This window comes from Mycolicibacterium agri, assembly GCF_002553505.1.
Taxonomy (GTDB): Bacteria; Actinomycetota; Actinomycetes; order Mycobacteriales; family Mycobacteriaceae; genus Mycobacterium; species Mycobacterium agri.
Genome location: NZ_PDCP01000040.1, coordinates 1 through 57,671, shown reverse-complemented (window position 1 = coordinate 57,671; position 57,671 = coordinate 1). Strand labels below are relative to the sequence as shown.

Genomic DNA, 57,671 nt, shown 5'->3' with positions numbered 1-57,671 from the left:
AACAATGCGTTGCCCAACCCGACACGGCAGATGAAACTGTGAAACATGTCCGAGGACGCATCCGCGTCCGAAAGCAGTTCTCGCAGAAGCGCTGCCGCCTCCCCCACGGCTCCGCGCTCAAATCGTCCAACCGCGCTGCCCCAGAAACGGCACATGCGGGATATGAACCAGTCTCCTACCTCGTCGGCGAGGGCCTGCCCCTCCTCCCCTGCGGCGGCCATGATCACCGGATGTCCGGTCAGGCCGGCCCTGTAGGCCTGCCAAGCCAGTATCTGGCTCAACCGCCACTTGTCGCCGAGCTCGCGCGCCACCTCGATCGCTTCGGCGACATAAGGACGTCCCGCCTCGATGTCGAAGGCGGCTGCACCGATGCAGGCCGTCAAGGCTCGGGCGATCAGTGCCCGATCATCGAGCTCGCGCGCGATGGCAAGTGCCTTCTCGGCCTGCGGGATACCGGAGATGCTGGCGGTGAGTGACCTCAGGACGGCATTGTCGGCGAGAGCCCGTGCGCGTACCGCCGGATCGATCTCGTCGGCCCAGGCGTCCATTTCGTTGAACGCCGTGTCGAACCACGTCAGGCCCTCCTGCGGGCGACCCCGCAACTGCCACAACGGGTGTAACGCGCATACCAGTTCCAACGCCCGATCCAGCTGACCGTGCTCGATGCTCCACGCGAAAGCGGCACGAAGATTGTCGATTTCGATCTCGGCGCGGGACAGCAGGGGTTCATAGTCGGCGGGCGTGACAGCGTCAAACCCAAGCGCCATCGACGTGTAGTGATCGCGGTGGTGATCACGTACGGCGTCGGCTTCGCCGGACTCCCCGAGCTTCTCCAGCGCGTATTGACGAATCGTCTCCAGCAGCCGGTATCGTGTTGCGCCGCTGCTGGTTTCGGCGACCACCAGAGATTTGTCGACGAGCAACGCGAGCTGGTCGAGGATCTGGTGTCGCGGCAGCCCGTCGCCGCTGCACACTTCCTGCGCGGCGGCAAGGTCGAAACCGCCCATGAACGCGGCCAGCCGTCGGAACAGGATCCGCTCGGATTCGGTCAGCAGCGCGTGCGACCAATCCACCGAGGCGCCCAGACTCTGCTGGCGACGCACGGCTCGGCGTGAACCTCCGGTCAGCAGCCTGAAGCGGTCGTGAAGACCATCGAGGATTTCGTTGAGCGACAACGAACGTACCCGTGCGGCAGCGAGTTCGATGGCCAGCGGCATGCCGTCGAGCCGCTTGCAGATCTCTATGACGGTCGCAGCGTCCGAGTCGGTGGCGGTGAAGCCGGAGCGCACCCGCCGCGCGCGGTCGGTGAACAACTCGACGGCCTCGTCGGTCAGCGAGAGCGAGGGCACCCGCCATGTCACCTCCCCGTCCAGGCCGATCGGCTCCCTGCTCGTGGTCAGCACGGTCAGCCGCGGGCACGCATCGAGCAGCGTCGCGATCAGTTCGCCGCTGGCATCGAGCAGGTGTTCGCAGTTGTCGAGAAGTAGCAGCATCGTCCGATCGGCGATGAACCGCCGCAGCGTGTTCGTCCCCGTCCGGCCCGGCTGATCCGGCAGCCCGAGGGCGCGTATCACCGCGACAGGGACGAGTTCGCTGTCGGTGATCGGGGCGAGGTCGACGTATCCGACGTGGTCATCAAGCTCATGAGCGACTTGAATGGCCAGCCGCGTCTTGCCCGAACCGCCTGCGCCGGTGAGCGTTACGAGTCGATTGCCACCCAGCAACGTGCGCACCTCGGCGATCTGCGCCCGGCGGCCGACGAAACTCGTCAGCTGGGCCGGGCAGGCGGGCGGCCGATTCGGGTTCGGCGGCACGCAGCGGCGGGAACTCGTTGCGGATATCGGGATGGCACAGCTGGACGACCCGCTCGGGTCGTGGCAGATCCCGCAGCGCGTGGGTGCCGAGGTCGTTCAGCCACGCGTCCGACGGGAGATGGTCGAGCACCATCGCTTCGGTCGCACCCGACAACAGCGTCTGCCCGCCGTGCCCCAGGTCGCGTAGCCGCGCCGTGCGGTTGATTGTCGGTCCGATGTAGTTGCCCTCGTCGCGCAGTTGGATTTCGCCGGTGTTGATCCCGATGCGCAGCCGGATCGGCGCCAGCGGGGCCCGCTGCAACGCCAGCGCACAGGCGACCGCGTCGCTGGCTCGGGCGAACGCCACGACGAAGCTGTCACCCTCGCCCTGTTCGACCGGGCGCACTCCGCCGTTGGCGGCGACCAAATCGGACAGCGTGGTGTCGAGGCGCGCGATCGCGACCGTCATCTCGTGGGGCAAGGTCTCCCAGAGCCGGGTGGAGCCCTCGACGTCGGCGAGCAACAACGTCACCGTGCCTGTCGGTAGTCCACTCACGGCGGAGGCCATCGTGCTCCTCACATCCGCGGCTTCGCTCCACTCGAGTTGGCTCATGCTAGCCAGCTTGAGACCCGGGCCGGGGCAAAACATCGGCGTATGCGCGTATCTCCGCGACGGTGATATAGTACGCATAGCGTACTAATTCTGTAGGAGTGGTTTTGCCCGTCACCGATGCGCCCGAAGTGGCCACCCTTCACCAGGTGATTCACCGGCTGTCGCGGCGCCTCCGCAAGCGTGCCGACGTCGACCTGACCGCGTCGCAGATGTCGGCGCTGATCACCGTCGAACGCCACGGTGAACTGCGCATGGGCGAACTCGGCAGGCTGGAGCAGATCGGCAAGTCGACGCTGACGCGGCTGGTGTCCAAGCTCGAGGACGCAGGCTACCTGCGCCGGTGGGTGGACCCGGCCGACGGGCGGGTGTCGCTCGTGGCGCTCACCGAGCACGGCGCCGAGGTGCTGCGCGCCGCCCGCATCCGGCAACAGCAGTACCTGCTGCGGCAGTTCGAGGCCCTGGACTTCGAAGATCAAATGACCCTGCTGGCGGCCGTGCCCGCACTCGAGAAGCTGTTGGCGGTCAAGGCGTGAAGCGGTATCTGACCGCCACATTCGCCTCGCTGCAGACGCGCAACTACCGGCTGTACTTCCTGGGACAGTCGGTGTCGCTCACCGGCACCTGGATGCAGAAGATGGCCCAGGCCTGGCTTGTGCTGGAGCTGACGAACTCCGGCGCCTGGCTCGGCATCACTCTGGCCGCCCAGCAGGTGCCGCTGCTGCTCCTCGGGCCGTGGGGAGGCCTGGTCGCGGACCGGATTGCCAAGCGCACCATATTGATCGGGACAGCTGTCGCGGCGATGGTCCCGTCGCTGCTGCTCGGCGTTCTCATCCTGACCAACCACATCAACGTCGCGCTGGTCCTCGTGCTTGCGGTCATCGGCGGTGTCATCGATGCGCTGGACAAGCCTGCGCGACAGTCGTTTCCGAGCGAGATGGTTCCTGCGTCGCAGCTTGCGAACGCGGTGGTGCTGAACAACATCGTCCAAGACACCGGAAAGGTCGTCGGCCCGGCGCTCGGCGGCATTCTGATCGCGGCATTCGGTCTGCCCTGGACCTTCCTGTTGAACGCGATGTCGTTTTTGGCCGTTCTGGCCGGGCTGCTCCTGATGCGCAGCGATGAGCTTTCCGCGCCGGAACCCATCGCCCGCGGGGCGGGTCAGCTGCGCGCCGGACTCGCCTACATCCGCAACAACGCGGAGCTCTTCGTTCCTTTGGCCCTGCTGGCGTCGGTGGGCCTGGTCGCCTACAACTTTCAGCTGCTGCTGGCGGTGCTGGGCCGCGAGACCTTCCACGGCGACGCCCGTACCGTCGGCTACCTGCTCGGCGCCCTCGGAGCGGGTTCGGTCCTCGGCGGCCTGGCGTTGGCGGGCGTGCTGCGCGCCACGGTCGGCCGCATCATCGGGGCAGCGCTGCTGCTGGCGGCGCTGTTGTTGGCCACCGGAGTCGCGCCCAACCTCGCGACGGCCTTCGTGCTGGTCTTCGCCATGGGCACAAGCAGCGTCATCTTCAAGGCGCTGGCCAGTACGTGGCTGCAGTTGGCGGCGGCCCCGGAGATGCGGGGCCGTGTGCTGTCGCTACTCGTGGTGGCGATCGGCGGCACAACCCCCATCGGCGCTCCCGTCATGGGTTGGCTCGCAGAGCATTTCGGTACCCGTGCCACCTTTCTGCTGGCGGGCGTGCTGACTGCGATCGCCGCGGTGATCGCTTACCTGTACATGCGTCGCGCCGTCGGAGCCGACCACGACGAGCAGACTGCGGTCAGAAGTAACGCCTGAGCCGGTCGCGATACGCTCTCCCGTCCGGGTCGTAGAAGGCCCGATACATCGGCTCGGCCCACAGCCGCGTCAGCAACCCGAGTTTCTCGGGACGGTGCGGCCGCAACCGGCCGGGCGGCCGAGGCCCTCTGCCGCCACTCGCATGCCACTGCTCCAGCGCCTGCGCCGAGGCCGCGACTGCGTCGACAACGGTGTCGGGGTCGACAATGCCGTCGTCCTCGGATCCGTCTGCGGCGAGGTCCAAATGCTCACGCAGCAGTCGGACCCGCAGATCCCGGGCGAACTCCCCCGTCTCGTCCAGCACCGCGCACGACAGTTCACTGTCGTGGGTCCACGAGCGGCGGTTCAAGTTGTCACTGCCGACGGTAGCCCAGGTGTCGTCGATTACGCAGACTTTGGCGTGCACGTAAACCGGTGTGCCCTCGTGGTTTTCGACATCGAATATATGCACCCGCGAAGGCGCGGCGGTGCGACACGCGTCGATCGCCTGCTGTCGTCCGACGAGATTCGGCGGCAGTGACAGCCTTCCGTCGACATCGGGATGCCGCGGCACCACGGCGACCAGATTCAGATCCGGGTTGTCGGTCAAGGCGGTCGCGAACAGGTCGGCGACCCGTTTCGACCACAGGTACTGGTCCTCCAGATAGATCAGCCGCCTGGCCCGCCGCACCGCCTTCGAATAGCCTCGCGCGATGCTGCGCTCGCCCTTCGGCGCGAAGGCATATTCGAAATGCGCATCCGGGTACGTCCGCAACACCTGCACGGCGTGCGGCCCGCACGGCGGCGGATCCGGCGGTTGCGCCGGCAACACCCCCGCTGTCAGATCCGCGCCACGCAGTTTGTCCATGACCCACGCGATCGGCGACAGCATGTCCAGCGGAGCTGGATCGGTCCACCGTTCCCGAAACGCGGTGTCCAAGGCACCCACGGCCGGACCCTGGATGCGCAGTTGCACGTCGTGCCACGGCGGTCGCGGTCCGTAGAACTTGGCCATCGGCTGTGCCTGCCGGTCACCGAGGTGGGACGCGTCGTCGCGCCGGGAGTGACACAAGTCGATGCCGCCGGCGAACGCGACATCGCGTTCGGGGTGGTCCCGGTGACGGATCACCACCAGCTTCTGGTGGTGCGATCCGCCGAACCGGACGCGCTGATCGAGCAGCACCTCGCCGCCGGCCTGCTCGATCGCCTCGCCGAGATGCTGGTTCTGTTCCTCGCTGTAGGCGAACTGGTCCAGATGCGAGCGCCACACCAGGCCCTTGACGACGACACCGCGCGCGGCCGCAGCGCAGAACAGGTCGCCGACGGTAGGTCCGTCGTCGCGCATCTTCTCGTCGGGATCGCCGCGCCAGTCGGTGAAGAACAGATAGTCGCCCTCACCGAGCGCCTCCACTTCGCGCACCAGCTGGTCGAAGTACGTCGCCCCGTGGATCAGGGGCTCGGCGCGATTGCCCGTGCACCATGCCGGAAGCGTGCTGGCCGGGTTTCCTCGCTGGTCGGGAGTGAGGAACCAGTCTGTGAGCTGCGCCACCGGATTCGAATAGCCGCGGCGGCTCGGAAATAATCTCCGACATGGCACCGCAAGTGTTGTTCATCTACAACGAGCATCTCGCCACCGAGGGACTGCTGGGCGAGGCGTTCAGCGAATGTGGCTACGACGTCGCCACCTTCGAAGTGGTGCCCGCCGAACGGGTGCACGAACCCGTCATGGACGTGGCCTTTCCCGACCCGACCGGCTACGACGCGATCGTGCCGTTGGGAGCCAGGTGGCCGGTGTACGACGAGGCGCTCCGCCGGACGTGGGTCGGCGCCGAAATGCAGATGTTGCGCGACGCCGCCGCCGCAGGCGTGCCGACGCTGGGCGTGTGCTTCGGCGGCCAACTGCTGGCGCAGGCCTTCGGCGGTTCGGTTGCCCGGTCCGCGACGCCGGAGATCGGCTGGTACGAGGTGACCAGTGACGACGAGAGCCTGGTACCCGGCGGGCCATGGTTCCAATGGCATTTCGACAGCTGGACCCTGCCGCCGAATGCGACCGAAATCGCCAGAACGGCGAACTCGTCGCAGGCGTTCCTGCTCGGCCGCGCATTGGCCCTACAGTTTCATCCCGAGTTGGATCTCGCGCTGCTCGAGCGCTGGCTCGCCGACGACCGCAACGGCGAAGTCGCCAGCGTCGGCCGGACACACGACGAATTACGTTCGGCAACAAAGCAATACAAAGAAAGCGCGGCGCACCGCATCCGCGGGCTGGTGCGCGGTTTCCTGTCGCGGGTGTCGCGTCAGCCGTGCCCCAATTGATGCCTCAGCGCATCGGCGACGTCGGTGTGCCGGAACCGATGCCCCAACTCGATCAGCTTTTTCGGCACGACCCGCTGATCGGCGGCGGCCAGTTCACGCGCGCCCTCCTCGCCGAGCAGCAGCCGCGGCCCCAACGGCGGCACGGGCAGTAGCGCCGGCCTGCGAAGCACGGCCGCCAGCACCTTGGTGTAGTCGGCGTTGCGCACTGGCTCGGGTCCCACGGCGTTGACCGGACCCGACAGCCTGCTGTCGTACAGCGCGCGGTAGTAGATGTCGAGCAGGTCGTCCAGGCCGACCCACGACAGCCACTGTCTGCCGCTGCCGATCCGCCCGCCCATGCCGGCCAGGAACAGCGGACGCAGCAGCCGCAGCGTCCCGCCGGCCGCGGCCTGCACGATCCCGGTCCGGACGGTCACCACCCGCAGCCCGGCGTCGGCGGCCGGCCGGGTCGCCGCCTCCCAATCGGCGACCACATCGGCCAAGAACCCGTCACCGCGGGGGCTGTCCTCGTCGAGCACAGCATCGCCGCGGTCAGCGCCGTAAAAGCCGATCGCCGAGGCGCTGATGAACGCCTTCGGGCCGTCGTCGCTGTCGGCCACTGCCTGCGCCAGCCGACGCGTCGGCTCGATGCGGCTGTCGCGGATCGCCGCCTTGTGCTTGGCGTTGAACCGGCCCGCAATCGACGCGCCAGCCAGGTGAATGACCGCGTCCACACCCGAAAGCAGCTCGGGTGCAGGCGCTTCGGGTCGCCACTGCCGTTCGTCGCCGGTCCGGGGTTGCCGCCGCACCAGCCGGATCACCCGGTGGCCGCCGGTCGTCAGGAATGCGGTCAGCGCGGATCCGACCAATCCGGAGGCGCCCGTGACGGCGACGACCATCGGCGTGGCGCCCGCCGCAGCGGCGTCGCGGTGGGCGGCCAGGTCGTCGGCCAGCTGCCGGTGTCGGTAGGAGAAGGTCGGCCGCAGCGCCGCGGCGGGCACGGTGGTGTCGACCTCGTCGTGCACCCGGGTGCCGCCGCCCGGTGCCTCGCTGAAGGAGTGGGTGTGGCGCCACCACCCGATCAGCCGGGCGGGCAGCGACCGCGGCCCGGCCGAGGTGAGCACGTCGACGAAGCGATGCGGCGGGTCGTAACCGGCCGGGTCGTGCTCGGCGATCCAGCGCAGGCCGCCCGGCAGCCCGAGCACGGCACGGCCGTCGGCCAGCGACTCGGTTTCAGCCACCACCGTCATCGGCTGCCAGGGCGGCACGAGCCGCGACATTGCACCGGGCCTGGTGTGCCAGGCAAAAACTTCGGTCAGCGGATGGTCGACAACGCTTTCGAATTCGATCCCCATGGTTCCTTCCGCCGCCGAACCGGTGATTTTTGACGATTTCGCGAGTAGCCCGGACTCGGTGCTTTTCCAGATTGCTCGTCGTAGGCTAAAAGTGCTCCTGATTGGGAAAACACATTTCATGACCGGATGGAGTGGACTCGCCCGGCGCAGCGCGAGACGAACCTTTCGGGACCGCCGCGAGGCCGGCCAAGTCCTGGCTGAGGCGCTGGCGGCCTATCAAGGGCAAGACGACCTGCTGGTTCTCGGATTGGCGCGCGGCGGCGTGCCGGTCGGCTGGGAGGTTGCCGCGGCGCTGCGGGCGCCGCTGGATGTCTTCCTGGTCCGCAAGCTGGGCGTTCCGCACTGGGAAGAGCTCGCGATGGGTGCGCTGGCCAGCGGCGGCGGCCTCGTGCTCAACGATCACCTGATCAAGAGTCTGGGTATCAGCGAGCAGGCGCTGCACGCCGCAATCGACCGGGAGACCGAGGAATTACGCCGCCGTGAGCAGGCGTATCGCGGTGACCGGCCACCCGCGGATCCCGCCGGCAAGGTCGCGATCCTGGTCGACGACGGGATCGCCACCGGCGCCAGCATGCTCGCCGCGGTGCGCGCGGTGCGGGCCGCGCGGCCGAAGAAGGTGGTGGTCGCTGTTCCGGTCGGCCCGCATTCGGCGTGCGAGCAGTTGGCCGAGGAAGCCGATGACGTGGTGTGCGCGACCATGCCGCCGGGGTTCGAGGCGGTCGGCCAGGTGTATGCCGACTTCCATCAGGTCACCGACGACGAAGTCCGTGAGTTGTTGGCCAAGCCGACGCGCTAGCTAGCTGGTTTTCCGGTCTTCTTCGATGACCTCGGTGGCCTCGTGCGCCTCGGTTTCATCGGAGGAATCGGCGGTATCTGACACCTCTGTGGCTTCGGTGTCGGTCGATTCCGTTGGCACCGCCGTCGTTTCAGAATCGGCGTCGATGTCGGACTCCAGCGGCTCGTCCGGGTACTCCGCGTCGAATTCCTCGTCGGCCCGCCCGGTCGGCTCGAATGCCTCGGTTTCGGATTCGGTTCTGCCGCGGGTGCGTTCCCGCACGGCATCGACGATGAGCAGGACGACCCCGATGACGCTTGCGGCGATACAGACCCAGGCGATCAGTTCGTTGCTCGTCACGACCGCGGTCACCAGCGCCGCGAGGCCGATGACGGCCAACACCAGGGCAACAATCAGCATTGGTCACTCCCTTCGCCGCAAGGCTACGGGGTCTGCCGGGGCTAGTTGTTGCCGCGGTTGAACTGGTTGAACCCGCCGCCGTCGTTGTTGGCGCTCGAGTCGACGGGCGCGGCCGAGCCGCGCTGTCCGAGCTCCTCGAGCTGGGATTCCAGGTAGGTCTTGAGCCTGGTGCGGTATTCGCGTTCGAACGTGCGCAGTTGTTCCAGCCGACCTTCCAGCACCGTGCGCTGCTGGTTGATCGTGCCCATGATCTCGGAGTGCTTGCGCTCGGCATCGGCCTGCAGCGCGTCGGCCTTCTCCTGGGCCTGACGCAGCTGGGTCTCGGAACGGCTCTGCGCATCGGCGAGCATGGCGTCCGCCCGCTGCCGGGCTTCGGCCACGGTGGACTCGGCGGTGGCCCGCGCCTCGCTGATCATCTGATCGGCCTGGGCGCGCGCATCAGAGAGCAGCTTCTCCGACTCCGCCTTCGCGGTGGTCGTCAACCGGTCGGCGGTGTCCTGCGCCAGGCTCAACACGCGGGCCGCTTTGAGGTGCTGATCCTCGCTCGGCGGAGCCGGCGCCGGCTGCGGCGCCTCGTACGCCGGCTGCGGAGCAGGCTCGGGTTCGGGCTCGGGCTGATACAGCGGAATCGCCTGCGTCGACTGGCCACCGCCGTTGGCTCGCGCGTTGGCGAGCTCTTGGTCCAGCTCCGAAACCCGCTGACGTAGGTCGGCGTTCTCTTCGATGAGTCGGGTCAGCTCGTTCTCGACCAGATCGAGGAAGGCATCGACCTCGTCCTCGTTGTAGCCGCGCTTGCCGATGGGTGGCTTACTAAACGCGACGTTGTGGACGTCGGCTGGAGTGAGCGGCATTTTCTGCCCCCTAGATGGTCTGGACCGTCAATCGTTTTCAAAGTGTAGAGCGTCAGTGGAGTAACTGGCGTCCATCCTGTCACACCAGACCCTACGGTTGCATAGGAGGCCAGAATTTAAGAACGAAATTCAAACTTCTTAAGCCCAATTGCAGTGTCCGGCAAACACACACCCTACGTTGTCACGCCGCGGCACTGAATGCGAGTTGCATGCCGATGAAGGCCACCAGCAGCAGCACCATGATCGACAGGTCGAACCGGATCGCCCCTATCGTGAGCTGCGGAATGATGCGTCGCAGCAGCTTCACCGGGGGGTCGGTGAGCGTCATGATGATCTCGAGGATGACGACGGTCGCGCCCCTGGGATGCCAGTCGCGGCTGAACGAGCGGATGAACTCGACCACCACCCGGGCTATGAGCAATAGCCAAAAAACGAACAGCGCGAAACCCAAAATCTCAAAGAACAGGGCCAACTGAGCCGACCTCACCGATGTGTGACGTTGCGTACAGACTTCGTCAGACGCTGACCGTTGGCCGGTCAGCGTGACGCCGTCAGCCTACCTGTCCCCTGGCTCGGGACCGCCTACTGATAGGCGTAGAAGCCGGTTTCGGCGATGCGCCTGCGGTCGTCGGGCGTGACGTCGACGTCGGCCGGCGACAGCAGGAACACCTTCGTGGCAACCTTGTCGAACGACCCGCGCAGCGCGAACGCCAAGCCGGCGGCGAAGTCGACCAGCCGCTTGGCGTCGGCGTTGTCCATCGACACCAGGTCCATGATCACCGGCGTGCCGTCGCGGAACCGCTCGCCGATGGTGCGGGCCTCGCTGTAGTCCTTGGGCCGCAGCGTGGTGATCTTCGACAACGGGCTGCTCTCGTCGAAGAGCATCGCCATCCGCCGCGGGTCCATGGCGAGCGCGCCGCGAGTGGCGCCCCGCAGCGGAGCGAACCTCGGTGCGGGGCGGTCGAAGTCGCGAGGACGGAAACGTCCCTCGTCGGGATAGCCGCCGCGGAAGCCGCCAGCCATCTCCTCATCCTCGTAGCGATCGTCGTAGCGGCTGTAGCCTTCGTCGGCGAAGCGCTCGCGGCGCGGATAGCCGCGCGCAGGACGGTCGTCATCTTCGTAGTACTCGTCGTCGTAGTCGTCCATCGGCGCCATACCGAAGTAGGCCTTGACCTTGTGCAGTGTGCTCATCGCTGGACCCTTCTGGTGGATCTGGTGTCTGTGATGAAGATGTGACTGGAGTGACTACTCATGGAGACGTTAGAGGACGTTGCCCCAATAGCGCGGTTCCGACACGCACACATGTCGACCCGTGTTTGACGGCCCATTCCAGGTCGCTGGACATGCCCGCGGACAGTCCAAGGGGTTGCTGGTAGCTCTTCTGCACCCGCTGACGTTCCTCCGCCAGCCGTGCGAAGCACTCCTCAGCGTCGGCGCCCAGCGGCGGAATCCCCATCAGACCGATGAACTCCAGCGCCTGCGCGGAATCCGCCAGACCGCAGACCTCGTCGACCAGGTCCGGGTTGCCGATGTCGACCCCACTACGTTGCGGATCGCCGTCGAGGCTGAGTTGTACATAGACCCGCAGCGGTTGAAAGCGCTCGCCCTCGGTCAGCGCCCGCTGCGCGGCCCGGTCCAGCGCGGCGATCAGCTTGGCGCTGTCCACCGAGTGCGCGGTGTGCGCCCAGGTCGCGATCGAGCGAGCTTTGTTCCGTTGAATCCGGCCGACCATATGCCAGCGAATAGGCCGAGCGAGTTTCAACGAATTGCATTCGGCCACTTTCGCCGCCGCTTCTTGTTCGCGAGATTCACCAAAAGCATCACAACCTAATTGCGACAAAATAACGACATCGGTTGCTGGGAAGAATTTTGTTATCGGTAGTAATTCAATTTCGTCACTTTTTCGGCCGGCGGCTTGCGCGGCGCGTGCCAGACGTTCGCGCAGCCGCGCCAGGTTCTCGGCCAACTCGGCTTCCCTCGCGGTCGTCACCGGGTTCATCACCTCCTCCCGCCTACGCTCATCGGGGTTGGATCCATCCACACCAGAGAGGCCATCCGGCCTGTCGGCGCGTCGCGACGGTGACTGAACAGACTGCGGTCGTCGACCGTGCAACGTGGGTCGGCGTCGATGGCGGTGACGCCCAAATCTATTAGCTGCCTTGCGATTCCGGCTCGCAGGTCAAGTCCGGGAGTGCCGCGCGACGTAGTGGTCCTACTGCCGGGCAGGACGGCTTCCACCTCGTCGGCCATCGCGGCGGGCACCTCGTAGTTGCGACCGCTGACGGCAGGGCCGAGCAGCACGGAGATGTCCTCGACGTGCGCGCCTGCGTCGCACATCGCCTCGACCGCGCGCCGCACGACGCCTTTGGCCGCCCCGACCCGTCCGGCGTGCACGGCGGCCACCACCCCGGCGCGCGCGTCGGCCATTAAAACCGGAACACAATCGGCGGTGACGACAGCCAATGCCAAACGCGGTGTGGTGGTCACCAATCCGTCGGTCTCGTCGACGGCAGACGCGACCGGTTCATCAACGCGGACGATATGGTCGCCGTGCACCTGGTTCATCCACACCACCGCCTCGGTGCCCAATCCGATGGTCGTCGCCAGCCTCTTGCGGTTGGCCGCGACGGCCGCCGGATCGTCACCGACGTGGTCGCCGAGATTGAACGTGTCGAACGGCGGCGCAGACACTCCGCGGGCGCGGGTCGTCGTCACGCGCCGAACCCGAACACTCACCACCCCAGTATCCGGGGCCGCGCGCGCGAGGACCGCAAGGGGCCGCGCGGGTCAGTGCCGCATGAAGGGCGGCACGTCGACGTCGTCGTCATCGTCACCGCCGATGCTGACCGTCGCCCCGTTGGTGTGCACCGAAACGCTGGCGGCGTCGGCCGGTTCGAACAGCGACGAGGTGACCTTGCCCGCCTTCCCCGGCGCGATCGACTGCCCCGATTGCCCGGACTGGGTCGACTGGCCGGCACCGACGACGGGCTTGCGGCTGGGGCCGGTCGCGTCGAACCCTGCCGCGATCACCGTCACCCGCACCTCGTCGCCGAGCGAGTCGTCGATCACGGTGCCGAAGATGATGTTGGCTTCGGGGTGCGCGGCGTCCTGCACCAGCGAGGCCGCCTCGTTGATCTCGAACAGGCCCAGATCGCTGCCGCCCGCGATGGACATCAGCACGCCCTGGGCGCCTTCCATCGACGCCTCGAGAAGCGGTGAGTTGATGGCGATCTCGGCGGCCTTCAGCGCCCTGCCGTCACCGCGGGCCGACCCGATGCCCATCAGCGCCGTGCCCGCGCCGGACATGATGCCCTTGACGTCGGCGAAGTCGACGTTGATCAGGCCGGGCGTGGTGATCAGGTCGGTGATGCCCTGCACGCCGTTGAGCAGCACCTCGTCGGCGCTGCGGAACGCATCCATCAGCGAGACGGCGGCGTCGCCCATCTGCAGCAGCCGGTCGTTGGGGATGACGATCAGTGTGTCGCAGCTTTCCCGCAGCGCGGTTATGCCTGCCTCGGCCTGGTTGCTGCGGCGCTTGCCTTCGAACGAGAACGGCCTGGTCACCACGCCGACCGTGAGCGCGCCGAGCTTCCTGGCGATGGTGGCGACGACGGGTGCGCCGCCGGTACCGGTGCCGCCGCCCTCGCCCGCGGTCACGAACACCATGTCGGCGCCGCGCAGCAGCTCCTCGATGTCGTCCTTGGCGTCCTCGGCGGCCTTGCGCCCAACCTCGGGATCGGCGCCTGCGCCCAGGCCCCTGGTGGAGTCGCGCCCGACGTCGAGCTTGACGTCGGCATCGCTCATCAACAGCGCCTGCGCGTCGGTGTTGATCGCGATGAACTCCACACCTTTGAGGCCCTGCTCGATCATCCGGTTGACGGCGTTGACGCCGCCGCCGCCGATGCCGACCACTTTGATGACGGCGAGGTAGTTGTGCGGGGGGGTCATCGCTGTCCCTTCTTCGCGCAAGCGATCATCAGCGTCGCCTTTCCTCCCTGGTTGCCTATCGGCGCACGGATCCCCTGAGCAAACCCTCAACCTCAACCAGAGGTTCATAGTTATGTCAAGTTGTTCCGCGCAAACAGAACGGTAGGGCGAGGTCAAGCACTATCCATGCAGGCGCGCCGACAGCAATGCCGGGAATTTCGGGCGATTCAGCGTGACGGTGCTTACTTGACCGTCGGCAAATCGGGGCTGGACACGTCGTAGACATGGCCCGGCTGGGTCAGCAGCGCCGCCAGCTTCTGCGCCTTCTCCTCTGTGCGGTCGGTGGTGCCCCACACCACTTCCCTGCCGTCGACCAGCGTCAGCGTGACCGCCGCGACCGATGGCGCCGACACCCGCGCGACCTGTGCGGCCACCTCGGGGCGCAGCGCCGTCATCACCTCGAGCGCGGCCTTGGTCGGCGGATCGCTCGGGCCGGGGTTGTCGGTCTCCAGATAGGGCAGGTTGGGCGGCGGCGGTGCGGTAGCGAAATCCACACCGTCGCGGTCGAACAGGTGCGCGCCGTCCGGATAGTCCTTCACCACCACCGGGACGCGTTCGACGATCGTGATCCGCAGCGTCGACGGGTACTCCCGCTGCACCCTGGCGCTGGCGACCCGGCGGATGGTGGCCACCCGCTCGGCGACCGCATCGGTGCGGACCTGCAGCAGCGGCGTGCCGTCTTTGACGGCGGCCGCCTGGGTGACCTCCTCTTCGGTCACCGCGCCGAGGCCGGTGATCACGACGCTGCGCACCGACATGATCGGCGTGAAGTACAGCAGCAGGCCGAGCCCGACGAACAAGACGGCGAGAAGAACCGTCCACACCATCACCTTCAGGCCCCGAACTGCCGCGCGCGCTTGAGGTTTCGTGTTGTCAGCGGTCTTGCCCAGCGCACGCCGCTTGGCTTCGCGGCGGGCCTGCTCGATCGCCCTGGCGCGGGCCTGTGCCTGGCGGCGCAGTTCTCGTTCCCGGCGGGCACGCCGGCGCGGGCCCTCGAACTCGGGGTTCTCGGGCGGTGGCTCGGGTGACGGCTCCGGCGACGGCTCCGTCCCGGCCTCGGGTTCGGCGGTCGCCTCGGGTTCGGCCGTCGCCTCGGGTTCGGCCGTCGTGTCCGACTCGGCCGTCACCTCCTTGACGTCCTCCGGCTCGGTCACTTCCCGTCGGCCCCCGGATCACGAAGCGGACCAGAACGATTCGCGCGCGCGGCAAGGGCCGTGACGATCTCGGGCCCCAGCATGGTGACGTCGCCTGCGCCCATCGTGACGACCACGTCGCCGTAGTGCACCGCGTTGGCCACCCGCTCGGCGACAGCGGAGAAGTCGGGCTCGTAGTGCACCGGCTTGGTGACGTGCTGGGCGATCGTCGCCCCGCTGATGCCCGCCATCGGCTGCTCGCGCGCGGCGTACACGTCGAGCACGAACACCTCGTCGGCTGCGTCCAGCGCGCTGCCGAAGTCCCGCGCGAAAGCCGCTGTGCGGGAATATAAGTGGGGCTGGAACACGACGACGGCCCGGCCGCGGCCGCTCTGCTCGGTAACCGTGCGCACCGCGCCCAACGTCGCGCGCACCTCGGTCGGATGGTGGGCGTAGTCGTCGAACACCCGTACCCCGTGCGCGGTGCCGACCAGTTCGAAACGGCGCCGCACGCCTTCGAATCCGGCCAACCCGTCAAGCACGTTCTCGGCGGGGGCGCCCACTTCCATCGCCGCGAGCAACGCGCCCAACGCGTTCAGTGCCATGTGCCTGCCGGGCACCGCCATCCGCATCACCCGCGGATGCCTCTCCCCCGCCAACTGAATGTGGGCGACCGCACCGGTGTTCTGCTGCTCCCAGCTCACCAACCGGCCCACCAGGTCCGGCCGATCCTGGCTGCCGTAGCGCAATACCCTGATGCCAAGGGCCGCAGTGCGTTCGGCCAGCGCGGCCGCGCCAGGGTCGTCGGTGCACACCACCAGCGCGCCGCCGGGCGCAAGCCGCTCGACGAAGTCGTCGAACACCGCGCCGTAAGCCTCTGCGCTGCCGAAGAAGTCGAGATGGTCGGCTTCGATGTTGGTCACCACCGCGATGTTCGGCCGGTATTCCAGCAGCGAGCCGTCGCTTTCGTCGGCTTCGGCGACGAAGCACCCGCCGCTGCCGTGATGAGCGTTGGTGCCGGCCTCGCCGAGGTCACCGCCCACGGCGAAGGAGGGGTCGAATCCGCTGTGCTGCAACGCCACGATGAGCATCGACGTGGTCGTCGTCTTGCCGTGTGTGCCCGTCACCATCAGCGTGGTGTAGCCGGTCATCAGCTTGGCCAGCACCACCGGCCGCATGATCACCGGAATGCCGCGACGCCGCGCCTCGACGAGCTCGGGATTGGTCTTGGGGATCGCGGCGTGGGTGGACACCACCGCGGTCGGCCCGCCCGGCAACAGGTCCAGCGACGACTCGTCGTGGCCGATGCGGATCACCGCGCCGCGCGCCCGCAGCGCCGCGACGTTGCGCGACTCCTTGGCGTCCGAGCCCGACACCAGCCCGCCGCGGTCGAGCAGGATGCGGGCGACGCCGGACATGCCCGCTCCGCCGATGCCGACCATGTGCACCCGCATGAGTTCGGCGGGCAGCGGATTCGAGTTCACGGGCGCGACTTTCGACTGTTGTTGCGGGCCACCTCGATGGCGACCTCGGCGACTTTCCGCGCGGCGTCGGGATGGCCCGCCATGGCCGCGGCCGCCGTCATGGCCGTCAGCCGACGGTCGTCGGCCAACAGTCCGGCCACCGTGTCGGCGACGAACTTGGGCGTGAGGTCGGCGTCGTCGACGACGAGGCCGCCGCCCTGGTTGACCACCGGCAGCGCGTTGAGCCGTTGTTCGCCGTTGCCGATCGGCAGCGGGACGTACACCGCGGGCAGTCCGACGGCCGACACCTCCGCGACAGTCATCGCGCCGGATCGGCAGATCGCCAAATCGGCTGCGGCGTAAGCGAGATCCATCCGGTCGAGGTAGGGCACCGCGACATAGGGCGGGTCGCCGTCGGTGGGCTCGGGCAGATCGAGCGTGTTCTTGCGGCCGTAGGCGTGCAGCACCGAAATACCGGCGGCGGCAAGATCTTTGGCCGCAGCAGCCACTGCGCGGTTGATCGACTGCGCGCCCTGGGATCCGCCGAACACCAACAGCACCTTCGCGTCGTCGGCGAAGCCGAAGTGGGCGCGGGCCTTGCCGCGCAGCGCCGTGCGGTCGAGCGAGGTGATGGCCTCGCGCACGGGCACGCCGACCACCTCGGCGCGCGGCAGGCCGGGTTCGGCGACCGCCGACAGCACCCGGCGTGCCGAGCGGGCCCCGAGCTTGTTGGCCCAGCCCGCGCTGGCGTTGGCCTCGTGCACCACGACCGGCACGCGGCGACGGCGCAGCGGACCGCCGCGTGCGGCGAGGTAGGCGGGCACCGCGACGTAGCCGCCGAACCCGATGATGACGTCGGCGTCGACGGTGTCGAGCACCGCGCGGGTCTCCTTCACGGCGCGGCGGACCCGCACCGGCAGCCGCAACAGGTCGGCGGTCAGTTTGCGGGGCAGCGGCACCGGCGTGATGAGCTCAAGGTCGTAACCGCGCTCGGGTACCAGCCTGGTCTCCAGCCCGCGGTGGGTGCCCAGCGCGGTGATCCGCACATCGGGCTCCAGCGCGGTGAGCGCGTCGGCGACGGCCATGGCCGGCTCGACATGGCCTGCCGTCCCACCGCCTGCGAGAACTACGGATAACGGCCCATTCACCCGTGACGTTGACCTTCCAATGTGCGAGCCCGTCGGCCCTGGTGACGCTGTCCTGCGGAGCGTCTGCCCCTCCGCTGGTCGCCTCCATGATGCCTTGAGCGCCGCACCGGCCGATCGGCCGTATGGGGTTTGCGCCTGTTGTCTCTGGCTGGTTTGCGCGGCGCCTTGGCGGCCGGCTTGTCCTTGCGGGACCGCAGCCGGTCGCGAACCGCCTCGGTGCGGGTCGGCACATACGGCTCCGGCAGCGGCAGTCGCAGCAGTTTGTTCACCCTGTCGTCGCGTCCCGCGCGCAGCGCGGCCACCGCCTCGGGTTCGTGCCTGGCGGCATTCGCGATCACGCCGATGATGAGAAGTGTTGTCGCCGTTGATGTTCCGCCCGCCGAGATGAGCGGCAGCTGCAACCCCGTCACGGGGAGCAGGCCGATGACGTAGCCGACGTTGATGAACACCTGGCCGAGCACCCACATCGTGGCGGTCGCGGTGAGCAGCCGCAGGAACGGGTCGGCCGACCGGCGCGCGATCCGCATGCCGGTGTAGGCGAACAGGCCGAACAGGCACAGCAGGCCCGCCGCGCCGATGAAGCCGAGCTCCTCGCCGATGATCGCGAAGATGAAGTCGTTGTGCGCGTTGGGCAGGTAATTCCACTTGGCGGTGCCCTGGCCGAGGCCGTCGCCGAAGATGCCGCCGTTGGCCAGCGCGTAACGGGCTTGTTTGGCCTGGTAGCCGGACCCCTGCAGATCTGCAGTCGGGTTCAGCCAGCTCATCACGCGGTCTGAGCGGTAGCCCTCCGACACCGCCAATATCGCCGCCGACACCATGACCGCGAACAGCGAGGACAAGAACACCCGCAGCGGCAGGCCGGCGTACCACAGCAGGGCCAGCAGGATGATGCCCAGCGACACCGTCTGGCCGAGGTCGGGCTGCGCGACGATGAGCCCCAGCGCGACCACGGCAGCGGGCACCAGCGGGATCAGCATCTCGCGCAGTGAGGCCCGCTCCATTCGGCGGGCGGCCAGCAGGTGCGCACCCCAGATCGCGAACGCGATCTTGGCCAGTTCCGACGGTTGCATGGACAGCGGGCCGACGACGAACCAACCGCGAGAACCGTTGGCCTCCTTGCCGATTCCCGGGATCAACACCAACACCAGCAGCACGATCGTGATCGCGAAGCCGCTGAACGCCAGCTTGCGCATGGTGTGCACCCGCATGCGCATCGCGCCGTAGAACGCGAACAACCCGACCAGCGTCCAGATCAGCTGCTTGCCGAAGATCACCCACGGCGAGCCGTCCGCGTCGTAGGAGTGCACGCCCGACGCCGAGAGCACCATGATCAGGCCCAGCGTGGTCAGCAGCGCGGCGACGGCGATGATGAGGTGAAACGACGTCATCGGCCGGCCCAGCCAGGCGCCGAACCGGGTGCGTGGGACGACGGTGGTCGCCGCCTCGGCGGGCGTCGCGTCCACGGAGGCGCCGCGCCGGCGCAGTCGCAGCCGGGTCAGGACGTTGCTCATGGCGGTTACCTGGCGCTGCGCACGGCGTCCGCGAAGGCGTCCCCGCGTTCGGCGTAGCCGCTGAATTGGTCGAAGGACGCACCCGCGGGGGCCAGCAAGACCGTGTCGCCTGGGCGGGCCAGCCGGCGGGCGGCGGCGACCACGGCGGCCATCACGCTGCCGGCCGTCGCCGTCTCGGCCACCTCGACCACTCGAGTCACAGATGTCACATCTGACTCAGTTCTCTCAGGCACCCCAAAATCCTCCCCCGTCACAACCTCGACGATGGGGACATTCGGGGCGTGTCGCGATAACGCATTGGCAACCTGTGCCCGGTCGCGGCCGATCAACACCGCTGCCACCAGGCGGTTCGCCGCTTTCGCGACGAGATCGTCGACCGATGCGCCTTTGAGCAGACCGCCGGCGATCCACACCACCCGCGGGTAGCCGGCGATCGAGGCGAGCGCGGCGTGCGGGTTGGTCGCCTTGGAGTCGTCGACGTAGGTCACGCCGTCGACCTCGGCAACCACCTCGGCGCGGTGCCTGCCGATATGAAACGAGCTCAGCGCGGCGGCGACAGCCTCGGCGGGCACGTCGACCGCGCGGGCCAGCGCGGCGGCGGCCAGCGAGTTGAGGATGCCGATGGGCCCGGGCACCGGTAGCGCGGCGGTGTCGGCGAGTACGAGACCGTCGTCGAGCGCACTGAAGGCGCGGTCGACGAGGGCGCCGTCGCGGACGCCCAATTCGCCTGCTGCCGGTTCGCCGAGCCGGAAGCCCACCCGCACCGGCGCCTGCGCGCGGGCGAGCAGTCCGGCCGCGACCGGGTCGTCGAGGCCGGCGACGGCGACCCGGCCGTCGAGCGCGCGGGCCTTGTCGCTCGCGTAGGCCTCCATCGAGCCGTGCCAGTCGAGGTGGTCTTCGGCGACGTTGAGCACCGCTCCCGCCTCGGGCCGCAGCGACGGCGCCCAGTGCAGTTGGAAACTCGACAGCTCGACGGCGAGCAGTTCGGCCGGTTCGGCGAGCATGTCGATCACCGGGTTGCCGATGTTGCCGCACAAAAGCGCGTTCCGCCCGGCCGCCACGAGCATGGCGTGCAGCATCGACGTGGTCGTCGTCTTGCCGTTGGTGCCGGTGACCACGAGCCAGCGCTTCGGTGCGCCGAACCATCCGGCCTGATCGAGCCGCCACGCCAGTTCGACGTCACCCCAGATCGGCACGCCCGCGGCGGCTGCGGCGGCCAAAACCGGTGCGGTGGGCGGGAATCCGGGGCTGGTGATGACAAGGGCGTAGTCGGCGATGGTGGCAACGGCCTCGTCGGTGGTGACGACCGATGCCGGAGTGACCAGCCGCTGCAGTGCGAGCGGGTCGTCGTCGCAGATGGTCAGCCGCACCCCGGTCGGCTCGAGGGCCGCGCTGACCGAGCGACCGGTAATGCCCGCGCCGGTCACCAGGACACGGGTGCCCGGGGCGAGCGGCGCTACGGCATGGCGCGCCACGTCAGGCTCCGACGGTGGCGAGCCACTCGCTGTAGAAGAGCGCGACGCCGAGCCCGCACGCGATCGCGGTCAACAGCCAGAAGCGGATGATCACCGTGGTTTCGGCCCAGCCGACCAGCTCGAAGTGGTGGTGGAACGGCGCCATCCGGAACACTCGACGCCCGGTGGTGCGGAACGCGAGGATCTGCACGACGACTGAGGTGACCTCGGCGACGAACAGCGCACCGATCACCACCGCGAGCATCTCGGTGCGGCTGAGCACCGAGAGCCCGGCGATGATGCCGCCGAGCGCCAGCGAACCGGTGTCACCCATGAAGATCTTGGCCGGCGCGGCGTTCCACCACAGGAAGCCGACGCATGCGCCCGCCGTGGCGGCGGCGATCAGGGCCAGGTCCAGCGGGTCGCGCACGTTGTAGCAGCCGACGCCAGGCGCGGTGGCGCAGGCGTTGCGGAACTGCCAGAACGTGATCAGCACGTAGGCCGCGCAGACCATCGCCATGGCGCCCGCGGCCAGCCCGTCCAGCCCGTCGGTGAAGTTCACCGCGTTCGACCAGGCGTAGATGATCAGGATGCAGAACAGCACGAAGACCGCGGGAGCCAGTGTGACCGTGGCGATTTCGCGCACGTAGGACAGCTGGGCGCTGCCCGGTGTGAGGCCGTCGCCGTTGCGGAAGCCCAGCGCCATGACGCCGAAGATGACCGCGGCCAGCAGCTGGCCGACGGTCTTGGCGGTCTTGTTCAGGCCGAGGTTGCGCGACCGGCGAATCTTGATCAGGTCATCGATGAAGCCGACGGCGCCCAGCGCGGTCGCCAAGCCCAGCACCAGAAGGCCCGACGCCGAGGGGCCCTTGCCGTCTATCACCACGCCGACCAGGTGGGTGCCCAGATACCCGGCCCAGATGCCTGCCAGGATCGCGACGCCACCCATGGACGGGGTGCCGCGCTTCTTGTGGTGGCTGGGCGGACCGTCTTCGCGTATCTCATGGCCGAAGCCCTGCCGGGTGAACAGCTGGATCAGCGCGGGCGTCAGCAGAATCGACACCGCCAGCGCGATACCGACGGCGATGAGGATCTGCCTCATGAGGCGACCAACGCCTCGGCCAGCCTGCCCAACCCCGCCGCGTTGCTGGCCTTGACGAGCACGACGTCTCCCGGACGCAGTTCGGCCTGCAACAGCGCCAGCGCGGCGTCAGCGTCCGCGACCATGGTGGCCTCTCCTCCCCACGAACCTTCCATGACGGCGCCGTGGTGCATGGCGCTCATCGTTCTCCCGGTTCCCACGACGACGAGTCGACTGACATCTAAGCGCACCGCCAACCGGCCGATGCGGTCATGCTCCGATATCGCGTCCTCGCCCAGCTCGGCCATCTCCCCGAGCACCGCCCAGCTGCGCCGCGTCTCGCCGCCCTGCCGCGCCATCCAGGCCAGCGACTTCAGGCCAGCCAGCATCGAGTCCGGGTTGGCGTTGTAGGCGTCGTCGATGACGGTGACGCCGTCGGCGCGGGTGGTGACGTGCATGCGGTGTCGCGACGCCGGCCCGGCCTCCGCGAGCGCCGACGCCACCTGGTCGCCGGTCGCGCCGCACTCGAGCGCGACAGCGGCCGCGCACAGCGCGTTGGAGACCTGGTGCTCGCCGTGCACCGCCAGCGTCACATCGGTCTCGACGCCGGCCGCGTGCAGCGTGAACCGCGGGCGCGCCTCGGCGTCCAGGGTCACCAGGCCCGCCCACACGTCGGCTTCCGCTTCGCGCGACACTCGCACCACGCGGGCCGTCGTCTGCTGTGCCATCGCGGCCACGGCGTCGTCGTCGACGTTGAGGATCACCACTCCCGAAGACGAAACTGCTTGCGGGAGTTCGGCTTTGGTTTGCGCGATGGCTTCGCGGGAACCGAACTCGCCGAGGTGTGCGGTGCCGACGTTGAGCACGACCGCGATCGAGGGCGGCGCGATCCGGGCGAGCGCGGCGATGTTGCCCGGATGCCGCGCCGACATCTCCAGCACCAGATAGTCGGTGTCCTCGGTGGCTTGCAGCACCGTCCACGGAAGGCCCAGCTCGTTGTTGAACGACCCCGGCGGGGCGACGACCTCGCCAAGCGGCGCCAGCACCGCGGCCACGAGGTCCTTGGTGGAGGTCTTGCCCGACGAGCCGGTGATGCCGACGATCGTCAGCCCGCCTGCGACGAGTTCGGCGGCCACCGCCGCGGCCAGCCGGGCCAGCGCGGCCAGCACCGCCGCGCCGGACCCGTCGGTGTCGTGTTCCAGCACGCTCGCGGCGGTGTCGGTGCCCTCCGCGACGCGGGGTGCGACGACGACCGCGGGCACCCCGACCGGCCGGGCGGCCAGCACCCCGACCGCACCCGCGGCCACCGCGGCTTCGGCGAAGTCGTGGCCGTCGGAACGGGCGCCGGGCAACGCGATGAAGAGGCCACCGGCAGTCACAGCGCGGGAGTCGAATTCGACCGTTCCGGTGACCCGGGTGACGGCGGCGTCCTCGGCGGAGATGTCGGCGAGTTCGCCGCCGACGATCTCGGCGATCTGGGCCAGGCTCAGCGCGATCACGTGCGGAAGCCCGATGCGTCGATGGAGCGGGCCAACTCGTCGCGGTCGTCGAACGGCCGGGTCTGCCCGTGGGCGGTCTGGCCTGCCTCGTGGCCCTTGCCCGCGACCAGCACGACGTCTCCGGCGCGGGCCCACCCGACGGCGTGGTCGATGGCCGCACGGCGATCGCCGATCTCGACGACCTGACCGCGCCCGCCTGCCGCGCCGGCGACGATCGCGGCCCGGATCTCGGCGGGATCCTCGTCGCGCGGGTTGTCGTCGGTCACCACCACCAGGTCGGCCAGTTCGGCGGCCACCTTGCCCATCGGGCCGCGTTTACCGGGGTCGCGGTTGCCGCCCGCGCCGAACACCACCGCGACCCGGCCGGTGGTCTGCGCGCGCAGCGTTTCCAGCACGGCGCGCAGCGCGCCGGGTTTGTGCGCGTAGTCGACGAGCGCGAGGAAGTCCTGGCCGCGGTCGACGGGCTCCAGCCGGCCCGGTACACGCGCATTCCGGAACCCGGGTGCGGCCTGTTCGGGCGACACGTCGACGGCGTCCAGCAACGCGGCGGCCAGCAGGCAGTTCGCGACGTTGTAGCGGCCGGGCAGCGGGATGCGCAACCCGTGGTGCACGCCCGCGGGGTCGACGGCGTAGAACTCCTGCGCGCCGCGTTCGACGGCGCGGACGTCCTCGACGCGCCAGTCGGCGTCGCGACCGGTTGCGCTGACTGTGATCGGCCTGGGCGCGAGTTCGGCCATCGCGCGGCCGGCGTCGTCGTCGATGCAGATGATGGATTTGTCTGCCGCCGTTGGTGATCCAGGCGCAAACAGCCGGGCCTTGGCGTCGAAGTAGTCCTCCATCGTCGGGTGGAAGTCGAGGTGGTCGCGAGACAGGTTGGTGAAACCGCCGACGGCGAACCGCACCCCGTCGACCCGGCCGAGGCTCAGCGCGTGGCTGGACACCTCCATCACCACGGTGTCGGTTCCGCGTTCGGCCATCAATGCCAGCAGCGCCTGCAGGTCGGGCGCTTCCGGGGTGGTCAGCATGCTGGGCAGGTCCTCGCCCGCGATCCGGATGCCGACGGTGCCGACCAGGCCCGCGACCCGGTCGGCGGCCCGCAGCCCGGCCTCCATCAGATACGTCGTCGTGGTCTTGCCCGACGTCCCTGTCACCCCGATCACGCGCAGCCGCCGCGACGGGTTGCCGTACACGGTGGCGGCGACTTCACCCAGCACGGCGCGCGGGTCGCGGCAGACCAGCACGGGCACCGAACTGTCGTCGCCGAGATGCGACAGGCCGTCGGAGTCGGTGAGCACCGCCACCGCACCGCGTCGGACGGCATCGGCGGCGTAGCGGCCGCCGTGTGCCGACGCGCCGGGGAGCGCAGCGAACAGGTCGCCGGGCACGACGTCCTGGCTGCGCAGCGTGACTCCGGTGACGACGATCTCGCGGCCCTGCTCAACAGGTCGAATGACGGCGCCCACCCGATGGGCCAAGGCTCCGAGCGCCTGGCCGGCGGGGTGCGAGGGACGCAGCTTCATGGCCATGACACAGTACCGGCCGCAGCGGCCGGCCCTGCCGCGGTGAGCCGGGTCAGGTGGCCTGCAGGGTCAGCGGCGGACCCGGGTCGGGTGACAGCGGCACGTTCTCGCGCTGCAACAACCAGCTTGCGATGTTGTGGAACAGCGGCGCCATCGAGGTGCCGGGCTGGCCGTCGGCGGTGCGATGCGGGTTGTCGGCCATGATGCCGATGACATAACGCGGGTCGTCGGCGGTCACCATGCCGGCGAACGTGATCCAGTAGACGTCGCTGTAGTAGCAGCCGCAGGCCGGGTTGATCTTCTGTGCGGTGCCGGTCTTTCCGGAGATCTGGTACCCGTCGACCGCGGCCTGCGGGCCGGTGCCCTGCTGGTAGCCCATCGGGTCACGCTGCACGGTCGCGCGCAGCATGTTGCGCACGGTCTTGGCGGTCTCCGGGGACACCACCCGCACGCCCTCCGGGCGCGGCTCCTCGGTTCGGGTGCCGTCGGGTGCGATGGTGGCCTTCACGACGCGCGGCGGAATCCGCATTCCGTCGTTGGCGATCGCCTGATACATGCCGGCCATCTGCAGCAGCGTCATCGAAAGACCCTGCCCGATCGGCAAATTGGAGAAGGTGCTGCCCGACCACTGGTCGATCGGCGGCACCAGCCCCGCGCTTTCGCCGGGCAGACCCACATTGGTGCGCTGGCCGAGACCGAACTTTTTGAGCATCTCGAAGAAGCGCTCTGGGCCGAGGCGCTGCGCGAGCATCAGGGTGCCGACGTTGGAGGACTTCCCGAAGATGCCGGTCGTGGTGTAGGGCATCACGCCGTGCTCCCATGCGTCGCCGACGGTCACGCCGCCCATGTGGATGGAGCCGGGCACCTGCAGCACCTCGTCGGGGTGGGACAGGCCGTACTCGATCACCGATGCAGCGGTGACGATTTTGTTGACCGAGCCGGGTTCGAACGGGGACGACACCGCCGGATTGCCCAGTTGCTTGTGGCCCTGACGGCCGAGATCCTGGCTTGGGTCGAACGTGTTGTCGTTCGACATCGCCAGCACCTCAGCGGTCTTCGCGTCCAGCACCACCGCAGACACATTCTCGGCGCCCGAGGCGTCCTTGGCCAGCTGCACCTGCTGCTGGACGTAGAACTGGATGTCGTCGTCGATGGTCAGCTGCACGGTGGAGCCGTCGACGGCGGCGTGCCGGTTGCGGTAACTGCCGGGGATCACCACGCCGTCGGAGCCGCGGTCGTAGGTGACCGACCCGTCGGTGCCCGCGAGTGTCGCGTCCATCGCATCCTCGAGGCCGAGCAGCCCGTGTCCGTCCCAGTCGATTCCGCCGACGATGTTGGCCGCCAGCGAGCCGCCCGGATACTGCCGCAGGTCTTGGCGCTCCGATCCGACTTCCGGGAACTTCTTCGAAATCGCCTCGGCGATAGCGGGATCCACGGCCCGCGCCAGGTAGACGAACGTCTCGTTACTCCTCAGCTTCTTGAGCACCGTCTTGGCGTCGGGCTTGTTGTTCAGCCGCTTGGCCACCTCGGCGGCGATCTCGCGCAGCCGGGTGTCGGGATCGGGGGCGTCGGCGGACTTCTCCTTCGCCTCGGCCAACTGCTTGCGGATCTTTGTCGGCTGGAAGGTGAGCGCACGCGCCTCGATGGTGAACGCGAGCTTGTCGTTGTTGCGGTCGATGATGCTGCCGCGCACCGCTTTCTCGACGTCGGTGACCTTGAGCTGACCCGCCGCCTCTGCGCGCAATCCGGCGGCGCGGGGTACCTGCAGATTGAACAGCTGCGCTGTGGCCACGATCAGCACCAGGAAGATGACAGCGTTGCCCGCTCGGTGCCGGAACACGAACGACGCGCTGCGCAGACCGGTGTCGGCGGCCACCTCACGAGTGCGTCGGGCGCGAGCCGACCTGCCCTGCGCGGGCCGCGTTTCCGGCGTCTTGCGCCCCTTGTCCTTGGCGCGACTCATGCCGCAACGCCGGGGACGGTGTCGGTGACCGGACCTGGCGGTGGGCCGGGCAGGAACCCGGCGAATGGATCGGGCGCCGGCGCCGGCGCGGGCGCGGGAACCGGTTCGGGCGGCGGCCCGGGCAGCAGCCCGGCCAGTGGATCGGCCGCGGGCGGTGCGACAGGCGCAGGCGGTGCGACAGGCGCAGGCGGTGCGGCGGGTCCGAGCGCGGTCGGCTGCTCGGGGGCGGGCGGAGCGCTTTCCGGCAGCGGCATCGGCGCAGGCGCGTGCGCCGCATCGGGAACCGGGACGGCGGCCGCATCCGGGAGCGGTGCCTGCGCCGCATCCGGCGCCGGAGCGGGTGCCGCGGGCGCATTGGAGGCATTGGGTGTGGGCGCGGCCTGTGCCGTCGGCGCTGTCGACTGGGTGTGCCCCGGCAGCCGCACCACCATTTCGCGGGGCTCGACCACCGGCGCCGATGGGGCGCGGCGAGTGGCCGTCGGCGCCGGAGGCGGCGGCGGCGCGGGCGTCTCGTCGGGAATCGGTGTGTTCAGCGGCGGCGGGGGAACCCCTTCCGCAGGTTTGGGTGTGCCGACGACGACCCAGTTTCCGGCCGGGTCCTGGACCAGGTGCGCCGTGTCGCGCGACGGGATCATCCCCAGTTCGCGGGCCGACTCGGCCAGCGCCGGCGCGGCCTGCGCCTCGAGCACGTCGCGTTCCAGAGCCTCCTTCTGCTGCATCAGCGCCTCGTTCACTTCCTTGGCGTGGCCCAGCTGATACGACCGCTCTGCGGCGTCCGTCGACAGCCACAGCGTCACGCCGAGTCCTAGCCCGAGCGATCCGATGACCAGTACGACGAACGGCACCCTGGAAACCAGGGCGCGCGGGTTGAGCTCGATCTGCGAGATCCGGGCAATCAGCCGCTCCTTGAGCGGTGGCCGAACAACCTTCGGAGCCTTGGCTTTTCGTGCCTTCGCCCGGGCCTTGGCCTGGCTGGCGTTCTTCGGCCGGACCGGCTTGATCTGCGGGCGGGTGATCGGCCCGGTTTCCGGGGGACGAGGGCGTCCCCGCCGCGGCACCGCATCGGGCGACCGGCGTCCCCCGCCTCTGGCGGCTTGACGCGGCGTGGTGCGCCTGCGATCGTCAGCGCCGCGCACGGCGGTGGGTCGCTTGGCCTTCATGAGAGCTCCCCTCCTGGATTTGCGGCAACCTTCTCCAGCGCCCGAAGCCGCACGGACGCGCTGCGCGGGTTGGTTTCGATTTCGGCGGGCCCGGCCTTCTCCGCACCACGTGTCAGGCTCACGAATTCCGGTTCGTGGCCGGGCAATTCGACGGGCAGGCCGGGCGGAGTTCGTGACGCCGTCGCGGCGCTGAACACGTTCTTGACGATGCGGTCCTCCAGGGACTGGTAGGACATCACCACGATGCGTCCGCCGGGCTTCAGCGCCGCCAACGCCGCAGGAAGCACGTCGCGCAGCGCGTCGAGCTCGCCGTTGACCGCCACCCGCAGCGCCTGAAACGTCCGCTTGGCCGGGTGCCCGCCCGTGCGGCGGGCCGGCGCCGGGATGGCTTCGTAGAGCAACTCGACCAGGTCGCCGGTGCGCGCGAACGGCTTACGGGCGCGCCTGCGGACGATCTGCTTGGCGATCCGCCCCGCGAACCGCTCCTCGCCGAACTCCCGCAGGATGCGGGTCAGCGTTTTCTCGTCGTAGGTGTTGACGACGTCGGCGGCCGTCAGGTCCGCGTCGGGATCCATCCGCATGTCCAGCGGAGCGTCGGCGGCGTAGGAGAACCCGCGCTCGGAGCGGTCCAGCTGCATCGATGACACGCCAAGGTCGAACAGGATGCCGTCGACCTGCGGCCGTTCGGAACCCGTTGCCCAATAACCGGATTTGGCAAGCGCGTCGTCGAGCCCGTCGAACCGGGTACGGATCAGCAGGACACGGTCGGCGAACGGGGCCAGCCGCTCGCCCGCGATCCACAGTGCGTCAGGGTCGCGATCCAGGCCGATCAGCCGCAGCCCGGGTAGCTCGGAGAGAAACCGCTCGGCGTGTCCGCCCGCACCCAGCGTGGCGTCGACCAGCACGGCGCCCGAACCGTCGGCGCTGTTTCGGGTCAGCGCCGGGGTGAGCAGTTCGACGCAGCGGTCGAGCAGGACCGGGATGTGGCCGTGGGCGCCAGGGCCCGGCCCCGATGTGCCAGCCATCGCAAGCCCTCCGAAACCTCCACACCCTGCACCGGGGTCTCTGTCCGAGCGCGCGGACCTGGCGTTGGGGAAGTACGCCAGGGCCGGCTCGGACAGAGGCCGCGATGCACGGTCAGCCACCGAATCAGATGATGTCGCGCAGAGTTTCATCGCTGGCCGCGGAGAAGTTCTCTTCGTGCGTCTCTTGGTACTCCCGCCAGGCCTGGGCGTCCCAGATCTCCAAGTAGTCGACCGCGCCGATCACCACGCAGTCCTTCGAAAGGTTCGCGTAGCGGCGGTGGTCGGCCGACAAGGTGATCCGGCCCTGGCTGTCGGGATGCTGTTCGTCGGTTGCGGCGGCCAGATTGCGCAGAAACGCCCGCGCCTCGGGATTGCTTCGAGACGCCCCTGATGCACGCCTGGCCAGTGCCTCGAATTCGGCGCGCGGGTAGACGGCGAGGCTGTGGTCTTGGCTTTTGGTGACCATCAATCCCCCTGCCAGCGCGTCGCGGAACTTGGCGGGCAGCGTCAGCCGCCCCTTGTCGTCGAGCTTCGGCGTGTAGGTGCCAAGAAACATCTCGTCACCTCCCGCCGTGCGAAGGAGCCCCGGTCGCTCCAACGTCCGCCACTTTACCCCACTCTCCCCCACTTCGCGCCAACCAACAGCAAATGTCGGCCCTATTTCCCCACGATCCGGGTCGAACACAGGCGGCACGCCCCACCACAACGCCAAGGAGCGCGCGAAAAGCCCAGATCAAAGGTCTGTGGGGCGAAGTGGGGCGTGTGTGGGCACAAAAAATGGGGCAGCCGATTCGGCTACCCCATCGTTATTGGCGCGTTATTCGTCGAAACGCCGCCGGAATCGATCTTCCATACGACTGGTGAACGATCCGCCGGACCCCTTGCCGCGCTTGGAGCGAGGCCCACCCGGCTCGGCGACGGACCGGTCACGGCCACCGACCATCCGCGGTCCGGTTATGGCGTACACCACACCGCCGAACATCACCAGGAAGCCGAAAACGGACAGGATCGGGAAGCTGCCGATCATGGTGGCCTTGAAGGCCACGCCGCACACCAGCATCGCCAGACCGATCACAAACAGGGCCGCGCCTTGCAGGCGACGACGGGCCGACGGCGCGCGCAAACCGCCGCCACGCACACTCGAGGCGAACTTGGGATCCTCGGCGTAGAGCGCGCTCTCGATCTGATCGAGCATGCGCTGCTCATGATCGGAGAGTGGCATGCGTCCCTCCTTGCCGCCCGTCAGTGTTCTTCAACGCCAGTTATAGCCAGTTATGCCCGCTTTTGCGGACACCTAACAGTAATGATACGAGGTGAATCTGAGCCGTACCACCTAGTTCGCACCCCTGATTGTATGACCTACACCGCGTTGGTGACCGTCGGCCCAGCCATGCCGATAATGGCACTGGCTCCCCGACACAATCGGCTACGAGACGTGAGAAAGGATGGGGGCGAGGTGGCGACATTTCTCATCGATCTGTCGCCAAGCGACATGGCGCGCCGGCTCCCCGACGCACTCGCCGTCTATGTCGACGCGATGCGCTACCCGCGCGGCACCGAGGACCAGCGGGCGTCGATGTGGCTCGAGCACACCCGCAGGGCCGGGTGGAAGGCGGTAGCCGCGGTCGAGGTCGCCGACTCCCGGCTCGACGAACCGCGTCAAGTGACCACCGCCGAGCTGACTTGCGCCCCGATCATCGGCGTCGCCTACGGGTACTGCGGCGCGCCAGACCAGTGGTGGCAGCAGCAGGTCGTGGCGGGCCTGCAGCGGGTAGGAACCGACCGCTCGCGGATCGCTGAACTGATGTCGAGTTACTTCGAGCTGACCGAACTGCACATCCATCCCCGCGCCCAGGGCCGTGGCCTCGGCGAGGCGCTGGCCCGCAGGTTGTTGGCGGGCCGGTCCGAGGCCCATGTGCTGCTGTCAACGCCGGAGATCAACGGCGAGTCCAATCGGGCCTGGCGGCTCTACCGCAGGCTGGGCTTCTGCGACATCATCCGCGGCTACCACTTCGCGGGCGATCCCCGCGCGTTCGCGATCCTGGGCCGGTCACTGCCGCTTTAGCCGCCGGATCTGGCACGATATGACCTCGTGACTCGCCGCCGCCGCATCCGCCTGCTGGCGATCGTGTTGCTCGTGCTGATCCTGCCGTCGGCCGTCGGCTGCGTGCGCGTTCGGGCCAGCATCACCGTCTCCCCCGACGACCGGGTGTCTGGACAGATCGTCGCCGCCGCCAAACCACGCGGCCCCGACGACAAGGGTCCGCAACTGCTCAACAACCTGCCGTTCAGCAACAAGGTGGCGGTGTCGGACTACAACCGCGACGACTACGTCGGCTCGCAAGCGGTGTTCTCCGATCTGACCTTCGCCGAGCTGCCCCAGCTGGCCAACATGAACCGCGACGCCGCGGGTGTCGACCTTTCCCTGCGGCGGGCGGGCGATCTGGTGATCCTCGACGGCCGCGTTGATCTGACGTCGCTGACCGACCCGGAAGCCGATGTGTCGCTTTCGGTTTCGTTCCCCGGCGAGGTGACCTCCACCAACGGCGACCAGGTGTCGGCTGAAGTCGTCGAGTGGCGGCTCAAGCCCGGTGTGGTCAGCACGATGTCGGCCCAGGCGCGCTACACCGATCCGAGCGCGCGCTCGTTCACCACCGCGGCGATCTGGCTCGGGTTGGCGTCGTTTTTGGTGGCCGGAATCCTCGCCGCGCTGGCGTGGGTGAACCGCGACCAGTCCCCCCGCTTCGTCCACCCCGGCAGCTCGAGCCAGGACTGAGCGCCGCCTCCAGCCGACGCAAGACTTGCTAGAAATTCGATGGCAGGCTCTACTCTGAAGGCGGTCAGGGGGCAGATCTTGGAGAAAGGGGCGCGGCGCTGAGCCTGGACACAGCGGCACCGTCAACCGTCGAGTTGGCCAGCGCCGTGACGGACCAACTACGGGAGTACATCGGCGAGCGCCGCCGACAGTGCGCCTACATCGGAAACGACTACGCCGACCTGACCGCGGCGCTCGAGGAATTTGTGCTGCGCGGCGGCAAACGGCTGCGGCCCGCATTCGCCTATTGGGGCTGGCGCGCGGTCGCCGACCGAGACGTCGACCCGCCCATTCTCCGGCTGTTCGCGGCGTTGGAGTTGCTGCACGCCTGCGCGCTGGTGCACGACGACGTGATCGACGACTCGGCGACCCGGCGCGGCCTGCCCACCGTGCACCGGTTGTTCGCCCAGGCCCATCGCGACCGCGGCTGGACCGGATCGCCCGACCAGTTCGGGCTGTCGGCGGCCATCTTGCTCGGCGACCTCGCTCTGGTGTGGGCCGACGACATCGTCGCCACGGCCGACCTGCCCCCCGCCGCACAGCGCCGGGTGCAGCGGGTGTGGGCCGACATCCGCACCGAGGTGCTGGGCGGCCAGTACCTCGACATCGTCGCCGAATCCAGCGGCGCGACCACCGTGGCGTCGGCGATGACGGTCAACACCTACAAGACCGCCTCCTACACCGTCACCCGCCCGCTGCAGCTCGGCGTCGCCGCCGCGGCGGACCGGCCCGACGTGCAGGCGATCTTCCACGACGTCGGCACCGACATCGGGGTCGCGTTCCAGTTGCGCGACGACGTGCTCGGCGTGTTCGGCGATCCCGCGGTCACCGGCAAGCCGTCAGGTGACGATTTGCGTTCCGGCAAGCGCACGGTGCTGCTCGCCGAGGCGGTCGAACTCGCCGACCGGTCGGACCCGGCCGCCGCAGCCCGGTTGCGGTCCTCGATCGGCACCGAGCTCACCGATGCGCAGGTGCGCGAGCTCTGTGGCGTCATCGAATCGGTCGGCGCGCTGGCCGCCGTCGAGCAGCGCATCGACATGCTCACCTCGCGGTCGCTGGACACCCTCGGCGCCGCCCCCATCGACGCGCAAGCGAAGGCGGGCCTTTCGGCGCTCGCCAGGTTGGCCGCCAACCGGTCGGCCTAAGTAGGAGCAACCAGAGGCAGTGACCAGTCTCACGAGGCTCTCCGCCTTCAGCACGTCGCCGGAGGCTCGGCCGGCACTGCTGGGCTTCCTCGGCGCGGTGATGATCACCACGGGTGGGCTCGGCGCGGGCAGCACGCGGCTGCACGACCCACTGCTGGAGTCGCTGCACCTGTCGTGGCTGCGGTTCGGGCACGGGCTGGTGCTGTCGTCGATCGTGTTGTGGGGCGGCGTCGCTGTGATGCTGTGCACGTGGTTGTGGTTGGGCCGCCGGGTGATCGACGGCTCCGCGCGCGAGTACACGATGGTGGCCACGACGGGGTTCTGGCTGGCGCCGCTGCTGTTGTCCGTGCCGGTGTTCAGCCGCGACACCTACTCCTATCTGGCGCAGGGCGCGCTGCTGCGCGACGGCCTCGACCCGTACGCCTATGGTCCCGTCGACAATCCGAACTCGTTGCTGGACAACGTCAGTCCGATCTGGACGACGACGACCGCCCCGTACGGGCCAGCGTTCATCCTTGTCGCCAAGTTCGTCACGATGCTGGTCGGCGACGACGTGATCGCGGGCACGTGGGTGCTCAGGCTGTGCATGCTGCCCGGGCTGGTGCTGCTGCTGTGGGCGGCGCCGCGGCTGGCCCGTCACGTCGGCGCCAACGGGGCGGCGGCGCTGTGGATCTGCGCGCTCAACCCGTTGGTGATCATCCATCTGATGGGCGGCGTGCACAACGAAATGCTGATGGTCGGCCTGATGGCCGCGGGCATCGCGTTGATCTTCGGCAGGCATCCGATCGCGGGCAACGCGTTGATCGTCGTCGCGGTGGCCGTGAAAGCCACCGCCGGCCTTGCCCTTCCGTTCATGGTGTGGGTGTGGGCCAGGCAGCTGAGCGAGAAGCGCAACCTGTCGCCGCTGCGGGCGTTCGTGGCGGCGACCGCGGGTGCGGTCGCGATATTCGTCGTCGTGTTCGCGCTGCTGTCGTGGTGGGCGGGTGTTGGCCTCGGCTGGCTCACCGCGCTGGCCGGCTCGGTGAAGATCATCAACTGGCTGACCGTGCCGACCGCGGTGTCGAATCTCATCAACGCCGTCGGCGGGCTGTTCTTCCCGGTGAACTTCTACGCCGTGCTCGAGGTCGCCCGCATCATCGGCATCGCGATCATCGCCGTCTCACTTCCCGTGCTGTGGTGGCGTTTTCGGCACACCGACCGCCAGGTGCTGACCGGCATCGCGTGGGCGATGCTGATCGTGGTGCTCTTCGTGCCCGCCGCGCTGCCGTGGTACTACACCTGGCCGCTGGCGATCTTGTCGGCGCTGGCGCAGAGCAGGCAGGCGATCGCGCTGATCGCCGGGTTCTCCACCTGGATCATGGTCATCTTCAAACCCGATGGCAGCCATGGCATGTACTCATGGATCCATGTGCTGCTGGCCACCGTCTGCGCGGCGGTGGCGTGGTACTCGCTCTACAAGCAGCCGGGTCAGTACGCCATCGCCTGGGCGCGGCGCACGACCTCACGCGCTTGATGGGAGTGCAGCGCGTCGACGGGACGGGCGTTGTCCTGCCGTTCCACCGACCCGTCGCGCCTGATCGTCAGCGACGGGTCGGGTGTGAAGAGCCACCGCACGATCTCGGTATTCTGATATCCGCCGTCGTGCAGCACGACCAGCAACCCTGGCAGGCTCTTGACGATGTGGCCGGTGTCGTCGAAGAAGACCTTCGGCACCACCACCGATCCGTCGCGGCGCACACCGACCAGGTGGCCTTCCCGCAACTGCTGCTGGACCTTGGTCACCGGGACGCCGAGCAACTCGGCGACGTGCGGCAGGTCATAAACGTCTTCTGAAGGATCGAGCACATCGTCAGCGGCCGGAATACTGCTCACGGGGCCGAGTGTAAGACGCGCGACGCGGTCTCGGAGGCGGTCGGCAAGCACAGTTTCGGGCTTTTCCCTCCGTACCATGATTCCGGTGGAGGCCTACCAGCAATCCGACCCGCTCGTCGGGGCCGTGCTGGACGGGCGCTACCGCGTCGACACGTTGATCGCCACCGGCGGGATGTCGGGGGTGTACCGCGGATTGGACCTGCGACTGGATCGGCCGGTGGCGCTGAAGGTGATGGACTCCCGCTACGCGGGCGACAGCCAGTTCCTGACGAGATTTCAGCGCGAGGCCCGCGCGGTTGCCCGGTTGAAGAATCCCGGCCTGGTCGCCGTCTACGACCAGGGCATCGACGGTCAGCATCCGTTCCTCGTGATGGAACTCATCGAGGGCGGCACCCTGCGCGAACTCCTGCTCGAACGCGGTCCGATGCCGCCGCATGCCGCGGCCGCGGTGCTGGCGCCGGTACTCGGTGGGCTGGCGGTGGCCCACAGAGAAGGGTTGGTGCACCGCGACGTCAAACCGGAGAACGTGTTGATCTCCGACGACGGTGAGGTCAAGATCGCCGACTTCGGCCTGGTGCGCGCGATCGCGGAAGCCAAGATCACCTCCACCAGCGTGATTTTGGGTACCGCGGCCTACCTGTCACCCGAACAGGTCAGCACCGGCGACGCCAGCCCGGGCAGCGATGTCTACGCCGTCGGCGTCCTGACCTATGAACTGCTGACCGGCGACACCCCGTTCAAGGGAGACTCCTCGCTCGCAGTGGCGTATCAGCGGATGGACCACGACGTGCCACCGCCGAGCGCGGCAATCGGCGGCGTACCAACGGAATTCGACGAACTCGTGATGCGCGCGACGGCTCGCCATCCCGGCGACCGCTTCGCCGACGCCGACGAGATGGCCGCCGAACTGGAGACGATCGTCGACGAATTGGGGCTGCCCCCGTTCCGGGTGCCCGCGCCGCGCAACTCCGCGCTACATCAGTCGGCGGCCGTGCACCACAGCCGGCTCAACGAGTTGGCGGCGACCGGCGACACGGGCAGACCCGCGCCGCCGCGGCGTCACACGCGCGAACTCACGCGCGCCCCCGACGACTGGCGTGCAGACGAGCCGGATGACGAATTCCACGGCGTGGCACACCAATTCGCCGGAATCGACATGGCGGAGTTCTACTGGGCGCGGCAGCGGGCCAAGCGCGCGCTGTGGTTCTGGGTGCTCGCGGTGCTCATCCTCACCGGCGGAGTGGCCGCCGCCGCGTGGACCCTCGGCAGCCACCTGCAGGAACTCGTTTAATCGCGGAGCATCTCCGCCTCTGCCTAATCGCGGAGCATCTCCGCCTCTGCCTAATCGCGGAGCATCTCCGCGACTAGAAACGCCAACTCCAGCGACTGCTGCGTATTCAACCGCGGGTCGCACGCCGTCTCGTAGCGGCCGGCCAGATCGGTGTCCGAAATGTCTTGTGCTCCACCGAGACATTCGGTGACGTTCTCGCCGGTGATCTCGACGTGGATGCCGCCGGGGTGCGTGCCGAGGGCGCGGTGCACTTCGAAGAAGCCCTGCACCTCGTCGACGATGCGGTCGAAGTGGCGGGTCTTGTACCCGGTGGACGACTCGTGGGTGTTGCCGTGCATCGGGTCGCACTGCCAGATCACCTGGTGTCCGGTCGCCTGCACCTTCTCGATGATCGGCGGCAACAGGTCACGTACCTTGTTGTTGCCGAGGCGGCTGACCAGCGTCAGGCGGCCGGGCTCGTTGTTGGGGTCGAGCCGCTCCACGTACTCGACCGCCAACTCCGGTGTCATCGTCGGGCCGATCTTCACGCCGATCGGATTGGCGACCACCTCGGCGAACGCGATGTGGGCGCCGTCGAGCTGACGGGTCCGCTCGCCGATCCAGATGTAGTGCGCGGACTGGTCATACAGCTTCGGCGTACCGTTCTCGTCCTCGCTCAGCCGAAGCATCGCGCGCTCGTAGTCGAGCACCAACGCTTCGTGGCTGGCATAGATTTCGGCGGTCTGCAGGTTGCGGTCGTCGACACCGCAGGCGCTCATGAACGTCAGGCCGCGGTCGATCTCGCCGGCCAGCGCCTCGTAACGCGCCCCCGCGGGCGAGGTGCGGACGAACTCGCGGTTCCAGTCGTGCACCAGGTGCAGCGACGCCAAGCCCGACGACGTCAGCGCCCGCACCAGATTCATCGCGGCGCTGGCGTTCGCGTACGCACGGACCAGTCGCGACGGGTCATGCTCGCGCGCCGCGGGATCGGGCGCGAAACCGTTGATCATGTCGCCGCGGTAGGACTTCAACCCGAGCGCGTCGACGTCGGACGACCGCGGCTTGGCGTACTGGCCCGCAATCCGCGCGACCTTGACCACCGGCGTGCTGGCGCCGTAGGTGAGCACCACCGCCATCTGCAACAGGGTGCGGATGTTGGCGCGGATGTGCGGTTCGGTGTTGTCGACGAACGTCTCGGCGCAGTCGCCGCCCTGCAGCAGGAACGCCTTGCCGCGGGCCACGTCGCCAAGCAGCCCCTTGAGCTTCTCGATTTCCGACGGCACGGTCACCGGCGGCACGCTCTCCAGCACGGTCCGCATCGCCTTGGCCTGCTCGGCGTCCCAACTGGGCTGCTGCGCGGCCGGCTTGGCCAGTGCGGCATCCAGCCGGTGCCGCATCTCGTCCGGTAGCGGCGGCAACGACGGCAGCTGGTCGATGGGTACGTCGACAGTCCAGTTCACCCGTACATGGTAACCAGCGCAAACCTGGCAACCGTAGCGCCGCCGGCGAGAGCAACTCCGGTCGCCGCCACGACCGTATGGGCTAGGTAGCGGTATCCGGCGTCCGGCGTACAGCGCCCATACGCTCGTGGGCCGCGTCGGCGCGCAGCCCCTACTCGGTCCCCATCATCAGCCGATACCGCAGCAGGTTGTGCCGGGCGTCGACCAGGGCGTCGTGCGCGTCACGCGGCCGCGGCGGCATCCGCGGACAGCCGCGTTCCTCCCAGAACTGGCGCAACTCGCGGGTGAACCGCGGGATCGCGGGCGGCAGCGCGGTCATCGGCCCCCACAGCTGGCACAGCACCACATGGTCGTAGGCGCCGACCCAGGCCCACAGCTCGATGGGCTCATCACCGTCGACACCGAGGAAGTCCTCGAGCTCCGAGCGGATCTGCTTGCGCGAGCGGTACAGCTGCGACGACGGCGACGGCAGCTTGGGCAGGACATGGGTGCGCACCCACCGACCCGCCCGCTCCGGGTTGAATTCCGTTGATATCGCGTAATATTCGCGACCGTCCTCGGCCGCGACACCGATGGAGATCAGCTCGATGGTGTGCCCGTCGTCGATGAACTCCGTGTCGTAGAAGTACTTCACGCCGGGGCCTGCACCGTCTTCGTCTCGTCGACCGCCGCGCCGTCGCCGGCCGGGGCGGGCGCGGCGTGGATCTCGCGGTCGAGCTGCTGATTGACCTCGGCGTCGTCGGGGAAGCGTGGTTCGCCGGCGATGACGTGTTGCAGCCACAGCTTGGCCTGCACGACAGGTCGGCGCAGCACGCGTTCGCGCACCAGCGCGCGGTGCATCTTGCGCGGCTTGTCCGTGTAGCGCCACCGCGCCCACGGCGCGTGCGGGCGCGACAGCCGGATCGCGCCGATCAACAGCAGCGGAGTGATGAACATGCCGATCAGCCCGGTCCACACCTTGCCCTTGAGCAGCACCACCACCGCCAGCGCCAGCGTCAGCACCGCCAGCGCGATCACCGCGGCCCGCGCCGTCAGCGAGTGACTTTCCCGCCAGATGTCGATGTCGAAGAACGACAGCGGGTTGAACCCGAGGATCAAAAGGCCGGTGACGGCGACCGCGGCGAACACCGCATCGACCGAGGTGCGGCCGTCCTCGGCCCAGTACACGTCCTGCAGATGCAGAATCAACGCGAACTCATCGAGCACGAGCGCTGCGCCTATACCGAAAAAGGTTGCTGCCACCGTGAATTCGGGTACCCCTCCGTCAACGCTCAATGTGACCATCGCGACGCCGGAGATCATGACGAGAACGACACCGATGACCACATGGTGGATGTGCAGCCCCCCACCCGCCGAGATGTTGCGCGGCTGCCACCACTTGCGCGGTTTGTCGTCATTGGCGTGGCTGCGGATGTACCGGACGATCGTACGGGTCACGAAGAAGGTGAGGATGAAGGCGACGAGGAACCACACGAGCGGCATCCGCCCGTGCGGGATCTCCAGCGAGAAGTCAAGCTTCATCTGCACGCAGAAAACTTACGCCGCAAACCCTGCGACGTGCCGGGGATATGGTTCGGCGCGCCGTGGCAGGCCGATAGTCTGGTCGGGACATGAGTAGGTGGCGCTCGCCCGGCGGGGCTGGTTGGTGGCCAACCGTCGCGTGGCGCCTGTTTCAGCTGCTCACGCTGGTGGCGGTGGGTTGGGCCGGTTGGCGGCTGCTTGGCCACACCCCGTACCGGATCGACATCGACGTCTACCGCATGGGCGGGCGCGCCTGGCTCGACGGCAAACCGCTGTACGCCGACGGCGTGATGTTCATGACCCGCGGCGGGCTGGAACTGCCGTTCACCTATCCCCCGCTGGCGGCGATCGCGTTCGCGCCGTTCGCCCTGCTGCCGTTGACGGCGGCCAGCGTGGCGATCACGGTCACCACCTTCGTGCTGCTGATCATCTCGACCGTCATCGTGCTGACCCGCCTCGACGTCTGGCCGCAGACCTCGGTCACCGCCGAGCCTGCGTGCCTGCGGCGCGGCTGGCTTGCCGCAGCGATCGTCGCCCCCGCCGTGGTCTACCTCGAGCCGATCCGCGCCAACTTCGACTTCGGCCAGATCAATGTGGTGCTGATGACGCTGGTGATCGCCGACTGCGTACCCCGTCGCACCCCGTGGCCGCGCGGCATCCTGCTGGGAATCGCGATTGCGCTCAAGCTCACCCCCGCGGTGTTCCTGCTGTATTTCCTGCTGCGCCGCGACCTCCGGTCGGTGATCGTCACCGCGGCGTCGGCGACGCTCGCCACGTTGATCGGCTTCGCGTTCGCATGGCGCGACTCGCTGGAGTACTGGGGCCACACGGTGATCAACACCGACCGGATCGGCACCGCCACGCTGAACACCAACCAGAACATCGCGGGCACCCTGGCCCGGTTGGGTCTCGGCCAGGGTGAACGGTTCGTGCTGTGGACCCTGGCCTGCTTCGTGGTGCTCGGGCTGACCGTGTGGGCGGCGCGGCGGGTGCTGCGCGGCGCAGGCGGGGCCGCCGCAGCCACGGTGAACGAGGCGCCGGTGCTGGCGCTGATCTGCGTGGCGATGTTCGGTCTGGTGGTGTCGCCGGTCTCGTGGTCGCACCACTGGGTGTGGGTGCTGCCCGCGGTGCTGGTGTGCAGCGTGGTGGCCTTCCGGCACCGGCATGCGCTGCTCGGCGCGGTGACCGTGGCCGGGGTGGCGCTGATGGTGTGGACGCCGATCACGTTGATGCCCGAGCACCGCGAGACGACGGCGTCGTTGTGGCGCCAACTGGTGGGCAGTTCCTACATGTGGTGGGCGCTGGCGGTGATCATCGTCGTCGGGACGGTGTCGGCCCGGCAGGTGCAGCGCTCGGCGGCGGCGGTCGGCGAGGCGCGACCGGTGCCCGCGACGCCCGCTACGGGCTAAGCGGCGACGGCGGGGGGTTGTTTTCCCTCCTTGATGTCGGCCGCATACAGGTCGACGTACTCCTGGCCGGAGAGCCGCATCAATTCGTACATCACCTCGTCGACGACGGCGCGCTCGATGAATCGATTTCCCTCGAGTCCGTCGAACCGGCTGAAGTCCATCGGCTTGCCGAACCGCACGGTGACCCGGCCGAAGTGCCACATCTTGCTGCCCGGCGGGTTGACGACGTCGGTGCCGATCATTGCGACCGGAATGACGGGGACACCGGTGCGCAGCGCGACCCGCGCCAGACCGGTCTTGCCCTTGTAGAGCCTGCCGTCGGGCGAGCGGGTGCCTTCGGGGTACATGCCGAGCAGCTTGCCCTCTTTCAGCAGCCGCTCCGCGGTGTCGAGCGCGGCCTGCGCCGAGTCGGCGTTGGTGCGGTCGATGGGCACCTGCCCGGCCACCGTGTAGAACCAGCGATTGAACCAGCCCTTGAGCCCGGTACCGGTGAAGTACTCGGATTTGGCCAGGAACGTGATCCGGCGCTTGACGACCAAGGGCAGGTAGAAGCTGTCGGCGACCGCCAGATGGTTGCTCGCCAGGATCGCCGGCCCATGGTCTGGAACATATTCCAGCCCTTCGACTTTCGGGCGTCCCAGCAAAAACAGCAGCGGACCCATGAAGATGTACTTAAACAGCCAATACCACATGGACCCTCCCGGATTGCCGCACCCGACGGTGCTCGACAAACAACTCTACCGTCACTCCTCGACCGTCACCGGGATGTGCTGATACCGGTTCGACCCAGACGGCGGCGGCTCGTCGGGCGGCGGTTGCTGCGGACCGGAAGCGGTCGGAAAGTCCTCCACCATGGCGCGCACGACGGTCAGCAGCGCGACGCTGTGCTCGGCGATGACGTTCAGAAGCGGATGCTGCTCGCCGTTGACGAGCGCGGCCAGCGCACACACCGGACACCACACCTGTTGGCACTTGCCGGGGCCGTCGCCGCCGGCCGCAGCGGCCGCGGCGCGCACGGCGGGATCGAGGCGGTCCAGAATGGCCTGGGCCAGCGCGCGCAACTCCGGCCCGAGTTCGGGATGAGCGTCATTCACGACGGCCACACCTCCGGATCGGGTCGGAATCGCACGGTCAGCTCACTGCCCTTGAGTTGGGCGTCCATCACGATGCACCGCCGCAGCACGGACGCCAGCCGAACCCGGCGCCGCATACCGCCGGCGCCGATGATCAAGTCGTCATCGACCCGGCCCAGCCGCAGCGCGCTCGAGTCGATTTGAGGCAACTCTAGCCGCAACCGATACACCGCATCCAACCCGGAACCCGACTCGCGGTCCACCACCGGACGCAGCGGTGCAGGCGGCGGAGAACCGTCGCGGCGGCGGGCGCATTCGAGCAGTTCGGCCAGCGCCTTCGGCCCGATCGGTTCACCGGCCAGATGCGGCACCAGCACCAGTTGGCGGTCGCCGATCGTGGCGTCGAGTTCATCGAGCACCGCCTGCTGCTCGGAGATGCGTTCGGCGTACCAGTCGAAGGCGGGATGCTCCGGCAGGTTGCGGTATTCGTACGAATCATCCTGCACCAGAATCTGATTCACTATCAGTTCGGCAACCCGCACACCCATCAGCGACAGCGAGCCCAACGTGCGCGCGGCCTCGGCGGCCACCACCCGCTCTGGGGTGAGCACCAGATGAGCGCTGACCCGCTCGCCGTCGGTGAGCAGGCCGGTCAACGCGTCGGTGCCGGCATTGACGCGTTCCATCAACTCGACGATCGCCGCCGTCCGCGCCTCGCTTGCCGCCGCGCTGAGCCTGCGGTGCCGCGGCCACGCCCGCTCCAGGTAGAGCCCGACTGTCGCGGGCAACGTCAACATCCGCAGCGCATCGGCCGTCGAGGCGCAGTCGACGACGACGTGATCCCACTCCCCCGACTTGGCCAGCTCGCCGACCTCGTGCAGGCCGAGCACCTCCTGGATGCCCGGCAGTGCCGAAAGTTCTTCGGGCGCAATGCTTCCCAGTTCCGATTCCTCGAAGCTGGCCGTCAGCAACTCCGCCACCTCCCGCCAGCGGGCCTCCAGCAGCGCCAGCGTGTCCAGCGCCAGCGCGTCGAGGAATCCGGCTGCGGCCTCGCCGCCGGTGTCGAGGTCGGCCAGCACCCGGGTGGGTGCGCGAAGACCGGTGGGCGTGACGGGCACACCGAGCACATCGCCGAGCGAGTGCGCCTGGTCGGTGGACACGACGAGCACCCGCATGCCGCTTTGCGCGTCGCGCACCGCGGTGGCGGTCGCCAGTGTCGACTTGCCTACCCCGCCCTTGCCAACGAACAGACTGATTCGGGCGTGGGCAGCCGCTTCCGCGGCATGGCTCACTTCACTCAGCCTCGACTCGTTTCTTGAGGTCCTTCAATGCGGTTTCGGTCAACCTGCGTTCGGCCTTGCGTTTGAGCAGGCCGATCATCGGGATGAGAAGGTCGACCGACAGTTCGTAGGTGACGTCGGTGCCAGATCCCTTGGGAGTCAGGCGGTATGCCCCCTCAAGCGATCGCAGCAGCGAACTCGACACCAGCCGCCACGTCACCGAGCCGCGGTCCGGCGGCCAGTCGTAGGCCAGCACCATGGTGTCTTTGAGAACGGCGGCGTCGAGGACCAGACGAGCGGTCTTCGGGTAGCCCTCGTCGTCTGCCTCGAGCACCTCGGCTTCCTTATATTCGGCGACCCAGTCGGGATAGGAGCCGATGTCGGCGATGACGTCCATCACCGTCGAGGGATCCGCGTCGATATAGATGGTCTGCGCCGTCTTGTCCGCCACGTAAACCGCTTTCCTACTCGCCTGTGGTCGATGGAGCCGATGGAACAGAAATCTACCCGTCGCCGCTGAATCCGACTCAGTATCAGGCGCGCGGGGGCATCCCGACCGGCCGTGACGCTTCCAGCTTCTGCTTGAGCTCGAACGACATCTTCTTGCCCGCCACCCGGCGCTGGTGAGTGAGCTTGGCGAGATTCATCTTGGCCAGCTGCCAGGCGGCCACACCCGAGGGCTCGGCGTGCAGGAAGTAGTGCAGGATCACCCCGTCCAGGACCGGCTCCAGCCACACCTCCATGGTCCCGGTCAGCGCGCCGTGCACCGTCCAGCGATGGCCGAGGGCGCCGCGGTCCTCGACCACCCTCAGCCGCAGGTCCGGCCACCAGCGCCGCCAACTCTGAGGATCGGCCACCGCCCTGCCGACCGCCGCCGGATCGGCAGCCACGAACGTCTCGTCCGCGATCTGGATGCTGTTCATCGGCACTAGCTTCACATACGTCACCCCGGCGGCCGACCGCAGCCGACTAGGCTGGCGGTAAGCAAAGCCGCGACCATCTGGAAGGCAAGACCGTGCGCGAGTTCAGTGTCCCAGCAACGTTCGAAGTCGGCGCGCACGACACCATCGTCAGCTCCGTCTACTCGCACGAACGCGACGATCCCGACCACGTCATCTTCAAGCGCCTTGTCGACGGCGAATGGACCGACGTGACGGCGGCTCAGGCCGCCGGCCAGATCCGCTCGGCCGCGCTCGGCCTGATCGCCGAGGGTGTCCAGCCCGGCGACCGGGTGGCGGTGCTGTCGGCCACCCGCTACGAGTGGCCGATTCTGGACTTCGCGATCCTGTCCATCGGCGCTCTGACGGTGCCGATCTATGAGACCAGCTCGGCCGAGCAGGTGAAGTTCGTGCTGAGCAACTCCGGCGCGGTGTTGGCGTTCGCCGAGACCGACGCCCACGCCGAGAAGATCGAGGCGCTGCGCGGCGAGTTGCCCGACCTGCGCAAGGTGTTCCAGATCGAAGGGTCGGGCACGTTGGCGCTGGACGCGCTGGCCGAGGCGGGCAAGTCGGTCGATCCGTCCGAGCTCGACACCCGGCTGGCCGGCATCAAGTCGGCCGACCCCGCCACGCTGATCTACACCTCGGGCACCACCGGACAGCCCAAGGGCTGCCAGCTGACGCATTCCAACCTGGTCTACGAGATCCGCGGGGCAAAGGAGTGCTTCCCGACGCTACTCACCAAGGGTGAGCGGATGCTGGTGTTCCTGCCGCTGGCGCACGTGCTGGCCCGCGCCATCACCATCGCGGCGTTCGCGAACAAGGTGACGCTCGGCTTCACCAGCGACATCAAAAATCTGGTGCCGATGTTCGCGGTGTTCAAGCCGACGCTGGTGGTGTCGGTGCCGCGGGTCTTCGAGAAGGTCTACAACACCGCCGAGCAGAACGCCCGCGACGACGGCAAGGGGCGCATCTTCGAGATCGCGGCCAACACCGCGATCGAGTGGAGCGAGGCCCAGGACAAGGGCGGCCCGGGCCTGCTGCTGAGGGCCAAGCATGCGCTGTTCGACCGGCTGGTGTACGGCAAGCTGCGGGCCGCGCTCGGCGGCGAGTGCCATGCGGCGATCTCCGGCGGCGCGCCGCTGGGCGTGCGGCTCGGCCACTTCTACCGCGGCGTCGGGCTGACCATCTACGAGGGTTACGGGCTGACCGAGACCAGTGCGGCGATCACGGTCAACCGGCTCGACGACTTCAAGGTCGGTACGGTCGGAAAGCCGTTGCCCGGCAACAGCGTACGCATCAATGACGATGGTGAACTGCTGGTACGTGGCGGCGTGGTGTTCTCCGGTTACTGGAAGAACGAGGAGGAGACCAAGAAGGTGTTCTCCGCCGATCCCGGCGACGAGGCCAACCCCTGGTTCCACACTGGCGACCTCGGCGCGCTCGACGACGACAACTTCTTGACCATCGTCGGCCGCAAAAAGGAGATCATCGTCACCGCCGGCGGCAAGAACGTCGCGCCCGCCCTGCTCGAGGACCGGTTGCGCGCGCACCCGCTGATCAGCCAGGCGATGTGTGTCGGCGACGCCAAGCCGTTCATCGCGGCGTTGATCACGATCGACCCGGAGGTGTTCCCCGGCTGGAAGCAACGCCACGGCAAGAACGACGACGCGACGGTCGCCGACCTCGCCGACGACCCCGACCTGGTCGCCGAGATCGATCTGGCCATCAAGGAAGCCAACCAGGCCGTGTCGAAGGCCGAGGCCATCCGCAAGTTCCGGGTGCTGCCCGTCGACTTCACCGAGGACACCGGCGAGCTCACCCCGACGATGAAGGTCAAGCGCAATGTCGTGGTGCAGAAGTTCGCCGCCGATATCGAAGCGCTCTACGGCTGAGCTAGTTGGTCAACTGGCGGTGCATCCGCTCGGCCTGGGTGTGCCACTGCCAGTTGTCGATCGCCCAGCGCCTTCCCGCCGCGCCCATCTCGGCGGCACGCGCCGGATCGGCGAGCAGTTCGCCTACCGCAGAGGCGATTTCGCCGACGTCCCAGCCGTTGACGACACGGCCCGTGACACCGTCCTGCACGGTTTCGGGGGCCCCGCCCGATCGGCCCGCCACCACCGGCACACCGGTCGAGGACGCCTCGAGGTAGACGATGCCGAGGCCTTCGACGTCCAGGCCGGCCCCCCGGGTGCGGCACGGCATCGCGAACACGTCGGCCATGGCGTGGTGGGCGGGCAGTTCCGCGGCGGGCACTGCGCCGGTGAAGACGACGTGCTCGCTGACGCCGGTGTCGCGTGTCAGCCGGTGCAGCGACGACGCGTACGGTCCACCGCCGACGATCGCCAGCGCGGCGCCGTCGACGCGCTGCCGGATCGCGGGTAGCGCGCGGATCAACATGTCCTGTCCCTTGCGCGGCACCAGCCGCGACAGGCAGACCACCACGGGGCGCTCCCCCAGCCCGTAGCGCTTGCGCAGTTCGGCGCGGGCGGCCGGATCCGGTGCGAACCGGTCGGTGTCGACTCCTGGCGGCACGTGCTCCAGCGCGGCGTTCGGGCCGAACGCCGACGCGAACCGGCGCCTGGTGTAGCGGCTGACGTAGGTCACGACGTCGGTGGTGTCGCCGATGCGGCGCAACGCGCTGCGCGCCACCGGCAGCATCGACCACCCGACTTCGTGGCCGTGTGTGCTGGCGACGAGTCGATGTGCGCCGGCACCCCGCGCCCGCGACGCCAGCAGCGCCAGCGGCGCCGCCGCGCCGAACCAGACCGTCTCGACGTCGCCCTCGGCGATCAGACGCCGCATCCGGTCATCGACGCCGGGGCTCGGCAGCATCAGCGTGGTCGGATGGCGCACCACGCGGTAGCCGGTGGCCTCCGCTTGTTTGTCGAACTCCTCGCAGCCCTTCCACTTCGGCGCGTAAACCGTCAGCGTGTAGTCCTCGCCGGATGCCACCAGGTGCGTGACGAGTTCATGCAGGTACGACTGGATGCCGCCGCGTCGCGGCGGAAAGTCGTTGGTAACCAGCAGAACCCGGGGCATCGCGTCAGGCTATCCGGTCAGCCATCGCCGCCAGTCGGCCAGCACCTGGTCAAGTCCGGCGCCCAGCGTCTCGGTCACGGCGGTCTGAACATCGGGATGGCCGCGGCCGCAGGCTCGTTCATACAGCGCACGCAGGGTGGGCGTGCCGTATCGGTCGGCGACGAATCGGGCAAACCACCAGGCCCTGTCGTAGGCCAGCGTGCGTGTGGGTCCTGCGGTGTCGAGGTCGGCGTCGGTCGGCAGCCTCGCCAACTCGGCGGCCCGCTGCGGATCGGGGCGTGGCGTCGGGGGCCTTGCGACGAAGTCGGCGACGCCTTCGGTCAGCCACCGCGGTGCGTCCGGCGCGGTATCCGGCCGCGCTGCATAGTGAAAAAGCTCGTGGCGCAACACAATTCGCAATGCCGACGGGCTCATCGCGGCGGCGCCCGGCGCGAAGATGATCCGCTGGTCGGTGGTCGCGGCGGCGATGTCGGTGCCGCCGCCTGCCAACGCGCGGAACTGTTCGTCGGATGCGGCGGCCACGACGACGATGTCACGCGACCAGTCCGGCCCCCAGAACGCTGTGACGGCGGCGACGGCGCCATCCATTTCGCCGTCGATCCGGTGCAGCAGCGGGTCCGTGTGCGCGCCGCCGAGGCTGACCAACTCCACGGTGCGGCCGTCGGCCACCGCGACCGACGTCGACGCGGCAGACGGTGGCGCCTGAGCCGTCGGGGTCTGCGCAGCGGTAGGGGTCGCGTCGACGCGACCGACGAGGAGGGCCGCCGCGATCAACTCGGCGATCAGCAGCAGGCCCAGCAGCGGACGTCTAGTAGCGGCGGACGTTGTAGATCGGGGCATTGTCCACCGGGGCCACGCGCACCGGCGTGCCGTAGGTGGACGCGTGCACCATCATCCCGTCGCCGATGTAGATCGCCGAGTGCGACGCGTCGGAGTAGTAGTTGACGACGTCTCCGGGCTGCATGTCCCCGATGTCGACCGGCTGGCCGCCCCGGGCGAGCGCCTGGCTGGAGTGCGGCAGCGAGATGCCCGCCTGTTGGAAGGCCCACATCACCAGGCCCGAGCAGTCGAAGGCGTTCGGGCCCGCCGCGCCCCAGGAGTACGGCGACCCGACGCGGGTCAGTGCGGCCTGCACCGCGACCATGCCCTGGCTGCTGCCGCCGCCGCCTCCGGGCAGCGCGGCCTCAGGCGGGGCGACGTCGCCGGGCGGGATGCCCTGCGGCGGGGCGGCCACGATCGCCGGATCCTCAGGGGCAGGTGGCGCAGGTGCTGCCGCGGCAGGGGGCGGCGGAGGCGGGGCGGCGGCCAGCGCCTCCCGTTGCGCCGGACTCAGCGCCTCGTACTGCGCCTTGACGACGGCGATCTGCACCTGCAGTTGGCTTTGCTTGGATTGCAGGTCTGCCCGCACGGCGGCGGCTTGCTCGGCCGCGGTCTTTGCCTCGGCGGCAGATTTCGCCGACGCCTGCTCGGCCTTGGCGGCCTGCTCGCTCAGACGGCGGTAATTCTGCATCTGCTCGCGCATCTCGATGGCCATGACCCGCTGCACCGAGAGCTTGTCGATCAGCCGCTGCGGCGAGTCGGCGGTCAGCATGGCGTCCATGCCGCTGGTCTTGCCGCCCATGTATTGCGCCGCAGCAAATTTGTCGACCGCGGCCTGGAACGTTGCCAACTCGTTCTTGGCCTTCTCGTAAGCGGCGAGGTCGGCGGCATGCTTGGCCTCGGCGTCGCGCTGCGCGGCCAGCTTGTTGTCGAGGTCGATCTGCGCCGAATGCATCGCTTCGGTGGTGCGTTCGGCCTGCCGCGACAATTCCGTCAGCTTTGCCAGCGCGTCGTCGGCAGGATCAGCCTGCACATTGCCGGCAAGCATTGCCGCGAAGACTGTGAGACTTAGGAGCGCATATAGGACGGGTCGCCGAATTCCACGCGTTATCCGCTGCATACGCTTGAGCGTCAAGGTTTTGCGTCCTCAAACTGCCGTTGGCGGGCCGCCCCGAACTTGTCTTAGGTCTCAGACAGGTTACGAAACGGCATCAGCCTTGTCCAAACGAGAGACGCAAATTTAACAGGCTCTCAGAGTTTTTCGATCCCGCCCCTGATGCGATGGCGTGTCGCCCACGCACTGCCGGTGTCGGCGGACCCGATCATCAAGCGACCACCCCCGATCCCCCTTGCCGGTGAATCGGAACCAGCCGCAACCGCGGCGCCAGGCCGGCCTCGGCCAGCACTTCCAACGCCGCGCGTTCATCTTCTAACAGCGTCTCCGGCACGCCGAGCAAAACACTCACCACGCAGTCATTGCAGCCGGGTCCGCGAACCGCGCAGTCGTCGCAATCGATGGTGACCGTCCCGGCCTCCGGCGCCTGGGCATCAGGCGTTCGCCTTTCGTCCATCTGACCGTCCTTCCGATCGGTGTTAGCCGCACGGTATCGGGCACCACCGACAACTCGACTTTTCCTTCGCGGCGAGCGTGGCTACCCCTTGCTGTCGGTGTCAGTGCCTACTTTTTCCGCATGGGTCAGCTCAGCTTCGCCGACGTCGATCCACTCGCTGACCTCTCGCTTCGGGAGACGACGTTCGTCGTGGTGGACCTGGAGACCACCGGGGGCCGGGCCAAAGGCGACGCCACGGCCGCCAACGTCGACGCGATCACCGAAATCGGCGCGGTTAAGGTGCGCGGCGGAACGGTTCTCGGCGAGCTGGCCACGTTGGTCGACCCCGGCCGCAGCATTCCGCCGCAGATCGTCGAGCTCACCGGCATCACCTCGGCCATGGTGCGCGACGCCCCGAAGATCGAGGCGGTGTTGCCGATGTTCCTCGAATTCGCCCGCGGCGCCGTGCTCGTCGCGCACAACGCGGGTTTCGACATCGGCTTCCTGCGCGCCGCCGCGGAACGCTGCCAGATCGTGTGGCCACGCCCACCGGTGCTGTGCACAGTGCGGCTGGCCCGCCGCGTGCTGACCCGCGACGAAGCACCCAGCGTGCGGCTCTCGGCGCTGGCGCGGCTGTTCGGCGCCAGCACCACACCGACACACCGCGCGCTCGACGATGCGCGCGCCACCGTCGACGTGTTGCACGGGTTGATCGAGCGCGTCGGCAACCAGGGTGTGCACACCTACACCGATCTGCGCTCCTACCTGCCCGACGTGACACCCGAGCAGCGACGCAAGCGCGCCCTGGCCGCGAATGTGCCGCACCGGCCCGGTGTTTACCTGTTCCGCGGGCCTGCCAACGAGGTGCTCTATGTCGGTACCGCGGTGGATCTGCGCCGCCGCGTCAACCAGTACTTCAACGGCAGCGACTCGCGGCCGCGCATCAAGGAGATGGTCGCCCTCACAAGCGCGGTGGACCACGTCGAATGCGCGCACGACCTGGAGGCAGGCGTTCGCGAGCTGCGGCTGCTTGCGGCGCACGCGCCGCCGTACAACCGCCGCTCGAAGTTCCCGCAGCGCTGGTGGTGGATCGTGTTGACCGACGAAGCGTTCCCGCGGTTCTCGATCGTGCGAAATCCCAAGGGTGACAGCGCTGTCGGGCCATTCCGCTCACGCGCCGACGCCGTCGAGACCGCCGACCTGTTGGCGCGTTTCACCGGGGTGCGCACCTGCACGGCGCGCATCGCACGCTCGGCACGCCACGGCCCTGCCTGCCCGGAACGCGAGCTGTCGCCGTGCCCCGCGCCGCGCGACCTGACGGCCGCCGACTACGCCGATGCTCCGCGGCGGGCGACGGCACTGATCGACGGTGTGGACAACACCGCGCTGTCGGCGGTGCTGTCCCGAATCGCCGAGCTGGCCGAGCGCAACCGCTACGAAACCGCCGCGCGGCTGCGCGACCACGCCGCCGCCGCCATCTCTGTGCTGTGGCGCGGTCAGCGGTTGCGGGCGCTGGCGGCGGTCACCGAACTCGTCGCCGCGCGCCCCGACGGCTACGGCGGCTGGCATCTCGCGGTGATCCGGCACGGGCAGCTGGCCGCGGCAGGCGTGGCACGCCGCGGCGTACCTCCGATGCCGGTGGTCGACGCGATAACCGCTGCGGCGCAATCGGTTCTGCCCGTCCCCGCTCCGTTGGGCGGTGCGCTCGTCGAGGAGGTGGCGCTGGTGATGCGCTGGCTCGGCCAGCCCGGCGTGCGCATCGTGCGGGCCGATCCGGGGTGGGCCTCGCCGCTCGGGTCGGCGGGCCGCTACGCCGGCTGGGCGGCTGCGGCGCGTTCGGCGCGGCTGGCCGCCGAGCAAGCCCTCGACTCGTCAGACCTCCTGAGTGAACCGCACCCAACGCGCGAGCAACTTTTCGGCCGCCCCGGAGTCGATCGCTCGGACCGCGCGGTCCAGCGCCGACTCCCACGCCGCGAACCATTCAGTGCCGCTGGTTAGCCCGGCGTGCGCCACCATCGCGCCCGCGGCGTTCAGGATCACCGCGTCGCGAATAGGGCCCTTGGCGCCGGCTAGGACTTCGCGAGCCTCTCTGGCGTTGGTCTCCGCGTCGCCGCCCACCAGTTGGGACAGCTCTGCGCGCGGGAAGCCGAAGCCGGCCGGGTCGAACGACACCCTCTCCACGGTGCCCGCCTGCACGCGCCAGATGGTGCTGGTCGTCGTCGTGGTCAGCTCGTCCAGGCCGTCGTCGCCGTGCACCACCAGGACGCTGGAGCGCCTGGTGGCGAACACGCCCGCCATCACCTCGGCCAGATCACCCCACGCGCAGCCGATCAGGCCCGCCCGCGGCATGCCCGGATTCGTCAGCGGCCCAAGCAGATTGAATACCGTCGGCACGCCGATCTCGCGACGCGCGGCGCCGGCGTACTTGTACGACGGGTGGAAGTGCGCCGCGAAGCAGAAGCCGATGCCGACCTCGCGGACGCTGCGGGCGACCTGTTCGGGCTCGAGGTCGATGCGCACACCCAGCGCCTCCAGCGTGTCGGCGCCGCCGCTGCGCGAGGATGCGGCCCGGTTGCCGTGCTTGACCACCGGGACCCCGGCAGCGGCCACCACGATGGAGGCCATCGTCGACAGGTTGACGGTGTTGGCCCCGTCTCCGCCGGTGCCGACGACGTCGACGGTGTCGTTGCCGATGTCGTCGGTGGGTACCAGCCGGGCGTAGGCCAGCATCGTGTTGGCCAGTTCGGTGACCTCGGCCGCCGTCGGGCGCTTCATCTTCATCGACACGCCGAAGGCCGCGATCTGGGCGGGCGTGGCCGTTCCGGTCATGATCTGGTCCATCGCCCAGGCCGCCTCGCCCGGTTTCAGCGGCTGAAGCGTGGTCAGACGGCTCAGAATGGCCTGCCAGGACGTGGCGGTGTCGGGTGTGCTCACCCCGAGATTATGACGAATTGCCAGACCCGGGTGGAGGTCAACAACTACAAAGCGTCATACTTGCGGTGTGACGAGCGCAGTAGGGACCTCGGGAACCGCGATCACGTCGCGTGTACATTCGCTGAACCGGCCCAATATGGTCAGTGTCGGCACCATCGTCTGGCTGTCCAGTGAGTTGATGTTCTTTGCTGGGCTGTTCGCGATGTACTTCACCGCCCGGTCGCAGGCCGATGGTGCGTGGCCGCCGCCGCCGACGGAGCTGAATCTGGTGCAGGCCGTGCCGGTCACGCTGGTGCTGATCGCGTCGTCGTTCACCTGCCAGATGGGCGTGTTCGCCGCTGAGCGCGGCGACGTGTTCGGGTTGCGGCGCTGGTACGTCATCACGTTCCTGATGGGCCTGTTCTTCGTGATCGGCCAGGGCTACGAGTACGTCCACCTGGTCCAGCACGGCACCACCATCTCCAGCAGTGCATACGGGTCGGTGTTCTACCTGCCCACCGGGTTCCACGGTCTGCACGTCATCGGGGGGCTCGTCGCGTTCGTCTTCCTGCTGGCCCGCACCACCATGAGCAAGTTCACACCCGCACAGGCCACCGCGGCGATCGTCGTCTCGTACTACTGGCATTTCGTCGACATCGTGTGGATCGCGCTGTTTGCCACCATCTACTTCGTCCGATGACTGGCCTGCCGATGAGAAGGGGTTCGATGACCAACAAGTCCCGCCGTCGGCTTCGTCGTCGGTTCTCGGCAGCGGTGCTGCTGCTGATCGGACTGGGAGTTGCGGGTGGTCTTGCGGCCACCCTGACGCCGTCGCCGCAGGTGGCTGTCGCCGATGAGTCGGCGTCCGCTCAACTGCGCACCGGCAAGCAGTTGTTCGACACTTCCTGTGTCACATGCCACGGCATCAACCTGCAGGGGGTCACCGACCGGGGCCCGAGCCTGATCGGTGTCGGCGAGTCCGCCGTCTACTTCCAGGTGTCCACCGGCCGCATGCCCGCGATGCGCGGCGAGGCCCAGGCGCCGCAGAAGCCGCCGCAGTTCTCCCCGGAGCAGATCGACGCGCTGGGGGCGTACGTGCAGGCCAACGGCGGCGGCCCGCACTTGCCCCGCGACGAGAACGGCCAGATCTCCCAGGAGTCGCTGCTCGGCGACAACGTCTCCCGCGGCGGTGACCTGTTCCGGCTGAACTGCGCGTCGTGCCACAACTTCACCGGCAAGGGCGGCGCACTGTCGTCGGGTAAGTACGCACCGCCTCTGACCGACGCCGAGCCCGCCCAGATCTATGCCGCCATGCAAACCGGCCCGCAGAACATGCCGAAGTTCTCGGACCGCCAGCTCACCCCTGACGAGAAGCGCGACATCGTCGCCTACGTCCGCATGGCCGCCGAAGCGCCCGACCCGGGCGGCTACGGCTTGGGCGGCTTCGGGCCCACCGCGGAAGGCATGGCGGTGTGGATCATCGGGATCGTCAGCGTCATTGCTGCGGCTTTGTGGATCGGAACACGGTCATGACCGAGCGAGAATCCGGAGACGGTTCGCGGATGGACAACGGACACGAAACCCCCAAGGGCACCGACGCCGCCGGCCAAACCGGCGTGCCAGGGCAGCCCACCGACGCCGAACTGGCGGCGATGTCGCGCGAGGAGTTGGTGCGACTCGGCGGCAAGCTCGACGGCGTCGAGACGGTCTACAAGGCGGATCGCTGGCCTGTCGCCGACACCAAGGCCGAGAAGCGCGCCGAGCGCCTGGTGGCGAGATGGCTGATGCTGGGCGGACTTTCGGGGCTGGCCCTGCTGGTGATCTTCATCTTCTGGCCGTGGGAGTACAAGGGCAGGGAGACCCCGGGGCACTGGTGGTACGACCTGGCCACCCCGCTGTACGGGCTGACGTTCGGTCTGTCGATCCTGTCGATCGCCATCGGCGCCGTCCTGTACCAGAAGAAGTTCATCCCCGAAGAGATCAGCATCCAGGAACGCCACGACGGTCGCTCCCCCGAAATTCACCGCAAGACCGTAGCGGCCAACCTGACCGATGCGCTGGAGGGCTCAACGCTCAAGCGGCGCAAGCTGATCGGCCTGTCGCTTGGCATCGGGCTTGGCGCGTTCGGCGTTGGCACGCTGGTCGCGTTCATCGGTGGTCTCGTCAAGAACCCGTGGAAGCCGGTCGTGCAGACCGCCGAAGGCAAGAAGGCCGTGCTGTGGACGACGGGGTGGACGCCGCGCTATCCGGGCGAGACCATCTACCTTGCCAGTGCGACCGGCTCGGTGGGCGACGCGCCGTTCATCAAGGTGCGGCCGGAGGACGTCGACGCGGGCGGCATGCTGACCGTATTCCCGTGGCGCGAATCCGACGGCGACGGAACCACCGTCGAGTCGCACCACAAGCTCACCGAGATCGCGATGGGCGTACGCAACCCGGTGATGCTCATCCGCATCAAACCCGGCGATGCCCACAAAGTGGTCAAGCGCAAGGGCCAGGAGAGCTTCAATTTCGGTGAGCTGTACGCGTTCACCAAGGTGTGCTCGCACTTGGGTTGTCCCGCATCGCTTTACGAACAGCAGACGTATCGCATCCTTTGCCCGTGTCACCAGTCGCAGTTCGACTTGTTGCACTTCGCAAAGCCCGTATTCGGTCCTGCTGCGCGGGCGTTGGCGCAGCTGCCCATCACCATTGACCAGGACGGGTACCTGGTCGCCAACGGTGACTTCATCGAACCCGTTGGACCGGCATTCTGGGAACGGAAGACGACAAAATGAGTCCGAAACTGCCCAAACCGCCCAGCATGGCCCAAATAGCGGCCGACCAGGGCGATGCGATCGACTCGCGCTATCACCCGTCGGCGGCGGTCCGGCGCCAGCTCAACAAGGTGTTCCCGACGCACTGGTCGTTCCTGCTCGGCGAAATCGCCTTGTACAGCTTCATCGTCCTGCTGATCACCGGCGTCTACCTCACCCTGTTCTTCGACCCGTCCATGGCCGAGGTGACCTATCAGGGTGTGTATCAGCCGTTGCGCGGCGTCGAGATGTCGAAGGCCTACGCCTCGGCGCTCGACATCAGCTTCGAGGTACGCGGCGGTCTGTTCGTGCGCCAGATTCACCACTGGGCCGCATTGCTGTTCGCCGCGGCGATCATGGTGCACTTGGCTCGTATCTTCTTCACCGGCGCGTTCCGTCGGCCCCGCGAGACGAACTGGGTGATCGGCTCACTGCTGCTGATCCTGGCGATGTTCGAGGGCTACTTCGGCTACTCGCTGCCCGACGACCTGCTCTCAGGTATCGGCCTTCGCGCAGCGCTCTCGTCGATCACGCTGGGCATGCCTGTCATCGGCACCTGGCTGCACTGGGCGCTGTTCGGGGGTGACTTCCCTTGCGGCGGTGTGGGTTACCAATGCTCGCAGGACGGCTACCTGCTGCCGCGGATGTACTCGCTGCACATCCTGTTGATCCCGGGCATCATTCTGGCCCTCATCGGCGTGCACCTCGCACTGGTGTGGTTCCAGAAGCACACCCAGTTCCCCGGACCTGGCCGCACCGAGACCAACGTCGTCGGCGTGCGCGTCATGCCGGTGTTCGCCGTGAAGTCCGGTGCGTTCTTCGCGATGGTGACCGGGGTGCTCGGCCTCTTGGGCGGCCTGCTGCAGATCAACCCGATCTGGCAATTGGGCCCGTACAAGCCGTCCATGGTGTCAGCAGGCAGCCAGCCCGACTTCTACATGATGTGGACAGAGGGTCTTGCGCGCATCTTCCCGCCGTGGGAGATCTACATCGGCAACTACACCATCCCCGCCCCCGTGTGGGTCGCGCTTGCCATGGGTTTGGTGTTCATCCTGCTGCCGCTGTGGCCGTGGCTGGAGAAGCGGTTCACCGGTGACGACGCGCACCACAACCTGTTGCAGCGGCCCCGAGATGCCCCGGTGCGCACCGCAATCGGCGCGATGGCCATCGCGTTCTACATGGTGCTGACGTTGAGCGCGATGAACGACATCATCGCCTTGAAGTTCCACATCTCGCTGAACGCGACGACCTGGATCGGCCGCATCGGCATGGTGGTGGTCCCTGCGATCGCCTACTACATCGCCTACCGCTGGGCCATCGGCCTGCAGCGCAGCGATCGCGAGGTGCTCGAGCACGGCATCGAGACCGGCATCATCAAGCGGCTGCCGCACGGTGCCTACATCGAATTGCACCAGCCGCTTGGACCGGTCGACGAGCACGGCCACCCGCTGCCGCTGGAGTACCAGGGCGCTCCGGTGCCCAAGCGGCTCAACAAGCTGGGTTACGCCGGCTCGCCGGGTACCGGCAGTTTCCTGTCGCCCGACCCGATCGAGCAGCACGAGGCTCTGATCGAGGCCCAGCACGCAGGAGAACGCAAGGCGCTCACCGCATTGCGCGAACACCAGGAGCGGCTGACCCGTTCCAACGGCTCGCGCGACGGCGAGACCAACGGCCACCACTGATCCGCGAGGTCCACTGATCCGCAAGGTCCCGGCCGGCGGCCCTGAGGCCGTCGGCCGTGCGTCGCGTTGCTTGCCGGCCGGGGCACCAACGCCCTACTCCCCCGCTTTGTGAATCTGACGACGCAAATCAGGCTGAAGCCGTCGCCACATTCACAAACGAGCGCAAGGTAACCGGGCGCTAGGGGCCGGACGCGTCCAGCAGGCCGTGCAACTGGCGCAGATAGAAGAACGGGATGACCGGCATCGCGACCGTGAAGAGTCCGGCGACCACATAGGCCGCCCACGAGGCGGTGTCGTGGCCTGCGGCCATCAGGTAGGTGGCGATGCCGATCGCCAACAGCGCCAGGCCCATAGCGCAGGCGATGACGACGGCGCAGCGCAGCCACATCCGCTCCACCGCGGGCGGCAGCCCCGCGTCAAATGTGCTGACCCGCAACGGCCCTGTGTACGCGCCTCGCGGACGAGCCGAGCTCCCAGCCGCCTGAGGTGCCCGCAGCTTCTGTGTGGGCGGCTCAGGGGCGCGCGTGGCGGTCGGGGCACGGCCCGTGGCGGGCCGGGCGCCGCCGGGCGCCGGCTGCGGCTCTTCCAGTGCCGCGCGACGGGCCCGGATCAGCAGCGGAATCGCGCCGATGATGATCAGCGCCGACACCACGATCACGCCGTAGAGCAGCCACGGCGTGCCCGACGAGGTCGACGACTCGGTATGGCCGCGCCCGAGATCGACCAGCGCGACGGTGGCGGCCACCGCGGCCCCCAGCACGGCCAGCCAGATCACCGCACAGACGGCCAGCAGGATCCGGTCCAGGTTCTCGGCGCCCTCGGCCGTCGGGTCGAGCCGCGAGCGGGCCTGGGTTTGGGGACGGACCCCTGTGTTGTATGTCATCAGCAGCTTGTCTGTGCGGAGTTGCCGGTATTGGACGACAGCACGGTGCCGTCGCTGGTGGTGATGGAGCAGTTCAGCCTGCTGACCAGAAACAGGCTCGAGGCCTGCACCGAGCCCACCTCGGACTGCGAGATCGGCGTCACCGTCAGCGACCACGGGATGTAGACGTTGCGCTGGGTTCGGCTGCGGCCCGAGGCGTCGATGTAGGTGACGGTGATGATGTCACCTGGCGCCTTGGTGCCGGTCACCGAGTAGGTGACCTGACGCGGCCCCGACCGCGTGGGCGTGGTCGTGGGAGGCGGCGCCGCCTGTGAGGGTTCCTCCGCCGGCGGGGGCGGTGGCGGCGGCTCCTCCGGTGCCGGCGCGGGAGCAGGCGGTGGCGGCGGCTCGGTCACCGTGACGGTC

General features: G+C 68.4%; 53 protein-coding genes and 2 pseudogenes. 16 read left to right on the top strand and 39 right to left on the bottom strand.

The features are described from left to right. Positions 1-158: 158 nt before the first annotated feature. Positions 159-2,361 (bottom strand): annotated as a pseudogene (locus tag CQY20_RS36115) (ATP-binding protein); the annotation flags it as partial. Between the two features lie 149 nt (positions 2,362-2,510). Here CQY20_RS36115 and CQY20_RS20875 point away from each other — a divergent pair. Further along, complete coding sequence (locus CQY20_RS20875) at positions 2,511-2,939, top strand: MarR family winged helix-turn-helix transcriptional regulator (RefSeq protein WP_133119092.1); 429 nt, start codon at positions 2,511-2,513, stop codon at positions 2,937-2,939. Beyond that, entirely contained in the window at positions 2,936-4,183 is a 1,248-nt protein-coding gene (locus tag CQY20_RS20870; RefSeq protein ID WP_163701541.1) for an MFS transporter, read from the top strand. Before CQY20_RS20875 ends, CQY20_RS20870 begins: the two co-directional genes overlap by 4 nt. Here CQY20_RS20870 and CQY20_RS20865 read toward each other — a convergent pair. Further along, positions 4,167-5,711: a phospholipase D family protein gene (locus CQY20_RS20865; RefSeq protein ID WP_097941987.1), complete on the bottom strand. Its 1,545-nt coding sequence runs from the start codon at positions 5,709-5,711 to the stop codon at positions 4,167-4,169. The two genes, CQY20_RS20870 and CQY20_RS20865, sit on opposite strands and share 17 nt — an antisense overlap. Positions 5,712-5,752: 41 nt before the next feature. Between CQY20_RS20865 and CQY20_RS20860 the strand changes: the two genes are divergently transcribed. Continuing rightward, positions 5,753-6,475, top strand: a complete 723-nt coding sequence (locus CQY20_RS20860; RefSeq protein ID WP_097941986.1) for a type 1 glutamine amidotransferase — start codon at positions 5,753-5,755, stop codon at positions 6,473-6,475. On the opposite strand, the gene CQY20_RS20855 is transcribed toward CQY20_RS20860, so the two are convergent. Beyond that, on the bottom strand, positions 6,457-7,809 hold the full coding sequence (locus tag CQY20_RS20855; RefSeq protein ID WP_097941985.1) for a TIGR01777 family oxidoreductase: 1,353 nt from the start codon (positions 7,807-7,809) through the stop codon (positions 6,457-6,459). The two genes, CQY20_RS20860 and CQY20_RS20855, sit on opposite strands and share 19 nt — an antisense overlap. A 118-nt stretch (positions 7,810-7,927) precedes the next feature. Here CQY20_RS20855 and CQY20_RS20850 point away from each other — a divergent pair, with 118 nt between their 5' ends. Then, positions 7,928-8,605 (top strand): phosphoribosyltransferase, encoded by a 678-nt coding sequence (locus CQY20_RS20850; protein ID WP_097941984.1) that lies wholly within the window; start codon positions 7,928-7,930, stop codon positions 8,603-8,605. Here CQY20_RS20850 and CQY20_RS20845 read toward each other — a convergent pair whose 3' ends face one another. From CQY20_RS20845 to CQY20_RS20750, 20 genes are all read right to left on the bottom strand, one after another. Beyond that, positions 8,606-9,004, bottom strand: a complete 399-nt coding sequence (locus CQY20_RS20845; RefSeq protein ID WP_097941983.1) for a hypothetical protein — start codon at positions 9,002-9,004, stop codon at positions 8,606-8,608. A 41-nt stretch (positions 9,005-9,045) separates the two neighbouring features. Then, positions 9,046-9,855, bottom strand: coding sequence for a DivIVA-like cell division protein Wag31 (gene wag31 / locus CQY20_RS20840; RefSeq protein WP_097941982.1), 810 nt, complete (start codon positions 9,853-9,855; stop codon positions 9,046-9,048). Between the two features lie 181 nt (positions 9,856-10,036). Continuing rightward, entirely contained in the window at positions 10,037-10,327 is a 291-nt protein-coding gene (locus CQY20_RS20835) for a YggT family protein (protein ID WP_097941981.1), read from the bottom strand. A gap of 110 nt (positions 10,328-10,437) precedes the next feature. Next, positions 10,438-11,046: a cell division protein SepF gene (locus CQY20_RS20830; protein ID WP_097941980.1), complete on the bottom strand. Its 609-nt coding sequence runs from the start codon at positions 11,044-11,046 to the stop codon at positions 10,438-10,440. Between the two features lie 58 nt (positions 11,047-11,104). Continuing rightward, entirely contained in the window at positions 11,105-11,854 is a 750-nt protein-coding gene (locus CQY20_RS20825; RefSeq protein WP_097941979.1) for a YggS family pyridoxal phosphate-dependent enzyme, read from the bottom strand. Continuing rightward, positions 11,854-12,591 (bottom strand): peptidoglycan editing factor PgeF, encoded by a 738-nt coding sequence (gene pgeF / locus CQY20_RS20820; RefSeq protein ID WP_174814785.1) that lies wholly within the window; start codon positions 12,589-12,591, stop codon positions 11,854-11,856. Before pgeF ends, CQY20_RS20825 begins: the two co-directional genes overlap by 1 nt. 51 nt (positions 12,592-12,642) lie before the next feature. Further along, complete coding sequence (gene ftsZ / locus CQY20_RS20815) at positions 12,643-13,803, bottom strand: cell division protein FtsZ (protein ID WP_097941977.1); 1,161 nt, start codon at positions 13,801-13,803, stop codon at positions 12,643-12,645. A gap of 221 nt (positions 13,804-14,024) precedes the next feature. Next, the gene (locus CQY20_RS20810) at positions 14,025-14,996 is read right to left on the bottom strand and encodes a cell division protein FtsQ/DivIB (protein WP_165789284.1); all 972 of its coding nucleotides are present in this window, start codon (positions 14,994-14,996) and stop codon (positions 14,025-14,027) included. Beyond that, a complete protein-coding gene (murC, locus tag CQY20_RS20805) occupies positions 14,993-16,459 on the bottom strand; it encodes a UDP-N-acetylmuramate--L-alanine ligase (RefSeq protein ID WP_163701544.1) in 1,467 nt (488 codons plus the stop codon). The genes CQY20_RS20810 and murC overlap by 4 nt, the downstream gene beginning before the upstream one ends. Then, positions 16,456-17,607 carry an undecaprenyldiphospho-muramoylpentapeptide beta-N-acetylglucosaminyltransferase gene (gene murG, locus CQY20_RS20800; RefSeq protein WP_097941994.1) on the bottom strand — a complete coding sequence of 384 codons (1,152 nt, stop codon included), beginning with the start codon at positions 17,605-17,607 and terminating at the stop codon, positions 16,456-16,458. Before murG ends, murC begins: the two co-directional genes overlap by 4 nt. Continuing rightward, positions 17,583-19,097 (bottom strand): putative lipid II flippase FtsW, encoded by a 1,515-nt coding sequence (ftsW, locus tag CQY20_RS20795; RefSeq protein ID WP_097941976.1) that lies wholly within the window; start codon positions 19,095-19,097, stop codon positions 17,583-17,585. Before ftsW ends, murG begins: the two co-directional genes overlap by 25 nt. Before the next feature lie 5 nt (positions 19,098-19,102). Next, on the bottom strand, positions 19,103-20,572 hold the full coding sequence (gene murD / locus CQY20_RS20790; protein WP_097941975.1) for a UDP-N-acetylmuramoyl-L-alanine--D-glutamate ligase: 1,470 nt from the start codon (positions 20,570-20,572) through the stop codon (positions 19,103-19,105). Position 20,573: 1 nt separating this feature from the next. Next, positions 20,574-21,653 (bottom strand): phospho-N-acetylmuramoyl-pentapeptide-transferase, encoded by a 1,080-nt coding sequence (gene mraY / locus CQY20_RS20785; protein ID WP_097941974.1) that lies wholly within the window; start codon positions 21,651-21,653, stop codon positions 20,574-20,576. Next, positions 21,650-23,131: a UDP-N-acetylmuramoyl-tripeptide--D-alanyl-D-alanine ligase gene (locus CQY20_RS20780; RefSeq protein WP_097941973.1), complete on the bottom strand. Its 1,482-nt coding sequence runs from the start codon at positions 23,129-23,131 to the stop codon at positions 21,650-21,652. The genes mraY and CQY20_RS20780 overlap by 4 nt, the downstream gene beginning before the upstream one ends. Further along, on the bottom strand, positions 23,128-24,651 hold the full coding sequence (locus CQY20_RS20775) for a UDP-N-acetylmuramoyl-L-alanyl-D-glutamate--2,6-diaminopimelate ligase (protein ID WP_165789283.1): 1,524 nt from the start codon (positions 24,649-24,651) through the stop codon (positions 23,128-23,130). The genes CQY20_RS20780 and CQY20_RS20775 overlap by 4 nt, the downstream gene beginning before the upstream one ends. Before the next feature lie 52 nt (positions 24,652-24,703). After that, complete coding sequence (locus tag CQY20_RS20770; RefSeq protein WP_097941971.1) at positions 24,704-26,614, bottom strand: peptidoglycan D,D-transpeptidase FtsI family protein; 1,911 nt, start codon at positions 26,612-26,614, stop codon at positions 24,704-24,706. Beyond that, complete coding sequence (gene ftsL / locus CQY20_RS20765) at positions 26,611-27,774, bottom strand: cell division protein FtsL (RefSeq protein WP_097941970.1); 1,164 nt, start codon at positions 27,772-27,774, stop codon at positions 26,611-26,613. Before ftsL ends, CQY20_RS20770 begins: the two co-directional genes overlap by 4 nt. Beyond that, the gene (gene rsmH / locus CQY20_RS20760; RefSeq protein WP_371871135.1) at positions 27,771-28,919 is read right to left on the bottom strand and encodes a 16S rRNA (cytosine(1402)-N(4))-methyltransferase RsmH; all 1,149 of its coding nucleotides are present in this window, start codon (positions 28,917-28,919) and stop codon (positions 27,771-27,773) included. The genes ftsL and rsmH overlap by 4 nt, the downstream gene beginning before the upstream one ends. 4 nt (positions 28,920-28,923) lie before the next feature. Beyond that, on the bottom strand, positions 28,924-29,355 hold the full coding sequence (gene mraZ, locus CQY20_RS20755; protein ID WP_097941968.1) for a division/cell wall cluster transcriptional repressor MraZ: 432 nt from the start codon (positions 29,353-29,355) through the stop codon (positions 28,924-28,926). Between the two features lie 261 nt (positions 29,356-29,616). Next, positions 29,617-30,021: an SCO2097 family morphological protein gene (locus tag CQY20_RS20750; protein WP_097941967.1), complete on the bottom strand. Its 405-nt coding sequence runs from the start codon at positions 30,019-30,021 to the stop codon at positions 29,617-29,619. 234 nt (positions 30,022-30,255) lie between these two features. Between CQY20_RS20750 and CQY20_RS20745 the strand changes: the two genes are divergently transcribed. The 4 genes from CQY20_RS20745 (at position 30,256) to CQY20_RS20730 (ending at position 34,272) form a co-directional block, all read left to right on the top strand. Next, positions 30,256-30,864 carry a GNAT family N-acetyltransferase gene (locus tag CQY20_RS20745; protein ID WP_163701547.1) on the top strand — a complete coding sequence of 203 codons (609 nt, stop codon included), beginning with the start codon at positions 30,256-30,258 and terminating at the stop codon, positions 30,862-30,864. Between the two features lie 27 nt (positions 30,865-30,891). Then, complete coding sequence (locus CQY20_RS20740; RefSeq protein WP_165789282.1) at positions 30,892-31,575, top strand: LppM family (lipo)protein; 684 nt, start codon at positions 30,892-30,894, stop codon at positions 31,573-31,575. A gap of 104 nt (positions 31,576-31,679) precedes the next feature. Beyond that, positions 31,680-32,759: a bifunctional (2E,6E)-farnesyl/geranyl diphosphate synthase gene (gene idsA2 / locus CQY20_RS20735; RefSeq protein WP_097941965.1), complete on the top strand. Its 1,080-nt coding sequence runs from the start codon at positions 31,680-31,682 to the stop codon at positions 32,757-32,759. 19 nt (positions 32,760-32,778) lie between these two features. Continuing rightward, positions 32,779-34,272, top strand: a complete 1,494-nt coding sequence (locus CQY20_RS20730; RefSeq protein ID WP_097941964.1) for an alpha-(1->6)-mannopyranosyltransferase A — start codon at positions 32,779-32,781, stop codon at positions 34,270-34,272. Here CQY20_RS20730 and CQY20_RS20725 read toward each other — a convergent pair. Further along, positions 34,227-34,631, bottom strand: a complete 405-nt coding sequence (locus CQY20_RS20725; RefSeq protein WP_097941963.1) for an Rv2175c family DNA-binding protein — start codon at positions 34,629-34,631, stop codon at positions 34,227-34,229. The genes CQY20_RS20730 and CQY20_RS20725 overlap by 46 nt on opposite strands. A 76-nt stretch (positions 34,632-34,707) precedes the next feature. On the opposite strand from CQY20_RS20725, the gene CQY20_RS20720 reads away from it, so the two are divergent. After that, complete coding sequence (locus CQY20_RS20720) at positions 34,708-35,922, top strand: protein kinase domain-containing protein (RefSeq protein WP_097941962.1); 1,215 nt, start codon at positions 34,708-34,710, stop codon at positions 35,920-35,922. A gap of 50 nt (positions 35,923-35,972) precedes the next feature. Here CQY20_RS20720 and CQY20_RS20715 read toward each other — a convergent pair whose 3' ends face one another. The 3 genes from CQY20_RS20715 to CQY20_RS20705 all read right to left on the bottom strand — a co-directional run bounded on the left by CQY20_RS20715 (position 35,973) and on the right by CQY20_RS20705 (position 38,882). Further along, positions 35,973-37,361 carry a class II 3-deoxy-7-phosphoheptulonate synthase gene (locus CQY20_RS20715; protein ID WP_097941961.1) on the bottom strand — a complete coding sequence of 463 codons (1,389 nt, stop codon included), beginning with the start codon at positions 37,359-37,361 and terminating at the stop codon, positions 35,973-35,975. Between the two features lie 151 nt (positions 37,362-37,512). Further along, positions 37,513-37,995 (bottom strand): polyadenylate-specific 3'-exoribonuclease AS, encoded by a 483-nt coding sequence (locus CQY20_RS20710; protein WP_097941960.1) that lies wholly within the window; start codon positions 37,993-37,995, stop codon positions 37,513-37,515. Further along, positions 37,992-38,882 carry a hypothetical protein gene (locus CQY20_RS20705; RefSeq protein ID WP_097941959.1) on the bottom strand — a complete coding sequence of 297 codons (891 nt, stop codon included), beginning with the start codon at positions 38,880-38,882 and terminating at the stop codon, positions 37,992-37,994. Before CQY20_RS20705 ends, CQY20_RS20710 begins: the two co-directional genes overlap by 4 nt. Positions 38,883-38,971: 89 nt before the next feature. On the opposite strand from CQY20_RS20705, the gene CQY20_RS20700 reads away from it, so the two are divergent. After that, a complete protein-coding gene (locus CQY20_RS20700) occupies positions 38,972-40,291 on the top strand; it encodes a glycosyltransferase family 87 protein (RefSeq protein ID WP_097941958.1) in 1,320 nt (439 codons plus the stop codon). On the opposite strand, the gene CQY20_RS20695 is transcribed toward CQY20_RS20700, so the two are convergent. The 5 genes from CQY20_RS20695 to CQY20_RS20675 all read right to left on the bottom strand — a co-directional run bounded on the left by CQY20_RS20695 (position 40,288) and on the right by CQY20_RS20675 (position 43,567). Further along, entirely contained in the window at positions 40,288-40,983 is a 696-nt protein-coding gene (locus CQY20_RS20695) for a lysophospholipid acyltransferase family protein (protein ID WP_097941957.1), read from the bottom strand. The two genes, CQY20_RS20700 and CQY20_RS20695, sit on opposite strands and share 4 nt — an antisense overlap. Positions 40,984-41,034: 51 nt before the next feature. Next, positions 41,035-41,385 carry a hypothetical protein gene (locus CQY20_RS20690; protein WP_097941991.1) on the bottom strand — a complete coding sequence of 117 codons (351 nt, stop codon included), beginning with the start codon at positions 41,383-41,385 and terminating at the stop codon, positions 41,035-41,037. Further along, positions 41,382-42,656, bottom strand: a complete 1,275-nt coding sequence (locus tag CQY20_RS20685; RefSeq protein WP_163701551.1) for an ArsA family ATPase — start codon at positions 42,654-42,656, stop codon at positions 41,382-41,384. Before CQY20_RS20685 ends, CQY20_RS20690 begins: the two co-directional genes overlap by 4 nt. A 1-nt stretch (position 42,657) precedes the next feature. Beyond that, complete coding sequence (locus tag CQY20_RS20680; RefSeq protein ID WP_097941955.1) at positions 42,658-43,095, bottom strand: SRPBCC family protein; 438 nt, start codon at positions 43,093-43,095, stop codon at positions 42,658-42,660. Between the two features lie 82 nt (positions 43,096-43,177). Then, entirely contained in the window at positions 43,178-43,567 is a 390-nt protein-coding gene (locus CQY20_RS20675; RefSeq protein WP_097941954.1) for a polyketide cyclase / dehydrase and lipid transport, read from the bottom strand. Positions 43,568-43,659: 92 nt separating this feature from the next. Here CQY20_RS20675 and CQY20_RS20670 point away from each other — a divergent pair, with 92 nt between their 5' ends. Continuing rightward, positions 43,660-45,477: an AMP-dependent synthetase/ligase gene (locus CQY20_RS20670; protein WP_097941953.1), complete on the top strand. Its 1,818-nt coding sequence runs from the start codon at positions 43,660-43,662 to the stop codon at positions 45,475-45,477. A gap of 1 nt (position 45,478) precedes the next feature. Here CQY20_RS20670 and CQY20_RS20665 read toward each other — a convergent pair whose 3' ends face one another. From CQY20_RS20665 to CQY20_RS20650, 4 genes are all read right to left on the bottom strand, one after another. Continuing rightward, positions 45,479-46,624, bottom strand: coding sequence for a glycosyltransferase family 4 protein (locus CQY20_RS20665; RefSeq protein WP_097941952.1), 1,146 nt, complete (start codon positions 46,622-46,624; stop codon positions 45,479-45,481). A gap of 9 nt (positions 46,625-46,633) precedes the next feature. Beyond that, on the bottom strand, positions 46,634-47,464 hold the full coding sequence (locus CQY20_RS20660; protein ID WP_097941951.1) for a peptidase: 831 nt from the start codon (positions 47,462-47,464) through the stop codon (positions 46,634-46,636). After that, a complete protein-coding gene (gene ripC / locus CQY20_RS20655) occupies positions 47,433-48,578 on the bottom strand; it encodes a peptidoglycan hydrolase RipC (protein ID WP_371871136.1) in 1,146 nt (381 codons plus the stop codon). The genes CQY20_RS20660 and ripC overlap by 32 nt, the downstream gene beginning before the upstream one ends. Before the next feature lie 190 nt (positions 48,579-48,768). After that, positions 48,769-49,014: a hypothetical protein gene (locus tag CQY20_RS20650; RefSeq protein WP_097941949.1), complete on the bottom strand. Its 246-nt coding sequence runs from the start codon at positions 49,012-49,014 to the stop codon at positions 48,769-48,771. A gap of 120 nt (positions 49,015-49,134) precedes the next feature. Between CQY20_RS20650 and CQY20_RS20645 the strand changes: the two are divergent. Continuing rightward, positions 49,135-50,928 (top strand): annotated as a pseudogene (locus CQY20_RS20645) (DEDD exonuclease domain-containing protein); the annotation flags it as partial. Here the strand turns inward: CQY20_RS20645 and trpD are convergent. Next, the gene (gene trpD / locus CQY20_RS35575) at positions 50,866-51,927 is read right to left on the bottom strand and encodes an anthranilate phosphoribosyltransferase (protein WP_097941947.1); all 1,062 of its coding nucleotides are present in this window, start codon (positions 51,925-51,927) and stop codon (positions 50,866-50,868) included. The pseudogene CQY20_RS20645 and the gene trpD sit on opposite strands and share 63 nt — an antisense overlap. Positions 51,928-51,994: 67 nt before the next feature. On the opposite strand from trpD, the gene ctaE reads away from it, so the two are divergent. The 4 genes from ctaE to qcrB are packed head-to-tail and all read left to right on the top strand — an operon-like array spanning position 51,995 to position 56,383. Then, on the top strand, positions 51,995-52,606 hold the full coding sequence (ctaE, locus tag CQY20_RS20635; RefSeq protein WP_097941946.1) for an aa3-type cytochrome oxidase subunit III: 612 nt from the start codon (positions 51,995-51,997) through the stop codon (positions 52,604-52,606). 26 nt (positions 52,607-52,632) lie between these two features. Continuing rightward, positions 52,633-53,439, top strand: coding sequence for a cytochrome bc1 complex diheme cytochrome c subunit (gene qcrC / locus CQY20_RS20630; RefSeq protein WP_097941945.1), 807 nt, complete (start codon positions 52,633-52,635; stop codon positions 53,437-53,439). A gap of 29 nt (positions 53,440-53,468) precedes the next feature. Further along, positions 53,469-54,683 carry a cytochrome bc1 complex Rieske iron-sulfur subunit gene (gene qcrA, locus CQY20_RS20625; RefSeq protein WP_097941990.1) on the top strand — a complete coding sequence of 405 codons (1,215 nt, stop codon included), beginning with the start codon at positions 53,469-53,471 and terminating at the stop codon, positions 54,681-54,683. Next, positions 54,680-56,383 carry a cytochrome bc1 complex cytochrome b subunit gene (gene qcrB / locus CQY20_RS20620; RefSeq protein ID WP_097941944.1) on the top strand — a complete coding sequence of 568 codons (1,704 nt, stop codon included), beginning with the start codon at positions 54,680-54,682 and terminating at the stop codon, positions 56,381-56,383. Before qcrA ends, qcrB begins: the two co-directional genes overlap by 4 nt. A gap of 178 nt (positions 56,384-56,561) precedes the next feature. On the opposite strand, the gene CQY20_RS20615 is transcribed toward qcrB, so the two are convergent. Both CQY20_RS20615 and CQY20_RS20610 read right to left on the bottom strand, forming a co-directional pair. Then, the gene (locus tag CQY20_RS20615) at positions 56,562-57,266 is read right to left on the bottom strand and encodes a DUF2561 family protein (protein WP_097941943.1); all 705 of its coding nucleotides are present in this window, start codon (positions 57,264-57,266) and stop codon (positions 56,562-56,564) included. Further along, positions 57,266-57,671, bottom strand: a 406-nt coding sequence (locus tag CQY20_RS20610) for an MmpS family transport accessory protein (protein WP_234816336.1), incomplete at its 5' end; no start/stop codon positions are given. The genes CQY20_RS20615 and CQY20_RS20610, both read right to left, overlap by 1 nt.

Coding starts and splice junctions, on each gene's coding strand:
- CQY20_RS20860 (WP_097941986.1), top strand. CDS start 5,753: ATGGCACCGCAAGTGTTGTTCATCTACAACGAGCATCTCGCCACCGAG.
- CQY20_RS20855 (WP_097941985.1), bottom strand. CDS start 7,809: ATGGGGATCGAATTCGAAAGCGTTGTCGACCATCCGCTGACCGAAGTT.
- CQY20_RS20850 (WP_097941984.1), top strand. CDS start 7,928: ATGACCGGATGGAGTGGACTCGCCCGGCGCAGCGCGAGACGAACCTTT.
- CQY20_RS20845 (WP_097941983.1), bottom strand. CDS start 9,004: ATGCTGATTGTTGCCCTGGTGTTGGCCGTCATCGGCCTCGCGGCGCTG.
- wag31 (WP_097941982.1), bottom strand. CDS start 9,855: ATGCCGCTCACTCCAGCCGACGTCCACAACGTCGCGTTTAGTAAGCCA.
- CQY20_RS20830 (WP_097941980.1), bottom strand. CDS start 11,046: ATGAGCACACTGCACAAGGTCAAGGCCTACTTCGGTATGGCGCCGATG.
- CQY20_RS20825 (WP_097941979.1), bottom strand. CDS start 11,854: ATGAACCCGGTGACGACCGCGAGGGAAGCCGAGTTGGCCGAGAACCTG.
- ftsZ (WP_097941977.1), bottom strand. CDS start 13,803: ATGACCCCCCCGCACAACTACCTCGCCGTCATCAAAGTGGTCGGCATC.
- ftsW (WP_097941976.1), bottom strand. CDS start 19,097: ATGAGCAACGTCCTGACCCGGCTGCGACTGCGCCGGCGCGGCGCCTCC.
- mraY (WP_097941974.1), bottom strand. CDS start 21,653: ATGAGGCAGATCCTCATCGCCGTCGGTATCGCGCTGGCGGTGTCGATT.
- CQY20_RS20775 (WP_165789283.1), bottom strand. CDS start 24,651: ATGAAGCTGCGTCCCTCGCACCCCGCCGGCCAGGCGCTCGGAGCCTTG.
- CQY20_RS20770 (WP_097941971.1), bottom strand. CDS start 26,614: ATGAGTCGCGCCAAGGACAAGGGGCGCAAGACGCCGGAAACGCGGCCC.
- ftsL (WP_097941970.1), bottom strand. CDS start 27,774: ATGAAGGCCAAGCGACCCACCGCCGTGCGCGGCGCTGACGATCGCAGG.
- mraZ (WP_097941968.1), bottom strand. CDS start 29,355: ATGTTTCTTGGCACCTACACGCCGAAGCTCGACGACAAGGGGCGGCTG.
- CQY20_RS20750 (WP_097941967.1), bottom strand. CDS start 30,021: ATGCCACTCTCCGATCATGAGCAGCGCATGCTCGATCAGATCGAGAGC.
- CQY20_RS20720 (WP_097941962.1), top strand. CDS start 34,708: ATGATTCCGGTGGAGGCCTACCAGCAATCCGACCCGCTCGTCGGGGCC.
- CQY20_RS20705 (WP_097941959.1), bottom strand. CDS start 38,882: ATGAAGCTTGACTTCTCGCTGGAGATCCCGCACGGGCGGATGCCGCTC.
- CQY20_RS20700 (WP_097941958.1), top strand. CDS start 38,972: ATGAGTAGGTGGCGCTCGCCCGGCGGGGCTGGTTGGTGGCCAACCGTC.
- CQY20_RS20695 (WP_097941957.1), bottom strand. CDS start 40,983: ATGTGGTATTGGCTGTTTAAGTACATCTTCATGGGTCCGCTGCTGTTT.
- CQY20_RS20675 (WP_097941954.1), bottom strand. CDS start 43,567: ATGAACAGCATCCAGATCGCGGACGAGACGTTCGTGGCTGCCGATCCG.
- CQY20_RS20665 (WP_097941952.1), bottom strand. CDS start 46,624: ATGCCCCGGGTTCTGCTGGTTACCAACGACTTTCCGCCGCGACGCGGC.
- CQY20_RS20660 (WP_097941951.1), bottom strand. CDS start 47,464: ATGCCCCGATCTACAACGTCCGCCGCTACTAGACGTCCGCTGCTGGGC.
- CQY20_RS20650 (WP_097941949.1), bottom strand. CDS start 49,014: ATGGACGAAAGGCGAACGCCTGATGCCCAGGCGCCGGAGGCCGGGACG.
- qcrC (WP_097941945.1), top strand. CDS start 52,633: ATGACCAACAAGTCCCGCCGTCGGCTTCGTCGTCGGTTCTCGGCAGCG.
- qcrA (WP_097941990.1), top strand. CDS start 53,469: ATGGACAACGGACACGAAACCCCCAAGGGCACCGACGCCGCCGGCCAA.
- qcrB (WP_097941944.1), top strand. CDS start 54,680: ATGAGTCCGAAACTGCCCAAACCGCCCAGCATGGCCCAAATAGCGGCC.
- CQY20_RS20615 (WP_097941943.1), bottom strand. CDS start 57,266: ATGACATACAACACAGGGGTCCGTCCCCAAACCCAGGCCCGCTCGCGG.